This window comes from Hafnia sp. CBA7124 (assembly GCF_002355555.1).
Lineage (GTDB): Bacteria > Pseudomonadota > Gammaproteobacteria > Enterobacterales > Enterobacteriaceae > Hafnia > Hafnia alvei.
The window spans coordinates 2,646,109-2,703,779 of sequence record NZ_AP017469.1; the positions used below are offsets into that span (position 1 = coordinate 2,646,109).

55 protein-coding genes and 2 pseudogenes (1 of these 57 running past the window's edge) are annotated in these 57,671 nt (G+C 49.1%); 27 read left to right on the top strand and 30 right to left on the bottom strand.

Annotation, left to right across the window (positions count from 1 at the left end; all coding sequences use genetic code 11):
• Positions 1–2,980 carry the 3' portion of a ribonuclease E gene (rne, locus tag CPY98_RS12375; protein ID WP_096387914.1) on the top strand. 449 nt of this gene lie to the left of the window's left edge, so 2,980 of the gene's 3,429 nt are visible here — the last part of the coding sequence; its start codon lies beyond the left edge, outside the window; its stop codon occupies positions 2,978–2,980.
• A 393-nt stretch (positions 2,981–3,373) separates the two neighbouring features.
• On the opposite strand, the gene CPY98_RS12380 is transcribed toward rne, so the two are convergent.
• Positions 3,374–3,664, bottom strand: a complete 291-nt coding sequence (locus CPY98_RS12380; RefSeq protein ID WP_043493705.1) for a putative quinol monooxygenase — start codon at positions 3,662–3,664, stop codon at positions 3,374–3,376.
• A gap of 258 nt (positions 3,665–3,922) precedes the next feature.
• Between CPY98_RS12380 and pyrC the strand changes: the two genes are divergently transcribed.
• The 3 genes from pyrC to fetB all read left to right on the top strand — a co-directional run bounded on the left by pyrC (position 3,923) and on the right by fetB (position 6,466).
• Positions 3,923–4,969 (top strand): dihydroorotase, encoded by a 1,047-nt coding sequence (gene pyrC, locus CPY98_RS12385; protein ID WP_096387916.1) that lies wholly within the window; start codon positions 3,923–3,925, stop codon positions 4,967–4,969.
• 79 nt (positions 4,970–5,048) lie between these two features.
• Positions 5,049–5,711: an iron ABC transporter ATP-binding protein FetA gene (gene fetA, locus CPY98_RS12390; protein ID WP_043493708.1), complete on the top strand. Its 663-nt coding sequence runs from the start codon at positions 5,049–5,051 to the stop codon at positions 5,709–5,711.
• A complete protein-coding gene (gene fetB / locus CPY98_RS12395) occupies positions 5,708–6,466 on the top strand; it encodes an iron export ABC transporter permease subunit FetB (RefSeq protein WP_046457439.1) in 759 nt (252 codons plus the stop codon). The genes fetA and fetB overlap by 4 nt, the downstream gene beginning before the upstream one ends.
• Before the next feature lie 72 nt (positions 6,467–6,538).
• Here the strand turns inward: fetB and fumA are convergent, their stop codons facing one another.
• The gene (gene fumA, locus CPY98_RS12400) at positions 6,539–8,185 is read right to left on the bottom strand and encodes a class I fumarate hydratase FumA (protein ID WP_096387918.1); all 1,647 of its coding nucleotides are present in this window, start codon (positions 8,183–8,185) and stop codon (positions 6,539–6,541) included.
• Between the two features lie 353 nt (positions 8,186–8,538).
• On the bottom strand, positions 8,539–9,645 hold the full coding sequence (locus CPY98_RS12405; RefSeq protein ID WP_025797210.1) for a glycerol dehydrogenase: 1,107 nt from the start codon (positions 9,643–9,645) through the stop codon (positions 8,539–8,541).
• A gap of 381 nt (positions 9,646–10,026) precedes the next feature.
• On the opposite strand from CPY98_RS12405, the gene CPY98_RS12410 reads away from it, so the two are divergent.
• Positions 10,027–10,230, top strand: a complete 204-nt coding sequence (locus tag CPY98_RS12410; protein WP_043493710.1) for a putative selenium delivery protein YdfZ — start codon at positions 10,027–10,029, stop codon at positions 10,228–10,230.
• 89 nt (positions 10,231–10,319) lie between these two features.
• On the opposite strand, the gene aqpZ is transcribed toward CPY98_RS12410, so the two are convergent.
• The 5 genes and pseudogenes from aqpZ to csgD form a co-directional block, all read right to left on the bottom strand.
• A complete protein-coding gene (aqpZ, locus tag CPY98_RS12415) occupies positions 10,320–11,015 on the bottom strand; it encodes an aquaporin Z (RefSeq protein ID WP_043493713.1) in 696 nt (231 codons plus the stop codon).
• Between the two features lie 984 nt (positions 11,016–11,999).
• Positions 12,000–12,832: pseudogene (csgG, locus tag CPY98_RS12420) on the bottom strand (curli production assembly/transport protein CsgG).
• 16 nt (positions 12,833–12,848) lie between these two features.
• Entirely contained in the window at positions 12,849–13,259 is a 411-nt protein-coding gene (gene csgF / locus CPY98_RS12425) for a curli production assembly/transport protein CsgF (protein ID WP_043493715.1), read from the bottom strand.
• 9 nt (positions 13,260–13,268) lie between these two features.
• On the bottom strand, positions 13,269–13,658 hold the full coding sequence (gene csgE, locus CPY98_RS12430; RefSeq protein ID WP_040046499.1) for a curli production assembly/transport protein CsgE: 390 nt from the start codon (positions 13,656–13,658) through the stop codon (positions 13,269–13,271).
• Between the two features lie 3 nt (positions 13,659–13,661).
• Positions 13,662–14,309 carry a biofilm master transcriptional regulator CsgD gene (gene csgD / locus CPY98_RS12435; RefSeq protein WP_096387920.1) on the bottom strand — a complete coding sequence of 216 codons (648 nt, stop codon included), beginning with the start codon at positions 14,307–14,309 and terminating at the stop codon, positions 13,662–13,664.
• A gap of 850 nt (positions 14,310–15,159) precedes the next feature.
• On the opposite strand from csgD, the gene CPY98_RS12440 reads away from it, so the two are divergent.
• From CPY98_RS12440 to csgC, 3 genes are all read left to right on the top strand, one after another.
• Complete coding sequence (locus tag CPY98_RS12440; RefSeq protein WP_043493723.1) at positions 15,160–15,669, top strand: curlin; 510 nt, start codon at positions 15,160–15,162, stop codon at positions 15,667–15,669.
• A gap of 52 nt (positions 15,670–15,721) precedes the next feature.
• Positions 15,722–16,318: a major curlin subunit CsgA domain protein gene (locus CPY98_RS12445; protein ID WP_025797226.1), complete on the top strand. Its 597-nt coding sequence runs from the start codon at positions 15,722–15,724 to the stop codon at positions 16,316–16,318.
• A 62-nt stretch (positions 16,319–16,380) separates the two neighbouring features.
• Positions 16,381–16,710, top strand: coding sequence for a curli assembly chaperone CsgC (csgC, locus tag CPY98_RS12450; RefSeq protein WP_043493726.1), 330 nt, complete (start codon positions 16,381–16,383; stop codon positions 16,708–16,710).
• A 76-nt stretch (positions 16,711–16,786) separates the two neighbouring features.
• Here the strand turns inward: csgC and putP are convergent, their stop codons facing one another.
• Positions 16,787–18,268 (bottom strand): sodium/proline symporter PutP, encoded by a 1,482-nt coding sequence (gene putP / locus CPY98_RS12455; RefSeq protein WP_025797231.1) that lies wholly within the window; start codon positions 18,266–18,268, stop codon positions 16,787–16,789.
• A gap of 496 nt (positions 18,269–18,764) precedes the next feature.
• On the opposite strand from putP, the gene putA reads away from it, so the two are divergent.
• Positions 18,765–22,724: a trifunctional transcriptional regulator/proline dehydrogenase/L-glutamate gamma-semialdehyde dehydrogenase gene (gene putA / locus CPY98_RS12460; protein ID WP_369828224.1), complete on the top strand. Its 3,960-nt coding sequence runs from the start codon at positions 18,765–18,767 to the stop codon at positions 22,722–22,724.
• Positions 22,725–23,427: 703 nt separating this feature from the next.
• Here the strand turns inward: putA and tcyN are convergent.
• The 4 genes from tcyN to CPY98_RS12480 form a co-directional block, all read right to left on the bottom strand.
• Positions 23,428–24,210: an L-cystine ABC transporter ATP-binding protein TcyN gene (gene tcyN / locus CPY98_RS12465; protein ID WP_025796585.1), complete on the bottom strand. Its 783-nt coding sequence runs from the start codon at positions 24,208–24,210 to the stop codon at positions 23,428–23,430.
• Positions 24,211–24,413: 203 nt separating this feature from the next.
• On the bottom strand, positions 24,414–24,929 hold the full coding sequence (gene fliZ / locus CPY98_RS12470) for a flagella biosynthesis regulatory protein FliZ (RefSeq protein ID WP_025796587.1): 516 nt from the start codon (positions 24,927–24,929) through the stop codon (positions 24,414–24,416).
• Positions 24,930–24,973: 44 nt separating this feature from the next.
• Positions 24,974–25,696, bottom strand: a complete 723-nt coding sequence (locus CPY98_RS12475; protein WP_004092872.1) for an RNA polymerase sigma factor FliA — start codon at positions 25,694–25,696, stop codon at positions 24,974–24,976.
• 201 nt (positions 25,697–25,897) lie between these two features.
• The gene (locus tag CPY98_RS12480; protein ID WP_096387922.1) at positions 25,898–27,166 is read right to left on the bottom strand and encodes a FliC/FljB family flagellin; all 1,269 of its coding nucleotides are present in this window, start codon (positions 27,164–27,166) and stop codon (positions 25,898–25,900) included.
• Between the two features lie 291 nt (positions 27,167–27,457).
• Between CPY98_RS12480 and fliD the strand changes: the two genes are divergently transcribed.
• The 3 genes from fliD to fliT are packed head-to-tail and all read left to right on the top strand — an operon-like array spanning position 27,458 to position 29,667.
• Complete coding sequence (gene fliD / locus CPY98_RS12485; protein WP_046449131.1) at positions 27,458–28,876, top strand: flagellar filament capping protein FliD; 1,419 nt, start codon at positions 27,458–27,460, stop codon at positions 28,874–28,876.
• A gap of 15 nt (positions 28,877–28,891) precedes the next feature.
• The gene (gene fliS, locus CPY98_RS12490; protein ID WP_025796593.1) at positions 28,892–29,305 is read left to right on the top strand and encodes a flagellar export chaperone FliS; all 414 of its coding nucleotides are present in this window, start codon (positions 28,892–28,894) and stop codon (positions 29,303–29,305) included.
• Positions 29,305–29,667 carry a flagella biosynthesis regulatory protein FliT gene (gene fliT, locus CPY98_RS12495; RefSeq protein WP_025796594.1) on the top strand — a complete coding sequence of 121 codons (363 nt, stop codon included), beginning with the start codon at positions 29,305–29,307 and terminating at the stop codon, positions 29,665–29,667. Before fliS ends, fliT begins: the two co-directional genes overlap by 1 nt.
• A gap of 205 nt (positions 29,668–29,872) precedes the next feature.
• Here fliT and CPY98_RS12500 read toward each other — a convergent pair whose 3' ends face one another.
• Positions 29,873–30,133 carry a DUF333 domain-containing protein gene (locus CPY98_RS12500; protein ID WP_038502863.1) on the bottom strand — a complete coding sequence of 87 codons (261 nt, stop codon included), beginning with the start codon at positions 30,131–30,133 and terminating at the stop codon, positions 29,873–29,875.
• Positions 30,134–30,405: 272 nt separating this feature from the next.
• Here CPY98_RS12500 and CPY98_RS12505 point away from each other — a divergent pair, with 272 nt between their 5' ends.
• The gene (locus tag CPY98_RS12505) at positions 30,406–31,068 is read left to right on the top strand and encodes a DUF3313 domain-containing protein (protein ID WP_025796596.1); all 663 of its coding nucleotides are present in this window, start codon (positions 30,406–30,408) and stop codon (positions 31,066–31,068) included.
• Between the two features lie 264 nt (positions 31,069–31,332).
• Here CPY98_RS12505 and CPY98_RS12510 read toward each other — a convergent pair whose 3' ends face one another.
• The 5 genes from CPY98_RS12510 to fliE all read right to left on the bottom strand — a co-directional run bounded on the left by CPY98_RS12510 (position 31,333) and on the right by fliE (position 34,208).
• Entirely contained in the window at positions 31,333–31,650 is a 318-nt protein-coding gene (locus tag CPY98_RS12510) for a hypothetical protein (RefSeq protein ID WP_046449130.1), read from the bottom strand.
• Positions 31,651–31,776: 126 nt separating this feature from the next.
• A complete protein-coding gene (locus CPY98_RS12515; protein WP_025796600.1) occupies positions 31,777–31,989 on the bottom strand; it encodes a hypothetical protein in 213 nt (70 codons plus the stop codon).
• Positions 31,990–32,196: 207 nt separating this feature from the next.
• A complete protein-coding gene (locus CPY98_RS12520; protein ID WP_043493747.1) occupies positions 32,197–32,547 on the bottom strand; it encodes a DUF1869 domain-containing protein in 351 nt (116 codons plus the stop codon).
• Between the two features lie 12 nt (positions 32,548–32,559).
• Positions 32,560–32,892 (bottom strand): DUF1971 domain-containing protein, encoded by a 333-nt coding sequence (locus CPY98_RS12525; RefSeq protein WP_025796604.1) that lies wholly within the window; start codon positions 32,890–32,892, stop codon positions 32,560–32,562.
• A 1,001-nt stretch (positions 32,893–33,893) separates the two neighbouring features.
• Complete coding sequence (gene fliE, locus CPY98_RS12530; RefSeq protein WP_025796725.1) at positions 33,894–34,208, bottom strand: flagellar hook-basal body complex protein FliE; 315 nt, start codon at positions 34,206–34,208, stop codon at positions 33,894–33,896.
• Positions 34,209–34,504: 296 nt separating this feature from the next.
• Between fliE and fliF the strand changes: the two genes are divergently transcribed.
• From fliF to fliR, 13 genes are all read left to right on the top strand, one after another.
• A complete protein-coding gene (fliF, locus tag CPY98_RS12535) occupies positions 34,505–36,220 on the top strand; it encodes a flagellar basal-body MS-ring/collar protein FliF (RefSeq protein WP_043493754.1) in 1,716 nt (571 codons plus the stop codon).
• Positions 36,217–37,209 carry a flagellar motor switch protein FliG gene (fliG, locus tag CPY98_RS12540; RefSeq protein WP_025796729.1) on the top strand — a complete coding sequence of 331 codons (993 nt, stop codon included), beginning with the start codon at positions 36,217–36,219 and terminating at the stop codon, positions 37,207–37,209. Before fliF ends, fliG begins: the two co-directional genes overlap by 4 nt.
• Positions 37,202–37,963, top strand: coding sequence for a flagellar assembly protein FliH (gene fliH, locus CPY98_RS12545; protein ID WP_046450598.1), 762 nt, complete (start codon positions 37,202–37,204; stop codon positions 37,961–37,963). Before fliG ends, fliH begins: the two co-directional genes overlap by 8 nt.
• Positions 37,960–39,321, top strand: coding sequence for a flagellar protein export ATPase FliI (fliI, locus tag CPY98_RS12550; protein WP_025796732.1), 1,362 nt, complete (start codon positions 37,960–37,962; stop codon positions 39,319–39,321). Before fliH ends, fliI begins: the two co-directional genes overlap by 4 nt.
• A 66-nt stretch (positions 39,322–39,387) precedes the next feature.
• Complete coding sequence (gene fliJ / locus CPY98_RS12555) at positions 39,388–39,828, top strand: flagellar export protein FliJ (RefSeq protein WP_025796734.1); 441 nt, start codon at positions 39,388–39,390, stop codon at positions 39,826–39,828.
• Positions 39,825–41,216, top strand: a complete 1,392-nt coding sequence (locus CPY98_RS12560) for a flagellar hook-length control protein FliK (RefSeq protein WP_096387924.1) — start codon at positions 39,825–39,827, stop codon at positions 41,214–41,216. Before fliJ ends, CPY98_RS12560 begins: the two co-directional genes overlap by 4 nt.
• 834 nt (positions 41,217–42,050) lie before the next feature.
• Positions 42,051–42,530, top strand: coding sequence for a flagellar basal body-associated protein FliL (gene fliL, locus CPY98_RS12575; protein WP_025802264.1), 480 nt, complete (start codon positions 42,051–42,053; stop codon positions 42,528–42,530).
• Positions 42,531–42,535: 5 nt separating this feature from the next.
• Positions 42,536–43,549, top strand: a complete 1,014-nt coding sequence (fliM, locus tag CPY98_RS12580) for a flagellar motor switch protein FliM (protein WP_025802266.1) — start codon at positions 42,536–42,538, stop codon at positions 43,547–43,549.
• Entirely contained in the window at positions 43,542–43,967 is a 426-nt protein-coding gene (gene fliN, locus CPY98_RS12585; protein ID WP_025802268.1) for a flagellar motor switch protein FliN, read from the top strand. The genes fliM and fliN overlap by 8 nt, the downstream gene beginning before the upstream one ends.
• Complete coding sequence (gene fliO, locus CPY98_RS12590; protein WP_096387928.1) at positions 43,967–44,368, top strand: flagellar biosynthetic protein FliO; 402 nt, start codon at positions 43,967–43,969, stop codon at positions 44,366–44,368. Before fliN ends, fliO begins: the two co-directional genes overlap by 1 nt.
• Entirely contained in the window at positions 44,368–45,114 is a 747-nt protein-coding gene (fliP, locus tag CPY98_RS12595) for a flagellar type III secretion system pore protein FliP (RefSeq protein ID WP_046450532.1), read from the top strand. Before fliO ends, fliP begins: the two co-directional genes overlap by 1 nt.
• Positions 45,115–45,140: 26 nt before the next feature.
• Complete coding sequence (gene fliQ / locus CPY98_RS12600; protein ID WP_025802274.1) at positions 45,141–45,410, top strand: flagellar biosynthesis protein FliQ; 270 nt, start codon at positions 45,141–45,143, stop codon at positions 45,408–45,410.
• 8 nt (positions 45,411–45,418) lie between these two features.
• Positions 45,419–46,204 carry a flagellar biosynthetic protein FliR gene (fliR, locus tag CPY98_RS12605; RefSeq protein ID WP_043493767.1) on the top strand — a complete coding sequence of 262 codons (786 nt, stop codon included), beginning with the start codon at positions 45,419–45,421 and terminating at the stop codon, positions 46,202–46,204.
• 85 nt (positions 46,205–46,289) lie between these two features.
• Here fliR and flgL read toward each other — a convergent pair whose 3' ends face one another.
• From flgL to flgB, 11 genes and pseudogenes are all read right to left on the bottom strand, one after another.
• Positions 46,290–47,270, bottom strand: a complete 981-nt coding sequence (flgL, locus tag CPY98_RS12610; protein ID WP_025802278.1) for a flagellar hook-associated protein FlgL — start codon at positions 47,268–47,270, stop codon at positions 46,290–46,292.
• A gap of 15 nt (positions 47,271–47,285) precedes the next feature.
• Entirely contained in the window at positions 47,286–48,971 is a 1,686-nt protein-coding gene (flgK, locus tag CPY98_RS12615; RefSeq protein ID WP_096387930.1) for a flagellar hook-associated protein FlgK, read from the bottom strand.
• Between the two features lie 319 nt (positions 48,972–49,290).
• Positions 49,291–50,228, bottom strand: a pseudogene (flgJ, locus tag CPY98_RS12620) (flagellar assembly peptidoglycan hydrolase FlgJ).
• Entirely contained in the window at positions 50,228–51,349 is a 1,122-nt protein-coding gene (locus tag CPY98_RS12625) for a flagellar basal body P-ring protein FlgI (protein ID WP_038502888.1), read from the bottom strand. The pseudogene flgJ and the gene CPY98_RS12625 overlap by 1 nt, the downstream one beginning before the upstream one ends.
• 65 nt (positions 51,350–51,414) lie before the next feature.
• On the bottom strand, positions 51,415–52,218 hold the full coding sequence (gene flgH / locus CPY98_RS12630) for a flagellar basal body L-ring protein FlgH (protein ID WP_025802286.1): 804 nt from the start codon (positions 52,216–52,218) through the stop codon (positions 51,415–51,417).
• 14 nt (positions 52,219–52,232) lie between these two features.
• Entirely contained in the window at positions 52,233–53,015 is a 783-nt protein-coding gene (gene flgG, locus CPY98_RS12635; protein WP_004092136.1) for a flagellar basal-body rod protein FlgG, read from the bottom strand.
• 39 nt (positions 53,016–53,054) lie between these two features.
• Complete coding sequence (locus CPY98_RS12640) at positions 53,055–53,810, bottom strand: flagellar basal body rod protein FlgF (protein WP_025802288.1); 756 nt, start codon at positions 53,808–53,810, stop codon at positions 53,055–53,057.
• 68 nt (positions 53,811–53,878) lie between these two features.
• The gene (flgE, locus tag CPY98_RS12645) at positions 53,879–55,135 is read right to left on the bottom strand and encodes a flagellar hook protein FlgE (protein ID WP_025802290.1); all 1,257 of its coding nucleotides are present in this window, start codon (positions 55,133–55,135) and stop codon (positions 53,879–53,881) included.
• A 53-nt stretch (positions 55,136–55,188) separates the two neighbouring features.
• Positions 55,189–55,890 (bottom strand): flagellar hook assembly protein FlgD, encoded by a 702-nt coding sequence (flgD, locus tag CPY98_RS12650; protein WP_025802292.1) that lies wholly within the window; start codon positions 55,888–55,890, stop codon positions 55,189–55,191.
• A gap of 11 nt (positions 55,891–55,901) precedes the next feature.
• The gene (flgC, locus tag CPY98_RS12655; protein WP_025802294.1) at positions 55,902–56,306 is read right to left on the bottom strand and encodes a flagellar basal body rod protein FlgC; all 405 of its coding nucleotides are present in this window, start codon (positions 56,304–56,306) and stop codon (positions 55,902–55,904) included.
• Between the two features lie 5 nt (positions 56,307–56,311).
• Positions 56,312–56,725 (bottom strand): flagellar basal body rod protein FlgB, encoded by a 414-nt coding sequence (flgB, locus tag CPY98_RS12660; protein WP_025802296.1) that lies wholly within the window; start codon positions 56,723–56,725, stop codon positions 56,312–56,314.
• 289 nt (positions 56,726–57,014) lie between these two features.
• Between flgB and flgA the strand changes: the two genes are divergently transcribed.
• Entirely contained in the window at positions 57,015–57,632 is a 618-nt protein-coding gene (flgA, locus tag CPY98_RS12665; protein ID WP_231899410.1) for a flagellar basal body P-ring formation chaperone FlgA, read from the top strand.
• Positions 57,633–57,671 lie beyond the last annotated feature (39 nt).

Consider the following 57,671-nt stretch of genomic DNA (forward strand, 5'->3'; position numbering starts at 1 on the left):
ATTGAAAGAAGCCCTTTCTTCTCTGCAGTTACCTGACGGCATGGGCCTTATCGTTCGTACCGCAGGCGTTGGCAAATCAGCCGAAGCGCTGCAATGGGATCTGTCATTCCGTTTGAAACATTGGGATGCCATTAAAAAAGCCGCTGAAGGCCGCCCTGCTCCGTTCCTTATCCATCAGGAAAGCAACGTTATTGTTCGCGCATTCCGCGACTACCTGCGCCCAGACATTGGCGAAATCCTGATTGATAATCCAAAAATTCTCGATCTGGCCAAACAGCATATCGCCGCGCTGGGACGTCCTGATTTCAGCAGCAAGATTAAACTCTATACCGGTGAAATCCCGCTGTTTAGCCACTACCAAATCGAATCTCAGATTGAGTCAGCGTTCCAACGTGAAGTTCGCCTGCCTTCCGGCGGCTCCATTGTTATTGACTCCACTGAAGCCCTGACAGCTATCGACATCAACTCCGCACGCGCTACACGCGGTGGTGACATCGAAGAAACCGCATTCAACACCAATCTTGAAGCCGCTGATGAAATTGCTCGCCAGTTGCGTCTGCGTGACCTTGGTGGCCTGATTGTTATCGACTTCATCGATATGACGCCAGTTCGTCATCAGCGCGAAGTTGAAAACCGTCTGCGTGACGCTGTTCGCCAAGATCGCGCGCGTATTCAGATTGGTCGCATCTCTCGCTTTGGCCTGCTTGAAATGTCTCGTCAACGCCTCAGCCCATCATTGGGTGAGTCAAGCCATCACGTTTGTCCGCGCTGTAACGGCACCGGCACCGTGCGTGATAACGAGTCACTTTCACTCTCCATCCTGCGTTTGATTGAAGAAGAAGCGCTGAAAGAGAACACCAACGAAGTTCACGCGATCGTCCCTGTGCCGGTTGCCTCTTACCTGCTGAACGAAAAACGTGAGTCTGTTAGCGCCATCGAAAAACGTCAGGACGGCGTTAAAGTTATCGTTGTGCCTAACGACCAGATGCAAACTCCGCACTACAACGTAGTTCGTGTGCGCAAAGGTGAAGAGACCAGCACCCTAAGCTATTTGCTGCCTCAGCTGCATGAAGCGGAAACGCTGACCGCCGAGGAAGAGCCGGTTCTGGAGCGTAAACGTCCAGAACAGCCAGCGTTAGCCGCTTTCTCACTGGATGTTGAAGCACCTCCTGCTGAAACAGCGGCTCCAGTCGTTGCAGCGCCTGCGGCGAAAACCGCAGCACAGCCAGCAGCGCCCGCGCAGCCAGGCTTGATTAGCCGTTTCTTCTCTGCACTGAAAAATATGTTTGCAGGTTCTGAACCTGAGCAAAAAACCGCTGTAGAAGTTACAGCGCCAGTTGAAGAGCCTCGTCGCCAAAATCAAGATCGTCGTAACAATAATCGTCGCCAGAATGGTCGTCGTGATCGTAACGATCGCTCTGACCGTAGTAATGACCGTAACGAACGTAACAACGATCGTAACGACCGTGGTGAACGTACTGAACGCAGCAACGAGCGTAATAACGACCGCAACAGCAACCGTGAAGACCAGCGTCGTAACCGTCGTCAGTCAACACAACCAGCTAATGCTGAAGTGAACGCTGAAACTGCCAACGTTGAACAACGTGATGAGCAGCAACCTCGCCGTGAGCCGCGTAATAACGATCGCCAACGTCGCCGTACTGAAGATAAGCGTCAGGCCCAGCAGGAAGTTAAAGCGCTGGAAAACAACGATGCCGCAGTAGCGAATGAAGCTGAAGAGAACAGCCGCGAAGAGAATCAGCACATGCCGCGCCGTCAGCGTCGCCAACTGACTCAGAAAGTTCGCTTTACGACTCAGGCTGAAGACGATGCCGCCGCTGCTCTGGCCAAAGCATCTGTCCCTGCCGTTGTTACTGCGCCAGTGGTTGCTGAAACCGCACCACAAGCTGAACCAGCACTGCAGCAAAACAGTGATGATGAAGGGTTCCGTGATAACCGCCAAGGTGAAAACGGTATGCCACGTCGTTCACGTCGCTCTCCTCGCCATCTGCGTGTGAGTGGCCAACGTCGTCGCCGTTATCGTGATGAGCGTTATCCAACTCAGTCGCCAATGCCGCTGGCATTTGCAGCAGCATCACCTGAGATGGCTTCTGGCAAGGTGTGGATTAGCTATCCAGTCGCACAGCCGGCAATCGCGGAGACAGAGGTTGAAACACAGGCTGTCGCTATTGAACAACCGATTGAACAGGCACCTGTTTCGCCGGTTAACGAATCTGTAGCTGAGCATGTTGCTGAGCAGCCTGTCATCGTTGAAGAGTCTGCTTCTGAATCTGTAGTCGATGTTGAGCCTGTTGTTGAATCAGACGTTGTTGAATCAGACGTTGTTGAGCCAGCCGCTTCTGCGCCAGTTGTCGAGAAACCGGTCGCATCCGATCCGGTCGTTGCGACCTCAGCGGCAGCAGTTCCAGCGGCGTTTGACGCCATCGTACCAGCACAAGTCATCCATGACGAACCCGCTACTGTTGAAGAAACAACATCAGTAGTTGAAGAATCAGTTGCCGATGACAAACCAGTTGTCGTTGAAGCCGCAGTGGTTGAAGAAACTATTTCTGAAGCGCCTGTCGTAACAGAAACCACAGTGGCAGAATCTGTCGTTGAAGAAAACGCGGCTGAAGAGACTCACGCTGAACCAACGACCATTGACGCAACTGCGGCTGAAACGCCAGTGGTTGAGGAAACGACAGTTGAAGAAACCGTTGCTCAGGTAGTTGTTGAAGAGCCTGTTGTTCAGCCAGTCGTAGCGGCGAAACCTGTCATTGTCGTTGCAGCTAAGGCTCAGCGCGTAGCATCAGCGCCGATGACCAAGGCTCCAGCGCCAGAGTATGTACCTTCTGCGCCAGTCGTCAGCAACTGGCAGCGCCCTACTCTGGATTTGCAGAGCAAAGGCGGTGCCGGTGGACATGCGGCGGTAAGCCAAGCAACGGCGCCAGCGACTAAGCCACCAGCGGTTACTGACTAATCAGCTAGTGCATTAAATAAAAAACCCGCCGATGGCGGGTTTTTTTATATCGATACATTGAGTAGGAATATATTTACCAAATAACAAAAATCATTCTCAATTATTTAATAATACATATTATAATTAATTAGCGTAATAATTAATCATCGTTTGAGCTATGATAAGTTTCTTACAGATGAAATTTAATTTGGCTAGAATTTCTAGTACCGCACTGTATTATGCCCGCACAGTCTCCGGCTGCATGATGCAATGGGCATTAAGGAAAACCTTAGCCCCCGGAGACTGGCTATGCCCATGAAGTCTGTATCAAGAATGGGCACCTAATACACTATATTTTGACATCTAATATAAATACGCCCAAATATATAGTTATTAACACACCAGCTTTATATATCAGGCTATCTGATGTAGTACTTTAATATCGAGTGTTTCCAGTTTTCCCTCAACTTCTTTTACGAAGTTCTGGAAATGAACGGTGTTATTATGACGATCAACCGCTTCCTGAGACGCCCATACTTCGAAGAAAACATAGGTTCCTTTATGTCCAATCTCCTCATGGAGGTCATATTGGATATTGCCCATTTCTTGTCTGCTTGGCTCAACGACACGCTCAACCGCGCTGTGAATAGCCGCTTTGTGTTCAGGTTTAGCTATTAAAGTTGCAACTATACGAACTTCACTCATCGTGGTGCTCCTTTTTTCATGTCCACTGAATTCATTCATGTAAAACCTATTGCCAGACTACGCTTTTTATCACACAAAATCCTGCTGGAATTATATGAATTATCAATAGATCACAACAAACGAGTGCATCTTAGTCCATTTGCCCTTATCCTTATCCCCCGCCACAAAAACACATTTCCATCCCCCTGTTGGAGTGTGTCTCGCAAGATCTGTATCGTCAACATCACTCATGACAGCATTGTCAGACGGAGCCTTGTAATGACCGTAATGCAGCACGCCCTTAAGATCCGCCGCCCAGATGACTGGCATCTCCATCTTCGCGATGACGAAATGCTGAAAACCGTTTTACCACATACTAGCCAGCACTTTGCCCGTGCTATTGTGATGCCTAATCTGGTTCCGCCGATCACCAGCATTGCTCAGGCACAGGCCTATCGCCAACGTATTCTTGATGCTGTTCCAGCAGAGCATAACTTTACGCCACTGATGACCTGTTATTTAACCGATGGCTTAGATGCCAATGAGTTAATCTCTGGCCATGCCGATGGCGTATTTACCGCTGCCAAGCTTTATCCCGCAAATGCAACCACCAATTCCAAGCATGGCGTAACCTCCGTGCCAGGGCTTTACCCTCTATTTGAGCAAATGCAGAAAAGCGGCATGCCGCTGCTTATTCATGGCGAAGTCACACTGCACGATATTGATATTTTCGACCGCGAGGCGCGTTTCATTGACGAGGTGATGCTGCCATTACGTCAGAATTTCCCTGAGCTAAAAATTGTCTTCGAACATATTACCACCCGAGAAGCCGCCGAGTTTGTGACTGAAGGTGATGAGTATCTCGCGGCCACCATTACGCCACAGCACCTGATGTTTAACCGTAACCATATGCTGGTTGGCGGTGTCCGCCCGCATTTATTCTGCCTACCAATATTGAAGCGCAGCACCCATCAAGAAGCCCTGCGTAAGGCCGCTACCAGCGGTAACACACGCTTCTTCCTTGGCACAGACTCAGCGCCTCATTCACGGCAGCGTAAAGAGTCTAGCTGTGGCTGTGCGGGGGTATTTAACGCACCGACAGCGCTCCAAGCCTACGCAGCGGTATTTGAACAAGAGAATGCACTACAGCACCTCGAAGCATTCTGCTCTCTCAATGGCCCCGAGTTCTATAACTTGCCAGTTAACGACAGTTATATTGAGTTGGTACGTGAACCCGTTACTATCGAAGAATCTATTCCCTGCGGCGATGATACGTTAATCCCATTCTTGGCTGGTGAAACCGTTCAATGGACGGTAAAGGCCTAGACTCGCGCACAGAGTGATACCTAAAAGTTAAATTAACCCACTCCTCAGAGTGGGTTAATCAATTAAAATGGAAGATAAAATGAATAATACGGAGAACCTACTTGAGCTCCGAAACATTTGCTTTAGCGCAGACCAGCAGATCATTATCGATAATCTCTCACTTACGCTTCAGCCCAAAGAGCTTAAAGTTATCACTGGCCCTTCTGGCTGTGGTAAAAGCACCCTGCTAAAAATTATCGCCTCGCTGTTTCCTCCAACCTCGGGCGATATTTTTCTCAAAGGTAAAAATATCCTCACTCTGAAACCAGAGGCGTATCGCCAGCAAGTTTCATACTGCTTCCAAACCCCCATTTTGTTCGGCGATACGGTCAAAGATAATCTTCAGTTTCCCTATAAAATCCGCGGCGATAAAGTTGATCTAGAAAAAATAAAGCGTGGGTTGTTACAATTCGATCTTCCTCTGCACTCGCTAGATAAGAAAATCGACGATCTCTCTGGCGGAGAAAAACAGCGCGTTGCTTTGCTACGCAACATTCAATACCTGCCAAAGATCTTACTGCTGGACGAAATAACCAGCGCGCTAGACGATAAAAATAAGCAAATCGTGCATCAGGTGATTGATGATTTAATTACCCACGCCGGCATTGCTGTTTTGTGGGTCACCCACAACAGCGACGAAATCAGCCAGTCTCATAACCTTCTGCGCATGACAAAATACGAAGCACCAGAGGCCAAACAATGAGCGAACATAACATCACCGACCAATCGTTAATCATGGCATTAGCCCTTGTAGCTATTGCCCTGCTTATCAGCGGTAAAGAAAAACTCGGGTTAGAGAAGGATATTATCTGGAGCGTTACCCGTGCGATTATTCAGCTCATTATCGTTGGCTACGTACTTAAATATATTTTCAATATCGACCACGCGCTGCTCACACTGTTGATGGTGCTTTTTATCTGCGTCAACGCGGCCTATAACGCTAAAAAACGTAGCAAAGGTTTAAGCCATGCTTTCGTTATTTCTCTTATTGCTATTGTGACCGGCACCGCGCTCACGTTAGCCGTTCTGATCGGCAGCGGCTCCATTACGTTCACCCCCATGCAGGTCATTCCTATCTCCGGCATGATTGCAGGTAATGCGATGGTTGCCGTTGGATTATGCTACAACAACCTGCGCCAGCGATTTGCCGATGAGAAACAGAAAGTCCAAGAAATGTTGAGCCTTGGCGCGACGCCTAAGCAATCATCTGCTGCAATTATTCGGGCCAGTATTAAAGCCGCATTGATTCCCACCGTTGATTCAGCCAAAACGGTTGGCTTAGTCAGTCTACCAGGGATGATGTCTGGTTTGATTTTTGCTGGGGTCGACCCGGTAAAAGCGATCCGCTATCAAATTATGGTGACATTCATGCTGCTTTCAACGGCCAGTCTTTCAACCATTATTGCAGGCTATCTTGCATATAAGAAATTTTACTCCGATCGTTCACAGTTATTGTAAATCCGCATTTCAATAGCAAAAAGCCCTGCATCATCAGCAGGGCTTTTTATTAGACGCTATACCGGCAATCAGTTATTTCACGCAGCGCGTACACTGCTCTGATTGGATCACTTGGAAGAAGTCGTTACCTTTGTCATCAACTAAAATAAACGCAGGGAAATCTTCAACTTCAATTTTCCAAATAGCTTCCATACCCAGCTCTGGGTATTCCAGACACTCAAGGCTCTTAATACTCTGCTGAGCCAGCACCGCCGCTGGGCCACCAATACTGCCGAGGTAGAAACCACCGTGTTTTTTACACGCATCCGTGACTTGCTGGCTGCGATTACCTTTTGCCAACATCACCATGCTGCCGCCGTTGGCCTGAAGCAGATCAACGTACGAGTCCATACGGCCAGCCGTTGTTGGGCCTAAAGAACCAGACGCATAACCTTCTGGAGTTTTAGCCGGGCCCGCATAATAAATAGGATGATCTTTAACGTATTGAGGCAGGTCTTCACCGTTATCTAAGCGCTCTTTCAGCTTCGCATGGGCAATATCACGACCAACAACAATAGTTCCGCTCAGCGACAGACGGGTGGAAACCGGATACTGAGAAAGCTGCAGCAATATTTCAGACATCGGACGGTTCAAATCAACCTTAACCGCTTCGCCCTCACCGGCTTTACGCAGGTGTTCAGGAATGTATTTACCCGGATTGCTTTCCAGTTTTTCAATCCAAATACCATCGCGGTTAATTTTCGCCTTAATATTTCGATCCGCAGAACAGGAAACCCCCATACCAACAGGACACGATGCGCCGTGGCGAGGCAAACGAATAACGCGCACGTCATGAGCGAAATATTTCCCACCAAACTGAGCACCCAGCCCCAGATTCTGCGCTTCTTTCAGCAGTTCTTGTTCCAACTCGATATCACGGAAGGCCTGACCATGCTCATTACCTTCGGTTGGCAAGCCGTCATAATATTTCGTCGAGGCCAGCTTCACGGTTTTTAGCGTAGATTCAGCCGAGGTGCCGCCAATAACAAACGCAACGTGATAAGGAGGACAGGCTGCTGTACCTAAGGTACGCATTTTATCCACCAGATAGTTTTTGAGCTTGCCTGGCGTTAATAGCGCTTTGGTTTCCTGGTAGAGATAGGTTTTGTTCGCAGAACCGCCACCTTTAGCAATGCATAGGAATTTATACTCATCGCCATCGACGCTGTATAAATCAATTTGTGCAGGCAGGTTGCTGCCGGTATTCACTTCTTTATACATATCCAGCGCCGCATTTTGCGAATAGCGCAGGTTATCTTCAATATAAGTGTTGTAGACACCACGAGACAGTGCCGCTTCGTCACCGCCGCCGGTCCATACTCGCTGGCCTTTTTTGCCTACGATAATAGCCGTGCCCGTATCCTGACAGGTAGGCAGAATGCCTTTTGCCGCGATCTCTGAGTTGCGCAGAAATTGCAGGGCAACATACTTATCGTTCTCGCTGGCTTCTGGATCGTCCAGAATTTGGGCGACTTGCTGCTGATGTGCAGGACGCAGCATGAAAGAAGCATCGTGGAAAGCATGCTGTGCAAGGAGAGTCAGCGCCTGCGGCTCAACCTTCAGGATTTCTTGCCCTTCAAACTCGGCAACGGACACATGATCTCGACTTAACAGATAGTATTCAGTCTCGTCTTTTTTCAGCGGGAACGGATCTTGGTAATGAAATGGCTTATTTGACATTTTTTTCTCACTTGCAACATCAGCTTCAGTAGATTCACACTCACGCGGCCTGTTCTTCGCCGGCTCACTGTGTAAAGAAAACACCACCACCTTACGTGTTTTTAGCCTGTTGATTCTTGAGCTAAATCCAAAATATACCCTCTAATTATAAAGGGGTACTTTTTGCATAGGTGCTTTCCGGCTTCACAGGGTGAGAACTGCGGGTACAGACTATTTGTATCTATATTTATTATCCCGCAGTTAACACAATGATTACAATCACCACAACCCGATCGGCATCTCAATGTGGCACATTACTGATGTAATGCGCACAAAAAAGCGGCCCTGAGGCCGCTTCACACAAATAATCTTGGTTATGCGTTTTTGTAGCGCTCAGCCAGCGCGTTCGCGGCAACCATCGCTTCATAAACGTCATCCACCGTCAATTCCATCGGCATATTGCCCATGGTATCACCGTCTGCGCAGGCAATTTCTGCTACCTTGCGCCATTCGGCCTCAACAAATGTTTTCAGACCCATGTCCTGCAGCGTCAGTGGCAAACCAGCAACTTTGATAATGCGCACGACTTCGTCGATTTCTGCACGCGGTGCATTCTCCAGCACCAACTGAGTGAGCAGGCCAAACACCACTTTTTCACCGTGCTGCGCGCGATGTAAATCAGGTACCGCTGACATACCATTGTTTACCGCGTGAGCCGCGGCTAAGCCACCGGCTTCTGCACCAACGCCGCTGAGGTAAATCGTCGCTTCAATGGTTTGTTCCAAAGCGGGTGTGGAGACTTTATTTTTCACCGCATCCATGGCTGCATCGACGTTTTCACTTAGCAGTTGATAGCAAAGTTGCGCTAAACCCAGACCCGTGCGGGAAGGCTTTTTCAAGACTAAATTGACACCGTCAGCGGCATAGCAGGCGCGAGCTTCAAAGTAAGTGGCTAATGCATCGCCCACGCCGGCGGCAAAGAAACGCACCGGAGCGGCGGCAATAATGGATGTATCCGCAATAACGGCATCTGGATTTTGTGGCAGGAATAGATAGCGCTCAAACTCGCCTTGCTCGGTATAAATAACGGCCAATGCAGTGCACGGTGCGTCGGTAGAGGCAATCGTTGGGAACAAAATGACGGGAAGTTTATGGTAATAAGCAACGGCTTTTGCAGAGTCCAACGTTTTACCACCGCCAATACCGACGATAACATTAGCCTGCTGAGCCTCGGCTAAAGCACCTAAACGTTTGATCTCAACTTCGGTACACTCATAATTGAATTTCTCACTTACGCCCTTCAATCCGGCTTGTTTAAGCCCAGCGATAGCTTCGTCATTCACGCGCTGTAAAATAAATTCATCGCTGATAATAAACGCATTATCGCCAAAATCTTTCACGTAATCATGCATCTGCTGAAGAAGACCACGTCCAATGACAAATTTTTTCGGTGAAGTAACCGTGCGAGGTGTTTTATTCATGGTGACACTCCTAAAAATGGCAGCGTGATTTGCTGAAGGTGATTTTTGTTAGGAAAATATTTACCTTTTTTAAAGGATACGCTTTCCTAGGCCCCTAAACTACCTTCAGGAGAAATAAGCTAACCATTTAGGGTTATCATTTTATCAAGAGTGTATTTTCAGATAAAAAGAGAGGTTTCGATGAAAAAACAAACGCTGAAATAGTTAAATAGCCTCATAAAATACTGCTGTTTGTTTATAAGATTTTTCTTTTTCTGGTTTTATTCTAAACAAAAATTAAAGAATTTATTCATATTACAAATAGAGCTAAGCAACAACTTTATTTGCATAATCCCAAGAGTTACCATCTCAAACATGGCTTACTTTTGATGGAGTATCTGTATGAATATTGCCTATGATAGAAACAGAAATCCTTTACGTGTTGGTGCTCATGTTATTGAAAATGGCACACGTAGAGTCATGGTGATCACAGCAATTAACGATGAAAAATTGGCAAGAGAAAAAGTTCGCGCGGCAAAATGTGTACTTTGTCATGGTGATTCTAACGCTTATGCCCCTCAAGATCTCATCTTACTTGGACATTAACAAGCATTGAGACCAGTCGTCACTCTTTTATATATGCAAAAAAGCCTGAACATTAATGCTCAGGCTTTTCTTTTGAGAAATAACTAAGATTAATCTTTTTTCTCAAGTAGGTGACGATAAATCAAGCCACCAATAATCCCGCCAATAATTGGCATTACCCAGAATACCCACAGCTGTTGCAGCGCCCAAGTGCCTTGGAAGATAGCAACGGCAGTACTACGTGCGGGGTTTACCGAGGTATTCGTCACCGGAATGCTGATCAGGTGAATCAAGGTTAACGCTAACCCAATCGCTAAAGGTGCAAAGCCAGCTGGAGCACGTTTATCAGTCACACCATGAATAACGATTAAGAAGAAAGCTGTCAGAACAATTTCAGCCACAATAGCTGCCTGCAGGGAGAACCCGCCAGGTGAATGTTCGCCAAAACCATTAGATGCAAAGCCGCTCGCCGTTGCATCAAAGCCCGCCTTGCCACTTGCAATGACATACAGAATAGCGGCACCAACGATACCACCAATAACCTGAGCGACAATATACGGCACAACTTCTTTCGCACTAAAACGACCGCCGGCCCACAAACCTAAAGTCACCGCTGGATTGAAATGCCCACCAGAAATATGGCCTACAGCATACGCCATAGTCAAAACGGTCAGGCCAAATGCCAATGCAACACCGGCAAAACCAATACCTAACTCAGGAAAGCCTGCGGCTAATACGGCGCTACCACAGCCACCAAATACTAGCCAGAGCGTACCAAAAAACTCTGCCGATAATTTTTTAAACATTACTACCTCAGCAATCAAAATAAGGGTTTATTAGCAGCGATATGTTTATTCCGCTGCCAATACCGTATCTTTTATAGGCACTTTGATCAGGCTATGTTCTATATGAAAATAAAAAGCAAAAGATCGCTTGCTTAACTCTCTCCGCGTACAAACGATTCTTACATCCATGTCAAAATAAACCTAATCCCCACACATCCCGTGTTAAGAAATAAGCTTAATTAAATAGGTATCCAATTTTTTTATGTATTCTCCACAAGTTTCATTTTTTCTCAAGAAAAACTTATTGAGATTATTCTGGGATAATCTTGAAAATCAGTCTATTAGTCTAATGTCCATTACATAAGCACCATTTATGCAACAACTCTCATAAACCGCTTAGTTAAATTCTATACGATCTTTGACTAATTGCCTTTTTTAGCAGAAAAATTTCACATTATTTTTTATGGATTGATATGCGGCTTAGAAATATCTGCTTTTTGGCAGACTTCAGTAAAAATCTGCATTCTTTCGCACGTTTTATCCACGGCAAAAACCATCATATAGCAGAAGATAAGGAATCCAACGAGGCAGGATAGGATAAGCAGTAGTTTTGTTTTCATCGGCAGTTAGATAGAGGAATGTGTCGCTGTTAACGTGGGCTAGGCCAACAATATCAGAAGAAACTTAAACTAAGGCTCTACAGACTTATGTCAGATCTATCAAACAGCACATAATGCTAACAGATGAAACGCACTCGGCACGAAAAGACACGCGCTACATGGAGGTGCCGAACACGTTTCTCTGTTACCACTTGCTCGTAGCCTCCAAGGATAGGATCGCTTGACGAAAGTTTCAAGCCTCTACCGCCTCAACATATTGTAATCTAAGGATTAGGCAATAAAACCCTGCCGTTTAATCAGAGCTGTACGAAGCGTATCTCCCCTAACGTACTGACATATCTATAAAATAAAAAAGCCAGCCGTTTAGCTGGCTCAAAAAAGCATGCTATGACGCGATAGGAACAATCGTACTCTTATAGCGTTCAAGCACGGATGATTTAGCATCCTGCGGGTTTTTCAGCGTCCAAAGATTACGATTGATACCATCATTCACTAAGTAGATAACACCTGTTTCTATCGCTGACATCACACAAAGCATAACGGGTTCATTAGTGGTGTAACCAATTTCGCCTTCAAGCAGACGCTGGTAATCTATATATCGAAACACGCCAGCCTGCACTTCATAAGACAAAATAGTTTTGCTGGTATTTACCGACGATAAAACCTGTCCTGTATTCACATCAACTACGCGCAGGTTAACCGCAATCTGATCAAGCTGATATTGCGTGCTGGCGCCAATACCAAAGAATCTTGCCCCTGCTCCCCCAGATTTCACATTGCTTTCATAGCCAATAATCGATCCTTCAACCAACACATTCGCCGCAACTAAGGAAGAAAGCTGATGCTGGTTATTTACGGCGGCGGTGCCATTCTCTTGTGCTGCACGAATAATTTTTCGCTCATTTAGCAGGTTCTGCAATCCTTGGCGTTCTAAAGGAATAAACCACCCGGAATCCTTTAATGCGGAAACTAGCATAGCGGTTGCACTTTGTGGTACCGCGGTAGAAAAGTTACTGGCTGGATAAGGTTTAAACTGCCCCGTCTCATCTTGAATATTGTAAACCGAAACAAATAGCTTACCTGCTGGCTCCGGCAAATGCGTTAAATCTTGATAGCTTTGTGCTCGGGCATTAACGTTGGTTTCGCGGCTTGTTTAGGTGGTGCCGTTAAACATCCGCTTAAAAAAAGCACCGAAATGATCAATAAATAGCTGCGCATGGCTCATCATCCCGTTCTAATTGGTTTTAATGCTGGAGAGCCCATCAACTTCGATGGTTGAGGATTTTCCCGTTGTGCGATCAAGAATATTCATCGTTAATCGCCCATCGGTATTTTTCACATCGACAATAAAATCCTTAGTCACTAACCGTCCCGGTTTCCCTTGGCTGATATTTCCCATCAGATTTCCTAGCAATTGAGATTGAATCACGGAAGTAAAATTATCCAACGGTGAAGGCGTTGAAGTATCAAAGTCATAGCCATTGGGATCTTTATATGAATTTTGCGCATTGGCTTCGTTTAATAGGAACGAGCCATTGTTTGGGTTTCCACCAAAGTTAGGGTTAACAAATTGAAAAACCATATTGCCCCCCCAGGACTGCGGAGATATAAGCAAAGCAATCAGAGCTATATAGAAAATTCGCATGGGCACTCCTTAAAACTCATCAGCGGTTAAGTCACCCGTATTGAGCAGCGCTTTATCAATAGTTCGGCGCGATAAAGATTCACTTACGCTCTCAATGGCCACGGCGACGTCTTTGTCAAAGCTACGTTTGTTTGGGAATAAAAAGGTTTGATAAACTGTATCCTGTTCAATTTTAATCGTGATCCAACTTCCCCAGCGCGCACTGGGTCTTTCACTGATAGTGAGTGTTCCGGGATATTCCTTTTCCCAGTTGTCACTAAAATCTCGATAAAATGCATGGCCAACTGACGTTACCGTGTGATCAGTAATTAAACCTGGAACTTCAATTTCAGCCGCAGTGACCTGCTTTGCCCCGCAGCTCAAAGAGGCAAAGAGAATAAAAATAAGTATTTTTTTCATCGTTCAACGCCTGAGATTATCGTTAGCCCATGAAACGGCCTGTGTTCGGTTTTTCACCGATATTTTTTTAAACAGATTGTAGAGATGTGTTTTGACCGTATTTTCACTGATAAACAATAGCCGCGCTATTTCCGTATTTGAGGCACCTACGCGCAATTTGTTGAGAATTTCTTTCTCTCTATTAGTTAACCCTGTTGATTCTTGGCTGTGATAACGATAATGCGAAGATTGACTAATAAGATAGCTCGCAACGCTCTGACTAAAATAACATTCTCCATTTATGACGCTTTTGATCCCCTCAACCAAAGATCGCTCATCCATAGACAAATAAAATACAGCGCTAATATTTGGCCATGAGCCGATATCTTGGCATTGATAGTCATCCGGTGTATTTAACAGAAGCAATCTATTTTTTTCTCGGCAGCGGCTAAGTTCTGATTGCCACAGGACAGTCGTTCGTCTGTCTGCTTCCATCAAATCAAACAGAAATAATGTATTTTCAGTTGAATCATTTAAATATTTGTTGATGTTATGTATTTTTGCATTTACATCTAATATGGACTTAATTTGGTGCAGTAGCGCAGTCGCCTGTAAAGACGGCCTAGTAATTAAAACTAATGAGTAGTTTTGATTCGCTGCTTCATTAAGCATAATAACAACCTACCTAGATGCGACGCGCAGCGCTCTCTGCTTTATAAATAACAGATTGATGACGCGCTACATTTCCGCTGCTGTGTAAAAGACAGTGCACAAAATAATGACTAATGCACAGAGTTAAATTGTATATACCATCGTTTTCTTCGGGCATATTACATGATTCAATCTAGACATTGGCGCATCCAGCGCAAGTGCTATTTGTGTTTCAAAATGTTTCATGATATTTATAAATAATTCTTATGGTTAATTTAAATACTAGGAACGCTTAATAATCCTTTCATATTTCAGCACTAAGAATAAACTCATCATTAGTCGATAAGCTACAGTAAAAAATAAAAACCGTTATTAAATAGATAATTAAGCAAAACATGTAACATGCATACTCACTTTTAGTTAGCTTGCTTGGTATATATTCATTTATTTTTCTTAGGTAAGTGGTATCACGATTGTATCTTTACAAAGTCATTATTCATCAAGCTAGACGTCATGCTTCCGCATGAATTTGATATGGGTGCTTGCTGTGTTGACAACCCTTGCGATATCTCATGGACTATATGTGTGGGATCGACCATCCAATACAAGCAACGCTTGTTTCTTTACGTAAATCTATAGGTAGAAAAAGTAAAACTTTTATTTTCTTTTGCTAACAAGAAGTAAACGACAAAAATAATACTTTTTCATGACGCCTTCTTTTCAAAATACAACTTATAGGTGAGATATTTAATTTTTCTTCCGTACATACTCAAATCGTAAATCGGAATATTCCTGAAAAATACATCAGGAAATCAGGTGAGCGCTTTACAGGCTTGTTTTCTTACTGACCGAATTACGTTAGGACGGCAACATGAAAAAGTTAGTTTTAGCAACCGCTCTGCTACTTACGCCTTATTTGGCTATAGCGAATAGTGATTTGGCACGTTCTGAAATAATCACAGGCTTTAGTGATATTAACAGTAATTACAGCCAAAGCACGGCAATTAATCAAATAGGAAGTGGTAATAGAGCATATTCAAATCAACAAGGGATCAATAACCACGCGGTTATTGTTCAGCAAGGAAACGGAAACCAAGGCAGAATCAATCAGTCAAGCAGCAATAACAATGCGTTAATTGCCCAGCGTGGCACGGGGAATTCTGCGGATATAACACAGCTTAGCAGTAATAACACCGCCGTTATTGCTCAGCTAGGCAGTGGGAATAATGACACCATCATTCAAGACAGCTTTGGTAACTCTGCTTATATTTTTTCTATCGGGAAAAATAATATAACGCAAATTAACCAAACGGGTACGAACCGGTCCGCCGGTGTAGTACAAAATGCATCAGGCATGGCCATTAGAGTTACACAACATTAGTTATCGTTTATCTGATACACACATCTGATTCTATAACCAACGGGGTAACATCATGAATAAGTGGAAAATCATCGCCGCATCAAGCTTTGTCTTCGCTATGAGTAATGCTATGGCATTAACCAACCCGGCTTACGTATTTCAATTCACACCTCAAACAGGCGCATTAGGCGGAGAAGTTCAAGTTTACCAGCAAGGTAGTAATAACTACTCTAACGTCAACCAAGACTCCGCTATTTTATCCAAAACCTCAGTATCACAATCAGGTGGATTCCTTGGCGGTAGTAATAATAGCGCCACGGTCAATCAAAACGGGAATATCAGCTTGGTTGACATTAACCAGAGCGGCAATGGCCACTCTGCGACCTCGAGTCAAAATGGTGATTGGTCAGTCACCGAAATTTCACAAAGCGGCCTCGTCGGTAATTCAGCAACAACCAGTCAAAACGGTGACTTCTCTAAAACAGCCGTATCGCAGTCTGGCCTTGGTTTAAACAACGCCGTCACTACGCAAAATGGTGATGCAGCCGTGATTGTCGTTCGCCAAAATGGTGCATCTAACTACGCCAACAGCAGCCAGAATGCTAACTTCTCCTACTCTAACGTCAACCAGATTGGTCTTGGCAACGTTTCCTTTGTAAGCCAGAACTAGTTACGTCTCCATCCTATAAAACAGGGCTAAGCCCTGTTTTATTTTTTTATTCGGAGCCTAAAATGCATACGCTACTTATCGCTTCCCTGCTATCTAACCAGCTTTGGTTTGATACGACACAAGATGGTCAATATTATATTCTTACGCCCATGGCTTCTGTCACTACATCGTGCCTGTGTAATATTGACGTTGATGTGATTCGCCGTGGTATCCATGGTGAAAGCACTTCTCGGCAAAAAGGGGCTATTCAGCTCATGGCAAATCAAAAGCAAGCTTTGGGTCAGATGAGTTTCCCCGTTCAACAAGGAGACTGGCTACAGGTCACTATCGTATTAAGCGACGGGGACAAAATGCGGATTGAAAAACAGGTTATTCTGCCGGATAAAGTTTAAGACAATATGCTTTGCTCAAAATAAAAAAGGAAATGCCTTTTCAAGCATTCCCTTTCGCTACCGCAGTTCTCAATAATTAAACGGTCTTAAATTCTGCTTCCGCATCAGCAAAGCGCGTTTGAATCGTTTGAGAAGGTGTTTTACCCATCAGGCTCACTACCACAATTGCAACGCTGGCAAAAATAAAGCCAGGAATAATTTCGTACAAATTAAACCAGCCATACTGTTTCCATATAATGACCGTCGCCGCACCGATAATCATTCCCACCAGCGCACCGTTGCGCGTCATCCTTGACCACATGACCGAAATCAGAACGACCGGACCAAACGCTGCACCAAAGCCTGCCCACGCATAGCTCACCAAGCCTAATACACGGTTTTCAGGATTTGCAGCCAGCGCAATAGCAATCAACGCCACCAACAGCACCATTAAACGTCCCACCCAAACCAGCTCGCGCTGAGAGGCTTTTTTGCGGAAGAAAGCCTTATATAAGTCTTCGGTTATCGCACTAGAACACACTAGCAGCTGACAGCTTAGCGTACTCATTACCGCAGCAAGAATTGCCGACAGCAATATTCCCGCAATCCACGGGTTAAATAAGATCTTCGCTAGCTCGATAAAGACACGCTCGCCGTTTTCAGAAACGGTTCCCGCTTGGCTTGGGTTATTCTCAAAGTAGGCAATACCGAAGAAGCCCACCGCCACCGCGCCACCTAGGCACAAAATCATCCATGTCATGCTGATCCGGCGTGCTTTACGAATAGTATGGTGTGAATCAGCCGCCATGAAGCGCGCCAAGATATGTGGCTGACCAAAGTAGCCTAGACCCCATCCCATCAATGAGATAATCGCGATCAGATTCAGCCCCTTGAACATATCGAGGTTTGCTGGGTTTTTAGCTTCAATCACCAGCATCGATGTATCAATGCCGCCCACGGCTAAAATGACAATAACCGGCGTTAAGATAAGCGCAAAAATCATCAGACTGGCTTGAACGGTGTCCGTCCAGCTTACCGCCAAGAAACCACCAATAAAGGTATAGATAATCGTTGCCGCCGCACCTGCCCACAACGCGGTCTCGTAACTCATTCCGAAAGTACTTTCAAACAGGCGAGCACCTGCCACAATGCCAGAAGCACAATAGATGGTGAAGAACACCAAAATGACTATCGCCGAGATCACTCGCAGCAGTTTGCTGCTGTCTTCAAAACGACTCGTGAAATAATCCGGCAGCGTCAGCGCGTTATTATTGGCCTCGGTGTGAACACGCAAACGCCCCGCCACCAGCTTCCAGTTCAGATACGCCCCCACGGTTAAGCCAATCGCGATCCAGCTTTCAGAGATCCCTGAAAGATAAATAGCGCCGGGCAGTCCCATCAACAGCCAGCCGCTCATATCGGAAGCCCCAGCCGACAGCGCAGTGACGACGCTACCTAAACTACGTCCGCCCAAAATATAGTCATCAAAATTATTCGTGGCGCGATAAGCCACTAAACCAATGACGATCATTCCCAAGATGTAGACCAAAAAGGTCACCAACATCGGTGTACTTATCATGCAGGTGTCTCCGTATTTTATTTATGCCCAAGATTCAGGCTTTTTTATGCAAATTGTTTCGTTTTAAAAATCGGCCACATCGGAACGATGACATGGCCGAACCCCATCTCAAATAAAACCAATAAGGAAAATCTAAACGCGGCATCTTATGAACAGGCGAGTTTCATTAACAAGTTTTTTAACTTAAAAGTTACACAAAGTTTACCACCCATCACATTTTATGCGGCGACCGGTTGCAACTCAAATCCATTTGCATGCGCCAGCGCAGATCGAACAGAAAAATATCCCTTTAAATTATAATGAATTATTTAACTCTACGTGCAACCTTCAAACTGATGTTCACATTGTTCGCATTCTATTCGCTAGCACAAAACCTGCGCTATTTCACACATTGAACACTTAAGTCATTTAACAAGGTTGCACAAAGTTGCAACATTCATAATGAACGGGATATGCTCAGGCTCTACCTTAAAAAAATAAAACGGAGTAGGACGGCATGGGCACCACCACTATGGGTGTAAAACTTGATGAAGCGACTCGAGATCGTATTAAAGCCGCCGCACAGCAAATCGATCGCACGCCGCATTGGGTCATCAAACAAGCCATTTTCAATTATCTTGAGCGAGTAGAGAGCGGTAGCGCCCTACCTGAGCTCCCCCTCCCTGCTGCAGACACTATTTCTAACGACACCGAAGAAACCATCACGTCTCAGGAACAGCCTCTTCAGCCGTTCCTCGATTTTGCCGAGCAAATTCTGCCGCAGTCGGTTTCACGTTCAGCGATCACGGCGGCCTATCGTCGACCTGAAAATGAAGCCGTTTCCATGCTGCTAGAACAGGCTCGTATGGCACCGGAACTCGCGCAGTCAACGCACCAGATGGCGTATAAAATCGCGGAAAAACTGCGTAACCAGAAAAGCGCTAACGGTCGCGCCGGAATAGTACAAAACCTTTTGCAGGAATTTTCGCTCTCGTCACAGGAAGGTGTGGCGCTGATGTGTTTAGCCGAAGCTTTGCTGCGCATTCCCGATAAAGCCACGCGCGACGCGCTTATTCGCGACAAAATCAGCAACGGCAACTGGCATTCTCATCTTGGCCGCAGCCCATCGCTGTTTGTTAATGCCGCGACGTGGGGATTACTGCTAACCGGACGCTTAGTGGCAACCCACAACGAATCTAACCTATCGAACTCGCTCAACCGCATTATTAGCAAGAGCGGCGAACCGCTGATCCGCAAAGGCGTGGATATGGCGATGCGCTTGATGGGCGAACAATTTGTGACGGGCGAGACCATTGCTGAAGCGCTGGCAAACGCGCGCAAGCACGAAGATAAAGGCTTCCGTTACTCTTACGACATGCTGGGTGAGGCCGCGCTGACCGAAGCCGATGCCCAACGCTATATGATTTCATACCAACAAGCGATCCACGCCATCGGCAAAGCATCGAACGGGCGCGGAATCTATGAAGGTCCTGGGATTTCAATCAAGCTTTCAGCCTTACATCCACGCTACAGCCGTGCGCAATACGAACGCATGATGGACGAGCTTTACCCTCGCCTTCTCTCTCTGACCTTGCTGGCACGCAGCTACGATATTGGTATTAATATCGATGCTGAAGAAGCGGACCGCCTTGAAATTTCACTCGATTTGCTCGAGCGCTTATGCTTTGAACCCGACCTCGCCGGTTGGAACGGCATTGGCTTCGTTATTCAGGCCTACCAAAAGCGCTGCCCTGCGGTGATTGACTATGTGATCGATTTAGCACAGCGCAGCCATCGCCGTTTGATGATCCGTCTGGTGAAGGGTGCATACTGGGATAGCGAAATTAAACGCGCTCAGGTTGATGGGCTGGAAGGCTATCCGGTTTATAGCCGCAAGGTGTATACCGACGTCTCTTATTTGGCCTGCGCCCGTAAACTGCTCGGCGTACCTAACGCCATATATCCCCAGTTTGCTACGCATAATGCCCATACGTTGTCGGCTATTTATCATCTGGCAGGACAAAACTACTATCCGGGCCAGTATGAATTCCAATGCCTGCATGGCATGGGTGAGCCGCTGTACGATCAGGTCGTAGGGAAAATTGCCGACGGTAAATTCAACCGCCCTTGCCGTATTTATGCGCCGGTCGGCACGCATGAAACTCTGCTGGCCTATTTGGTTCGTCGTCTATTAGAAAACGGGGCGAATACCTCATTTGTTAATCGTATTGCCGATACCACGCTGCCGTTAGACGAGCTGGTTGCCGACCCGGTCTCTGCCGTTGAAGCCATGGCAACCAAAGAAGGCGCGGTGGGTCTGCCACACCCCCGCATTCCATCGCCTCAAGGACTTTACGGTGAAGATCGTCGCAATTCACGCGGTTTAGACCTCTCCAACGAACAGCGCTTAGCGTCGCTTTCCAGCGCACTGCTCAGCAGCGCCAGCACACCATGGAGCTGCACGCCAATCATTGAAGGAGATGTCTCGAGCCAAGAACAGCCTCAGGCCGTGGTTAACCCAGCAGAACCGCGTGACATCGTGGGGTATGTGACGCCGTCCAGCGAAGCTGATGTAGAAGCCGCGTTGACTAGCGCCGTCAGCGCCGGTCCAATCTGGTTTTCAACGCCCCCAGCACAGCGTGCCGCTGTTTTAGAGCGCGCCGCAGACTTAATGGAAGATCAGCTACAAAGCCTGTTAGGCCTATTGGCTCGTGAGGCCGGAAAGACATTCAACAACGCCATTGCCGAAGTGCGTGAGGCCGTTGATTTCCTGCGCTATTACGCTCAGCAGGTACGCAACGATTTCGCCAACGACACGCACCGCCCGCTGGGCCCGGTGGTCTGTATCAGCCCATGGAACTTCCCTCTGGCCATTTTCACCGGACAAGTGGCCGCCGCATTAGCTGCGGGTAACAGCGTATTGGCCAAACCCGCCGAGCAAACGCCGCTGGTTGCCGCACAGGCCGTTCGTATCCTGTTAGAAGCCGGTGTTCCCGCTGGCGTGCTACAGCTGCTGCCGGGTGAAGGTGAAACCGTGGGTGCCAAGCTGGTTGGTGATAGTCGCGTACGTGGCGTGATGTTTACCGGTTCTACCGCGGTTGCAGGCCTATTGCAGCGTAATATTTCAGGCCGTTTGGATCCTCAAGGACGCACCACGCCGCTGATTGCCGAAACCGGTGGTTTGAATGCGATGATCGTCGACTCATCGGCGCTTACCGAGCAAGTTGTTACCGACGTGGTGGCCTCGGCCTTTGATAGCGCCGGTCAGCGTTGTTCTGCGCTGCGCATTCTGTGCGTCCAAGAAGACATTGCCGATCACACCCTGCAAATGCTGCGCGGTGCGATGGCGGAATGCCGAATGGGCAATCCTGAACGCCTCTCAACCGATATCGGCCCAGTGATTGACGCTGAAGCTAAAGAGAATATTGACCGCCATATTCAGGCGATGCGTGCCAAAGGACGCGAGGTTTATCAGGCCGCCTTTGACCATTCACAGGATAGCCAAGAGTGGCAACGTGGCACCTTCGTTAAACCTACGCTGATTGAGCTTGAAAGCTTTGATGAACTCGAGCAGGAAGTGTTTGGGCCGGTACTCCACGTGGTTCGCTACAACCGCCAGAATCTCGACGCGCTGATTGAGCAAATCAATGCGGCAGGTTATGGCTTAACGTTGGGCATTCATACTCGTATTGATGAAACCATTATTAAAGTCACCGAGCAGGCTAAAGTCGGTAACCAGTACGTCAACCGTAATATGGTCGGCGCCGTAGTCGGTGTGCAACCTTTCGGCGGAGAAGGTCTCTCGGGCACAGGACCAAAAGCCGGTGGGCCGCTGTATGTTTACCGACTGCTGTCTAGCCGCCCTAACGACGCCGTATGCCGCACTCTAGCGCGTCACGACGGTGACCAAAACATCGACACAACGCAACGCCAACCGCTATTGGCCGCTCATCAGGCACTCTTAACCTGGGCGCAGCAAGAGAAAATGACCGACCTTGCCCAGCATTGCCAAGAGTTTGGTGATTGGTCGCAGGGTGGCACCGTTCGTCTGCTACAAGGCCCGACCGGCGAACGCAACACCTACGCCCTGCTCCCACGCGAACGCGTGCTGTGCCTATTCAGTAATGAACAAGATGCCTTGATTCAGTTAGCCGCCGTGCTTGCGGTAGGCAGCCGAGTTCAGTGGATAGACAGCGAGGTTCAACGCACCCTTTATCGTCGCTTGCCAGCAGCCATACAGCAGCAGATCAACGTGGCTAAATCATGGGATGCCGATGGTGTCGGGTTTGACGCGGTGATCTATCACGGTGACTCCGATCAGCTACGCAGCCTGTGTGAACAAATCGCTGAACGCCCGGGTGCGATTGTGTCCGTACAAGGCTTCTCACACGGTGAAACAGGCATTCTGCTTGAGCGTTTGTTGTTAGAACGTTCGCTGAGCGTGAATACCGCCGCTGCGGGGGAAATGCGAGTTTAATGACTATAGGGTGAGATACTCAGGATTAATTCGATATTAGTTCGGTGTAAGGTTTTATCCGGTGTTAAGTTACGTCCGCCTAATGCACTATTTCTCACATAGGCATTGTGCGGGCGTCCGTGTTAGGGGGCCAATCGCCGCCCCCTAACAACCCGGCTTTGCTCCTCCTCCCAGCCCGCTACGCGGGTGCCCTCATTTCATCATTTCGGTCTTAACGGAACGAATGGCAATCGCGGATATTCGGCGCATCCTTGCGCCTCACCCCTACGGGGCCAACGCAAGCGTTGTTCAAATTTGCTCCCAGCAAATTTGTCCATGGCTCCTCCGTTCTTTCGCCTACGTCCCTGTAGGCGAATCCTAACCTGCATGATTCATTCGGCTGTCCGGCAACGAGCCAGAAAAAATCAAAATCAAAAGATAAATAACTTTGTCAGCATTTAATTTAAGTCTTGGGAGAAAGAGCAACGCTAACAGGATGTTAGCGTTAGAGGAGGAGGCGCCATGGATGGCGCATGCCGACTCGGCGCGGAGATGGCGTCTCGGATAAAAGCGCGAGAGTGCAGAGACCACGCGCTGGTGGTCTCTGCCCGTACGCCTTCACCAATGCAGCAATGAAACTCGATTTAGACAGGCGGGCGGAATCTTTAACCGTTGTGACATAAGCGTCTGGCGACCGAAACCTTCACCAAATCTAGCCCCCCACTCAAATATAACTCAACGGCTCATCCACTAATTTTTCCCCTAAAAACTTCTCCAAAAACAGCTTAGTTCTTGGGTGTTGGGGATTGGCAAACAGCTCTTTTGCCACGCCTTGCTCTACGATCCGGCCTTCATCCATAAAAATAGCTCGGTTAGCCACATCTCGGGCAAAACTCATTTCGTGGGTCACGATCACCATAGTGCGATTTTCTTCTGCCAGCGCGCGGATAGTGCTTAACACTTCGCCCACCAGCTCAGGATCCAGCGCCGATGTTGGCTCGTCAAACAGGATAACTTCCGGCTGCATCGCTAACGCACGAGCTATCGCAACACGCTGCTGCTGCCCGCCCGACAAGCGCTTAGGAAACGCATCTTCTTTGCCCTTCAAACCAACTTTCGCCAGCAATTCACGCGCTCGCGCAATCACTACATCGCGCTTTTCCCCCTTCACTACCACCGGCCCCTCAATGATATTTTCCAATACCGTGCGGTGCGGGAACAGGTTGAAGTTTTGGAATACAAAGCCCACTTCTTGACGCAGTTTGCGAATCGCCGCTTTCTGCCGCCCCAGCGGCTGATCGCCATGAATAGTGACATCGCCCACTTGAATCGTGCCACCGTCAGGCTCTTCTAATAAATTAATGCTACGCAGCAGGGTCGTTTTGCCTGAGCCACTTGGCCCAATAATCGCAACCACCTCACCCTTTTCAACCGTCAGATCAACGCCGTGCAGCACGGTGTTTCCGTTAAAGGATTTTGTCAGATTTTTTACTTCAATAGTGCTCACTGTAGCTCCTAAACGGATAGGCCTAAAATTAATACTTTACGGGAGGGATAAGACCAGACTTGCCGCATTCACCCGATATAACCGCAACTGTAGCAACTCATCGCGATGAATAAAAAATTTTGCCGGAATAAGGTTAGATTGATATGGAATAAAAAACAAAAAAGCCACCGCATAACGATGGCTTTTTTATTCTGACAGCAAGGCTAGCAGACCGCTTCTTTTTGCCAGTTTAGATACTGATCGTACTTACGTAGCGCAATGCGATAGTTATTTTGATTCGCATCGGCAATATGTTCAATCATATCCCATTGTTTTTCACTGCCGCAGAACTTCTCTGCGGGAAAATCACTGGCACGAAGCATATCGTCCAAGCGCCGCAAACGCACAATATACTCGCGAATTGAGCTGTGGCTCATTTCCGTTTGCTCAAACAAATATTGTTTAAAATCGAGAATATCAAAATAGTCTGCGTGGCAATGGCAATAGACATCGCTGCAGAAACGGCACAATGCGGTAAGTTCCTGCTCGAGTTCTTGCCAAACTCGGTCATCAATCAGTTGATCCATACCTGCAAGCACTTCACGATCGAGAATTTTTCCGCGAAATACTAAAGACATACGATCGAGCGATTTACCACAATGAGAGCAATCGCACTGACTATGTTTAAAATCTTTCAAATAGCGACTCAAAGGTCGTCTTTTTTGTAGGGATGCCGTCATGACAACATTTTCCATTTCTTTGAATAACTGTTGGCGTTGGCGTATTAGCTTTGGCTAGCCAGCTTAGTGCGCAAGCGTTTGATCGCCTGGCTGTGTAGCTGACTGACGCGAGACTCTCCGACCTCAAGCACCGCACCGATTTCCTTTAGGTTCAGCTCTTCTTGGTAGTAAAGCGTAAGAACCAGTTTTTCACGTTCCGGCAAGGCTTCAATCGCAGTAATCACGCGCTGGCGCAGATCCCCTTCTAACAGCTGTTTGAGGGGATTAGCATCCTCATGCTGTTGGAAAACAGGTTCGGCGCTGTCGCCATGCTCTTCTCGCCACTCATCATAAGAAAAAAGATGGCTGGTGTTGGTATCCAACAAAATCTGCTGGTACTCCACCAAAGGCATATCCAATTCTTGCGCTATTTCGGTTTCTGTTGGTGCGCGATGCAGACGCTGCTCGGCACGCTGCATAGCCGCTGAAACTTCACGGGCATTTCGACGCACGCTGCGCGGAACCCAATCACGACTGCGAAGCTCATCGAGCATCGCACCGCGAATACGCTGAACCGCATAGGTGGTAAAGGCCGTCCCCTGCATGGCATCGTAGCGTTCGACCGCGTGCAACAGCCCAATACCTCCGGCTTGAAGCAGGTCGTCCAGTTCAACGCTTGCGGGCAGGCGAACCTGCAAACGCAGCGCTTCATGGCGCACTAGCGGAGCGTAGCGCTGCCACAGGGAATTTTTGTCGATCACGCCGTCGGCGGTATACAATTCACTCACGTTGACAGAACCCGGGTTGATGGATGCCCGGCTATTATCTAACCCTCACGCGCAAGCCAATGGCGCGATTAGTCAGCAAAAATGCCCCCTTTTCTCACGTTGCCTTTCCGAGAAGACGAAATTGCTCAGTTATTCATCACGTCGTTGATGTGAAAAACCCCGCATACCGCGGGGTTGGATTTATTCAATGCTGGCGAATTATTAACGCAGCAGAGTCAGAACGTTCTGAGTAGACTGGTTAGCCTGAGCCAACACAGAAGTACCTGCCTGCTGCAGAATGTTTGCACGGCTCATGTTGGACACTTCGGTCGCGTAGTCAGCATCCTGAATACGAGACTGGGAAGCAGTCAGGTTGTTAACGGTGCTGTTCAGGTTGTTGATAACAGAATCGAAACGGTTCTGTACCGCACCCAGAGATGAACGCAGGGAGTCAACCTGAGACAGCGCCTGATCCAGAACAGCCAGAGGGTCAGCAGTAGTTGGCGTTGTAGACAGTTGGGCACCTTTGGTGACTTTGCCATCATCGCTCAGAGTTGCTTTAGAGTAGGTATCGTTGCCATCAGCATCTTTACCCATAATCACATAACCCGCTTTACCTTTAGCATCGGTATATGCGTGCAGAGTATCACCCGCAGCTACACCAGTAACAGTCGTTGAACCAGTTTTAACAGAAGTTGTTTCGGTTAAACCGGTTGGTGCTGTGGTAACGACATTTGCACCTACTGATGAATCAAACGTAAATTTACCAGTGCCATCAACGGTGCCTTTAACCCATTCAGCCGCACCAGTCTGGATATAGGAATCTGTACCATCGCTGTATAATTTACCATCTGTAGATGTTTTCTTAGCACCAGCGCTAGTATCAGCACCAATGGTTGGGGCGCCCATTTTGTCGATGCTGGTAGTTGCAGCAGTAGTTACACCAGTAACGTTGACGCTGCTTGCCACGCTGAACTTATCCAGACCCAACGTTTTAGAGTTGATATCTTTCAGATCGATTTGGATAGTTTCATTGTCGTTAGCGCCAACCTGAATGGTCAGTTTCTGGTCGCCACTCAGTACTTTCACGCCGTTAAAGTCGGTCTGCTGTGAAATACGGTCGATTTCAGACAGACGCTGAGTGATTTCGTCCTGGATGGATTTCAGGTCGCTATCAGAGTTAGAGCCGTTCTGAGACTGTACGGTCAGACGACGGATGTTTTGCAGGTTGTCGTTCACTTCGTTCAGAGCACCTTCGGTGGTCTGCGCCAGAGAGATACCGTCGTTGGCGTTACGAGAAGCCTGAGTCAGACCCTTGATGTTTGCAGTGAAGCGGTTAGAAATCGCCTGACCCGCGGCATCGTCTTTCGCGCTGTTGATACGCAGACCAGAAGACAGACGCTCAATAGCGGTACCCAGTGAAGACTGAGATTTGTTCAGGTTGTTCTGAGCCATCAAAGACAGGCTGTTGGTGTTAATTACTTGTGCCATAGTGAGCTTTCCTTACGAATCATCTGCGATAATCGCATCTTAGTTAATGGGTCGGGCCTGATTGCCCTACGGCGTCAGCCACCGTCCACTCAGGTATCGGCGCTCCCCCATTAACCTTTAGGAAATTTTTAAATTATTTTTCTGCGTAATTCCGCTGCTTCGACAATCGCTTAAATAAGGCCCACTTTTCGTCTTCTATCGTCCCATCACTTTTTCATATTATTTTGTAAACTTTTTTCCTACTGAGCCGATAACGCGTATAGCGCATGAAAATATATAAGGAAAATACTGATGGCTTCTATTTCTTCTTTAGGGATCGGCTCAGGTCTCGACTTAAACGGGCTGCTCGACAAACTGTCTACGGCAGAACAGCAACGCTTAACGCCCTATACCACGCAGCAAACCAGCTATAAAGCACAGTTGACGGCGTATGGCACGTTAAAAAGCTCGTTGGAAAAATTCGATAACCTAAGTAAGGATTTGGCTAAGGCCGACTTCTTTAATACGACTAAAGCATCGACTCACGATCAGTTTACCGTGACGACGAATCCTAAAGCGGTTGCCGGTAACTACAGTGTTGAAGTTAAACAGTTGGCTCAAGCACAAAGTTTAACGACACAAAAAGCGATCTCAGATCAGTCTGCAGAGTTAGGCACTACAGGTGCTAGTGGGCGATCAATAACCCTGACTCAAGGTACTCCACCGAAAAGCACCACGATACCTTTAGCCGATGATCAAACATCATTATTAGAAATGCGTGATGCAATTAACGGTGCAAAAGCAGGCGTAACGGCGAGTATCGTGCGCGTAGGTGATAGTAGCTATCAATTAGCACTAACCTCTTCATCTACTGGCTCAGCCAATCAGATGACGGTAAAAGTGAATGGTGACGATAAACTAGGTGAATATCTTAATTTCGATCCTAACGCACCATCAACCTCACCAACGGCAATAAAACAAACGGTAGAAGCTAAAGACGCCATCATCACCATGAACGGCACCAAAATTGTGCGCAGCAGCAATACCATTACCGATGCCCCACAGGGCACAACGATCGAGCTGAAAGCCAAGACCAAAGACGGTGAGCCACAGAACCTGATTTTGAGCGCTGATAACTCAGGTGCGATGGACAAAATTAAAAGCTGGGTAGATAGCTATAACTCCCTGCTGGATACCTTTACCTCGCTGACCAAATACACCCCGGTAAAAACGGGTGAAGCGCAGTCAAAAACCAACGGTGCGCTGTTGGGTGACAATACCCTGCGTGGCGTACAGGCAGCGATTAAAGGCGCGTTGAGTTCGGCTCAAGATAACCCTGAGCTCAAAGGTCTCGGCAATTTGGGGATTACCACCGATGGTAAAACCGGCAAACTAACCGTAGACAGCGACAAACTCACCAAAGCCTTTACCGATCATCCAGACCAAGTGGCTAACTTCTTTGTTGGCAATGGTAAAGATAGCGGTATGGCAACCAATATTCATAATGAAATTCAAAGTTATATCAAGGCCGGCGGCGTGATCGAATCAACGACAAAAAGTATCAATACCAACTTAGATCGCCTGAGCGTTCGTATCGACAGCGTTAGCGACAGCATTCAGGAAACCATCGACCGCTACAAAGCCCAATTTGTACAGCTGGATACCATGATGTCGAAACTCAACAGCACCAGCTCATATTTAACACAACAGTTCACCGCCATGAACTCATAGCACAGGTAACAACACATGTATAAAGCGACGGGCTCGCAAGCCTACGCTGAGATTGGTTTGGAGAGTGGCGTGATGAGCGCCAGTCCTCACCAGCTCATCGTAATGTTATTTGACGGGGCGCATAGCGCCCTAGTTCGCGCCCGCCTGCATATGCAGGCAGGACAAACGCAGCTCAAAGGTCAGTCAATCACCAAAGCCATTAACATCATTGATAATGGATTAAAAGCGGGACTTAATCTGGAAAAAGGCGGGGAGCTTGCAGAAAATTTATCAGCGCTGTATGACTATATGGTTAAACGCCTGTTACATGCTAATCTTCATAATGATGAAGTTACAATCCAACATGTCACGGACCTGTTAGATAACATTGCCGATGCGTGGCGTCAGATCGGCCCACAATCTCAACCTACTCAGCAGGACCACTTATAATGTACGGAATACAGCCTTTGTCACACGCGTACCGTCACATCCTTTCGCTCAGCGAAAGCATGCTGGAACTTGCTAAGCGTTCTGAGTGGGACTCGCTCGTTAAACTGGAGATGGAGTATCTGCAAGCGGTGGCAAAAACCACCGAGCTGATGCCAATTTCCGAAGTAGACTCCGCGATGCAGGCGGAGCTGCGCCGCATTTTAGCTAAAATTCTCGATAACGAAGCAGAAATTAAGCGCCTACTTCAGGCGCGCATGGATGAGTTGAGCCAGATAATAGGAAAAACTTCACGCCAACAAGCCGTCACCCACACCTATGGGCAATTTTCCGACAACGAAGGGTATCCTGGCGATTTGCTTTAATTTTTTTATTCAACACCAGTCATTTCCATACTCAGGCATAAATTTTAGTAAAACGCTTTAAACAATAATATTTCAATAAGAAAGACAGCGAATGATTATATCAGCCATATTGCTATGGCATTAATAATCAACATTAATTTTTAGTAAAAAGCGAATACGCTTAACTACATTACTTTTAATAAAAATTATATTCCAGGTGAATTAATTAGGAATGGTCACGTCGGTATAGTGCCCATTCATCTATTCTCTCTCCCGTTGGTAATAAACAGTCCGTACTCACGCCAAGCTCGGTTGTTTTATTAATTTCTTTGCCTCCCAGTTTTAAACAATACACTGAGGCTGGATTTGGCATCCCTATCGCTCCCTTTGCAGGCGTTGCATCTGCAGGAGGAACCGTGTTACTTGACACACAACCCGCTAGCATAAGGCTGCTCATCCCAACAATCGCCAACATACGTACTTTCATCATTTTGTTAATCATCCTAAGAAAACAAAAAAAACATTCTCGTTTTTCTCACCCGCACAAACAGGTAATTACTCCTGTTCATTATAGGGTTTATCAGCAAAAACGTTAACTTTTTATATAAAAAATAAATGAATTATATAATTACATTATTTGAAATAATTTATTGGTTAAAAATAGTGAAACTGACACCACAAAACTAATCAATTTATAGGTAAACCTATGAGATTCTGCTATATCTTAGCTTGCCGCTTCTCTCATTTGGAAAAGGATCTATGGCTACGCTTCGTAATCTTAAAACTGCGCTATTAATCGGCGCATTGGCTCTAACCGGCTGTGCAACCAAAACTGCAACCCCTGAACAGTATTCAGGTTTTTTAAAAGACTATTCAAACCTAACAGAAACTAAGTCATCTTCAGGTTTGCCCGTTATGCGCTGGGTTGATCCAAGCTTTAAATCCAGCCACTACGACAAACTGATTTACAACCCAGTGACCTATTATCCTGAGCCTAAACCTACCACGCAGATTGGTAAAAACGTGTTAGATGGCGTGCTTAACTATACTAATACCAAGCTAAAAGCGGCGGCAGCCCAGCGTTCTACGCTAGTGACACAGCCCGGTCCAAACACGTTGATTTTCCGCGGCGCTATCACCGCGGTTGATACCAGCAAAGAAGGATTGCAGTTCTATGAAGTGATCCCAATTGCAATGGTTGTAGCGGGTACACAAGCCGCAACCGGCCACCGCACCATGGATACGAACTTGTTCTTCGAAGGTGAGTTAATTGACTCTCAAACCAACAAAACAGTAATGAAAGTGGTACGTAAAGGTTCAGGCAAACAATTGTCTAATTCAAATCAGTTGCTGACCGTAGATGATCTGAAAACTGTCATTGATAACATGGCAACCGACGCCACCATGTTCGATGTGAAATAATTCATCACAGCGAGTAAGACAGAACTTTTATAGCCAGCCGCTAAACTCGGCTGGCTTTTTTTATGCCCTTTGCCGTTGGTAGAACATCGAGGCAAAAAAAATCCCGCACCAAACGGCACGGGAAACCATACTAGAAATTTGAAAACAAACGTTCTGAAGCAATGAGCGATGGGTTTGAGCAATCTGAACGATTCCCCATCGCTGTATACAAGATTATATAGCGAGTGAGTTTAAAGTGCAAACACCCAATGCAAGCTCAATACGTTAGCGTTTTTTTACTGCGTAGGAGCAGGTGTAGGCCATGCGTTTCAGCGTTGGGACAGTGCTTGCTAGCGGAGGAATTTGTGTCGCATTATCAAAGCCATTTTCTTTGCAGTAGCTTAACGCATCGGCGTCCATCGCTGCTTTATTCACTTTTTCAGGATCGTAACGATAGATAACGGCCTGATTGGCTTCATGCTCATCTAATCTCACAAAACCATTTGGTGTACTTACACACCCAACCAAAACGGCAGGTAACAACATGGAGAACAATGCAGGTAAAGACACGGGTAACAACGGAGAAAGGGTATATTTCTTCATAAGAATCTCACACAAGGTTTGTTCTTATGATAGCCGTAAGCGATTCAGCCATAAACCAGATAAATACGAATAACGCTCTTTCTGTAGGAAAAAAGACCACTTTCGCAGTCTTTTCATCTAACGTGGTTACAGTTTAAACAAGCCTTTAATGACAATTTTGGCAATAGCCGGATTGTTTTCTTTGGCTCCTTTAATCAGGTATTGATTAATCGCCGCCAAAATTTCATGCGGTGATGGCTCTTCTTTTTCCGCGCTGACAAGATGCGAGCCATTTCCTTGAAAAATGACTTTGCCATCGACATCTAAACCTTCATAGTAACTAATGTAGCTAACCTTCATATCAAATCCCGTATATTTTATCTGATTTATAAACCACTGTTATATCTAACAGCACGTTAGGTCATTATTTTATCATCTAAAATCGGGTTAGATATGTAGACTCTCTTACAACTGAATTCAATTTTACAGCACAACAAATATCATATTTTGGTCAGCATAGGTACCGATACGCCAACCACAATATGATATTCTTCCAAACAGATATTGTTACCAACCACACACGTTAGTTTCTTCGTCGGAGTCATAGCCGCGAACGATATTGATGAGATCTTTAAGCGCATCAGATGACGTAGCAGGATCTTTTAAATCTTCAAGCGTTGAAAAATGTTTATCCACTGATACGCCATTATTTTTATTAGTGACTGTCAGTGTAAAACCTGCACCATTATTATTTTTATCATCGAGATTATTAATAAGTTCAATAACCAATCCGGTCGCAACATCTGGAATGTATAATGCCATCGGTTTTAGATACGTTTTCTCTGCGCTATGCTGGCTACTCTCATTAGAGAGAGCAATGGCATAACCTTTATTCTCAACTGTATTTTCAACTGTCATTATACTGCCCTCTTACTCTTCTAATAAAATATTGGGATCAACGTAAAAATCTACGTTAAACACCGTATCTTCAGATAAGGCTTCAATCCGGTGCCATTTTTCAGGAGGAAACACGCCAAACTGCCCAGCCTCAATGGTAAGCGTTTCGATAGCTTCAGGGCTGGTTTCGTCTGCGTAGCCGTAATAACGAATAGTCCCCTGCATCACACACAGGCGAGGATAGACACCTTGACGTGTGCCCGCGTCTAGATGGCGTTTCCAAATTGAAGCGGGAGCCGTCTCTTTCGTCCACAAGGGCGTCGTGCGTGTATGAACATAGTTGGTTGGTATAATGATGCGTTGCATATTTAAACCTCATATTAACTACCGCTCAGCAAGAATATGGGCAGTACATGTGAATATGATGCATATCATATACCTTTTATTGGGCGACGTTAAACGATTAACTTGAAGACATATATTTTTTCAAAAAAATAAAGCTCATCCTAATACCTCTTTCTATTTACACCAAGAGATAGGCATCACCCTCTTAAGGGTTATACGCAAGCGCATCACTATTTTTTAAATCAATGAATAAAATTAAAGTGAGGATGAGAATTATATATTTACAATACTCTGCGTGGACTTACATGAATTAAGAATATTCTGATGAGAATGAGATTAAAACAGAATAGATCTATCGTTCTTTTTTCATACAAACAATCTGAGGCAAATTTCCCCACAGCATTAGCATGGTTTTAGAGCAGTCCGTTGCGGATGAAGAATATCGACAGAAAGTGACACCTACGAACCGCAGTGTACTGGGTGCGTATCGTCGTCTAAACAATTATAAGGAAGATAAACAGACACTAATCAATGCGATAGCGGATACACCGAAAAGTGAGCCTAGCGCTAATAGCAAATACATCTGTTTGATTTTATAACCCATATTGCCGCCTATGCTTATCTGAAATGAGGCCTACCTAATAGGTTCCGACCATTATCTTCAAATACTAGCCACGCAACGTACACCTTACAATCATACTAATCCGATAATGGCTCCGCTCCCTATGTTCGGTATAACATTGCAACGTCGTTCATCATTCACATAATACTGACTCAAAGATAAACGCTGTTAACATCAAGTGTAGCTATCAACGGCACAACGCCACCTAAACAACTCGGTGAGTCGATATAAATAATAATCCCTAAAATTCAAATTGCCGTATTAAATAATCTATACACCCAAAATAATTTAAGTTGCTTAAAGTATAAGGCGTATAAATCACCCAACTTCGCCGCCAGCGTCACGCCACAACAAAGTTGAGTGGTTAATATTAAGCATTACAAACAGATAACTAAGACGATTAAACCTGCATATTCATAATATCTTGATAGGCCGCAACTAAACGGTTACGCACCTGAATCCCCATCTGCAGCGAGATCCCTGACTTTTGCAAATCAACCATCACGTCGTTTAACGCTACGCCCGGCACGCCCATTTCAAAGTTTTGCGCCTGAATCTTGGCATTATTCTGCGTATCACTGATACGGTTCACTGCGGCTTTAAGTTCAGCGGCAAATGCCCCCTGTGGGGCCTCACTGTTTTGGCTACGGTTTGCAGCTGATACAGCCGTTGCCTGAAGCTGCTGAAGTACACCTTCAATACCCACTATCGCCACTGCCGATACCCTCTTTGTCTGTGTTTACCAAATGGCTTTTACCCATAAGGCATCACCCTAACATAGAGATCAAAGAGTAAAGCCGCTAAATAGACGCAAAAATAGGGCCTTATTCTCCCATCAAATTCCCTCTCTACGCAGAATAATACCCTGCCTACTTTTGTAAGCCGCAGACCTTCCAAGAAAAGGCTCTGATTGAATACATTTCGCTGATAGCGCGTCAGGGAGTTCGTTTTGCAAGACATCAATTTATTCCGAGATTCTTTCTCGGCCCAACTGAAAGACAAGGTAAGCACATGAACGCTTCAGCCAACGGTAGCGCTGGCACCACAGCAAAAAGCGGGGATGGCGGTTTCGCTAGCATAGTGAATCGTCTGCGTGCTAACCCCAAAATTCCACTGCTCATTGCCGGTGCGATTGCTATCGCCGTTATTGCAGTACTGGCTCTGTGGGCTAAATCGCCTGATTATCGGGTTCTTTATAGCAACATCAGCGATCGGGACGGCGGTGCTATTGTCACCCAACTCACCCAGATGAACATTCCCTATCGCTTCACGGATAATGGCACTGCGCTGTTAATTCCGGCGGAAAAAGTTCATGAGACTCGCCTACGCCTCGCGCAGCAAGGCCTGCCGAAAGGAGGAGCCGTTGGATTTGAGCTTCTGGATCAAGAAAAATTCGGCATCAGCCAGTTCAGTGAGCAAATCAACTATCAACGCGCGCTGGAAGGCGAACTTTCTCGCACCATCGAAACATTAGGCCCCGTTCAGACAGCGCGCGTTCATTTAGCATTACCAAAACCTTCACTCTTTGTTCGAGAACAAAAGCAGCCTTCAGCATCCGTTACCTTAAATCTGCAACCAGGCCGCGCTTTAGATGAAGGACAAATCAACGCCATTGTCTATATGGTCTCCAGCAGCGTTGCAGGCTTACCCGCGGGGAATGTCACCGTGGTCGATCAAGGCGGACACTTGCTGACTCAGTCAGACGGTACTGGCCGCGATCTCAACGCCACGCAGTTGAAATACGCGAACGAGGTCGAAAGCCGAATTCAGCGCCGCATCGAGGCTATCTTGCAGCCGATGGTCGGCAACGGCAACGTGCATGCGCAGGTTACCGCGCAAATTGATAACGCGGTTCGTGAACAGACCGACGAAGAGTACAAACCGAATCAGGGCACTAATCAGGCTGCGGTTCGCAGCCAACAGCTGAGCGACAGCTCTCAGTCCGGCGGTCAACTCTCTGGCGGCGTTCCTGGTGCATTAACCAATCAGCCTGCCCCACCTCCGACGGGGAATATCACGAATCCTCCGCAGGCTGGCGCAAATGCCAATGCGGCGAACGCCCAGCGCCCTGCCTCCACCATTGACACCAACGGTCGCCGGAGTAGCTCCGCATCCAATGCACGCCGTGATGAAACCATCAACTATGAAGTGGATCGGACGATTCGTCACACCCAGCAAAAAGCGGGCAACATCGATCGCCTGTCCGTGGCCGTCGTCGTTAACTATGGCACCAACGCTAGCGGTAAAAGCATTCCGTTAACGCCACAGCAAATTGAGCAGGTCACTTCGCTGGTTCGCGAAGCCATGGGCTTCTCCGCAACGCGCGGCGACACGTTAAACGTGGTCAATACGCCGTTTACCGCCGATGTTGAAGACAACAATGCGGTTCCATTCTGGCAACAAGCAAGCTTCTTTGATCTGCTAATGACGATCGGGCGCTACCTGTTGGTACTGATTGTGGCCTTCATTCTGTGGCGCAAACTGGTGAAACCGCTGTTGAACAAACAGCTGGCTAACGCGCAGCCTGCTCGCCGAGTTGAGCCTACGCCAATTGTCACCACGCCGGTTCAACCGGCTAAACCAAGCAATGAAGAAGTGCAGAATCGTCGTAAAACACAGCAACGTGCCACGGCTGAACAGCAGGCACAGCGTGTCCGTGATATGGCTGAGCAAGACCCTCGCGTGGTTGCGCTGGTCATTCGCCAATGGATGAGTAACGAGCAATGACCATGACCCCAACTGAAAAAAGCGCCATTTTATTGATGACCATCGGTGAAGACCGCGCGGCAGAGGTGTTCAAGCACCTCTCTACCCGCGAGGTGCAGCATCTCAGCACCACGATGGCGACCATGAGTCAGGTTTCTCACCAGCAGTTAGGCGAAGTGCTCAACGAGTTTCAAGACGAAGCTGAGCAGTACGAAGCGCTCAGCGTCAACGCCAGCGACTATCTGCGTTCAGTATTGGTTAAAGCGTTAGGTGAAGAGCGTGCTTCTAGCCTGTTGGAAGACATTCTGGAGTCGCGCGAGACCGCCAGCGGCATCGAAACGCTCAACTTTATGGAACCTCAGGCCGCAGCCGATATTATTCGCGATGAACATCCGCAGATTATCGCCACTATTTTAGTGCATCTGAAACGCGCTCAGGCCGCTGATATTCTGGCTCAGTTTGACGAACGCCAGCGCAACGACGTGGTACTGCGTATCGCAACCTTCGGTGGCGTTCAGCCGACGGCGCTACAAGAACTGACCGAAGTACTAAACGGTTTGTTAGATGGTCAAAACCTCAAGCGCAGCAAAATGGGTGGTATCCGCACGGCGGCAGAGATCATCAACCTAATGAAAACCCAGCAGGAAGAGTCTGTTATTGAAGCCATGCGTATCTACGACGGTGAACTGGCGCAAAAAATTATCGACGAAATGTTCCTGTTCGAAAATCTGGTCGACGTCGACGATCGCAGCATTCAGCGCATCTTGCAGGAAGTGGAGTCCGAATCTCTGCTCATCGCCCTCAAAGGTGCCGACGAAGCGCTGCGCGAGAAATTTATGCGCAATATGTCGCAACGTGCGGCCGATATTCTACGCGACGATCTCTCCACGCGTGGGCCAGTTCGTCTATCGCTGGTGGAAAGCGAACAAAAAGCGATTCTGCTGATCGTTCGTCGATTGGCGGAAAGCGGCGAAGTGGTGATCGGCGGCGGCGAGGATGCTTATGTCTAATCCTCCTAACCCGAAAGATGGATTCCGCAAAGCGGTATTCCCCAAAGCCACCATTGAAGAAACCAATCAGCAATGGCAGCGCTGGGAGATGCGTGATTTTTCAGCGCCGCGTAAGCCTAAAATGCCCGCGTTTAAAATGGAGCCCCTGCCTCCTGCTGCGGAGTCTACCCCTGCAGCCATTGCGCAGGCTGAGTTAGAACAGCTACGTGAAAATGCCCAAATGCAGGGTTACCAGCACGGATTACAGCAAGGTGAAAAACAGGGCTACGATGCAGGCTTTCAGCAAGGCCTCAACGAAGGTCGTTCTCAGGGATTGCAGCAGGCGCAAACTGAGCAACAACCCGTACTCGACCATTGGCGACAGCTTGCTCAAGAGTTCCAGCATTCATTGCAGGCCATGGACAATGTGATTGCCGCACGTCTGATGCAAATGGCGCTGACCGCCGCCAAGCAAATCATCGGTCAGTCGCCGGTGTGCGATGCCAGCGCGGTGCTGCAACAAATTCAGCATCTGATCAATCAAGAACCGCTGTTTAGCGGCAATTTACAGCTGCGGGTTAATCCGCAAGATTTGCCGATTATTCAGCAACAGCTCGGCGTACAGTTAGAACAGCAGGGCTGGCGTTTACTTGCCGATACCCAGCTACACCGCGGCGGCTGCAAAATCAGCGCCGAGGGCGGCGAGCTTGACGCCAGCATCGCCACCCGTTGGCAAGAATTATGCAAACTGGCGGCTCCGGAGTTGCCACTATGACTCAACGCCTCAACACGTGGCTAGGCACCTTAGATGCCTTTGAAAAGCGCATCCCGCAGATCCCACCTGCGCGGCGCTACGGTCGTTTAACCCGAGCGACGGGGTTAGTTCTCGAGGCCAGTGGTTTACAGCTGCCTATCGGCGCAACGTGCCTGATTGAGCGCTATGACGGCGTGAAAATTCAGCAGGTTGAAGCTGAAGTCGTTGGCTTTAATGGGCAGCAGCTGTTTCTCATGCCGTTAGAAGAAGTTGATGGCATTGTGCCTGGAGCGCGAGTTTGCTCCCAAAGCGGTGGTTTACAGTCCGGTGGTAAACAGCTTCCGCTTGGCCCCATGTTACTAGGACGCGTGCTCGACGGCGGCGCAAAGCCCCTTGATGGACTTCCTCCACCGGAAGAGGCCGATCTCGGCGGGCTCACCACGCTGCCTTTTAACCCTTTGCAGCGCACGCCGATCGTTGACGTGCTCGACGTTGGCGTTCGTGCCATTAATGCCCTGCTGACCGTGGGACGTGGACAGCGTATGGGGCTTTTTGCCGGTTCCGGCGTGGGTAAAAGCGTGCTGCTCGGCATGATGGCGCGTTATACACAGGCCGATGTCATCGTCGTGGGGTTGATTGGTGAACGTGGCCGTGAAGTTAAAGACTTTATCGAGAATATTTTAGGCGACGAAGGACGTAAACGTTCGGTGGTTATCGCCGCACCGGCCGATGTCTCTCCCCTGTTGCGTATGCAAGGGGCCTCCTACGCCACGCGCATTGCGGAAGACTTTCGCGATCGCGGCCAGCATGTATTGCTGATCATGGATTCCCTCACCCGCTATGCCATGGCGCAGCGTGAAATTGCACTGGCTATCGGTGAACCGCCAGCGACCAAAGGTTATCCACCGTCGGTATTTGCCAAACTACCGGCGCTGGTTGAACGTGCGGGTAATGGTACTCACGGTGGCGGTTCGATCACCGCGTTTTATACGGTACTCACCGAGGGTGACGATCAGCAAGACCCTATCGCCGACTCGGCGCGCGCTATTTTGGATGGACACATCGTTCTGTCACGCCGCCTAGCCGAAGCGGGACACTATCCGGCAATTGATATTGAAGCGTCGATCAGCCGCGCGATGACGTCGCTTATCAGCGATGACCACTACGCCCGTGTCAGACGCTTTAAACAGCTACTTTCGAGCTATCAGCGCAACCGCGATCTCATCAGCGTGGGCGCTTATGCCAAGGGCTCCGATCCGCTATTGGATCAGGCCATTACACTTTATCCGCATTTGGAAGCGTTTTTGCAACAAGGGATCTTCGAGCGCAGCGGCTATGCCGATGCCTGCTCAAGTCTTCAGGCTTTGTTCCCCGCATAGGGGTACTCAATAGGCATCTCTGTACGCTGGATAAGTTCAGCGCACACGCAGAGATAGGAGGTAAAAATGTCTTCACCGATGGGCACGCTACGTGACCTTGCACAGCAAGATGTTGATGATGCCACCACCGCACTAGGCAAGTCGCAGCAAGCGTTTTTACATGCAGAACAGCAGCTAACTATGCTGCTCAATTATCAAGATGAATACCGTCAGCGTCTCAATCAGGGGATGAGCGGCGGAATGGATGCATCTAGCTGGCGAAACTATCAGCAGTTTATTCGCACGTTGGATCAGGCGATTGACCAACATCGCCTACAGTTAAACCAGTGCAATATCAGGCTCGCGACCGCCACGCGTTGCTGGCAGGAAAAACAGCAACGCCTGAATGCTTTTTGTACGCTCCACGAGCGCCAAGAGCATCAGCTAAAAATGCAGCTCAATAAACAAGATCAAAAACGGATGGATGAGTACGCCCAGCGTGCCGCCATGAGGAGAGAAAAATCATGACGTCCCCACTGCTCGCTGCGGCGATAACAAATCCTACAGCAACCAATGCGAGTGCCTCGTCGGCCAAATCATCGAAGAAAGCGGCTGCGCCTTTCTCTGACGTGCTGTCTCAGGCACACTCACCGAGCAAAGAGAATCGGGCACCACATGCTAAAGCCAATAAAACGACTTCAGGTTTGGCCGAAAAAACAGACCTTAAAACGTTGCAAGCAGCGCTGACCAAAGCATTACAAAATCAGTCCGCTAAGGGTAAAGATGCCCAAAAACTAGTCGATCAATTAGCATCGCTAGATCCTAAACAGCAGCAGAAATTGCTGGCATCGCTCGGCGCCTCTCTCACAGAGATAAAACCTGCTGGCAAAGGCGATCACCCGCCTGCGTTGACGGAGACAATAACAGACAAAGGCACCGGACAAGCGGGACAAGCTGCCATCAGCGCCCTGTTTGCTATGCTGCCCGATGCTTTGCCAAAAGTTGCCGCGTCTGACACCGCAAACAGCCCTGAAATCAACGTGACGTTGAATGCAGTCACATCCGATCGCGCAGCCCCCCTTATGAATTTGCTTACGGGTGACGACAAAAAAGATGCCAAGCTAGATCTTGGAACATTATTAAAATCCGATAAGCCAACCGCGGACGTGGACGTGGACGTGGACGCCCAACCATGGGATCTCTCGTTAGCCACGGTGCCGGGTAAAAAGAGTGATCCATCAGCACTTAAATCTAGCGTTGAAACCAGCGCCACACCGCTAAACACCGCTGAGATCCCGCTAAAACTGGCCCCTCAAATGGAGGATGCTCGCCTGCCGCGCAACGATCTCAATCTTTCGCAGCAGCCAGTGCATACGCTAAGCCAAGCGATGCACAATATTGCGGTGAGTAGCCCAGTAGTTACCCCACAAGCAACCGCGGTTCCTGCCGCGCCGATGCCAACGCCGGTGCTGAATGCTCAGTTAGGCAGCAGTGAATGGCAGCAGGCATTGAGTCAGCAGATCCTCATGTTTAATCGCAGCGGTCAACACAGCGCCGAACTGCGCCTGCATCCACAGGATTTAGGATCGCTGCAAATCAGCTTACGCATCGATGATAACCAAGCGCAGCTGCACATGGCATCGGGTCACAGCCAGGTGCGCGCAGCGCTGGAAGCTGCCCTTCCCCAACTGCGCACCGCATTGGCGGACAGCGGTATTCAGCTAGGGCAAAGCAGCGTGGGCAGCGAAGCCCAACCGCAGTGGAACGGCAGCCAGCAAAACGCCTCCGACCGACAAGCCACTTCCGGCGGATTTAGTGTGGATGGGAATAATGACGATAGGATCGTTACGGCCAGCGTTTCGGCTAAGTCGGTGAGAGTTGGGGAGTGGATATCAGTGTTTAAACAGAGAGATTAATGATTATAGGATTACGGTGTAAGGTTTCGACCGCCTATCAATACCGCTTTCACATATAGACAAATCGAAGGCGTCCGATGAGAGCCCCGTTGCGCGGGGGCTCTCAACTCGCGCGCTTTTATCCGAGACGCCATTTCCGCTCCGGTTTGGTATCGCCCATCCAGGGCGCCCCAAACTCCGCCGGTACATCCCTGTACCGGCGGCTCTCCCGACCAAGACTTAAACTAAAAAACAGATAGAGTTTTTGTCTGTTGTCTGTTGTCTTTTGGGTTTTGGGTTTTGGGTTTTGGGTTTGACCTTCTCCGGCACGTTGTTCTTCAGCCGAAGAGAGGAATGCAGGCTAGGATTCGCCGACAGGGACGTCGGCGAAAGAACGGAGGAGCCAGGATGGCGATTGCCGTTCGTTCCGTTAAAGCCGGAATGACGATATTCGGGCACCTGCGAAGCAGGCTGAAGAACGGTGCCAAGCCGGGATGCAAGGCGGCGGCGATTGAGCCGCCTTGCTTGGACGCCGGCACGATATGGAAGAGAAGCTCGGAGTTTAAAAGCGGTCGAAACCTTACACCATATCTCATAGAGAACAGGCAGCCGAAACCTTACACCACATCGTACAGAGAACAGCTGGCCGAAACCTTACACCGCACTCCCCTCTCCCCACCGCCGAGCAAATACCCAAGATTGCACAACAACTGCCCAAGGCATTAGCCATCCACCGCAATTAACCCCATTTTCACCCTCTATTCCCCCCATTGAACACCCGCGAGCCAAGGATAATAGACAGCACAAGTAAAATTCATGTGCGCTTCTTCGCACCGTAACAGGAATCATCCCCTTATGTCTGAAACCACACTCCCCAAGAACACTAAGCGGCGTGCCAAGTGGGTATGGATACTGTTAATTCTTATTGCTGCGGGTGCTGGTGGCGGTTTTTATGGCTGGAAATACTATCAGCATCAAGAATCCCTCGCCGAAAGCAAACCGGTTCCACCGCCGATGCCGGTATTTATGCCTCTCGATACCTTCACCGTTAACCTGATCAGCGACGGTGAAGATGCCGATCGTGTGCTTTATATCGGTTTAACCCTGCGTTTACCCGATGAAGCCACGCGTAAACGTATGAACGATTATCTGCCTGAAATGCGCAGCCGTTTATTGATGCTGCTTTCGCGCCAACACGCCGCCACGCTGGCCAGTGAACACGGTAAAACTCAGTTAATGACTGATATTAAAGCCGTGCTCATGCCGCCAATTGCTCCCGGTCAGCCAAAGCAGATCGTTAGCGACGTGTTGTTTACAGCCTTTATCCTGCGGTAATCACTATGTCTGATAGCATTCTGTCACAGGCCGAAATTGACGCGTTGCTGAACGGCGATAGCGACAATGGAAAGCCTGACAACGAAATTCCGCTCGCGGGAAGCGAAAGCGACGTTCGCCCCTACGATCCGACCACTCAGCGTCGGGTAGTTCGTGAACGTCTGCAAGCACTGGAAATCATCAACGAGCGTTTTGCCCGTCAGTTTCGTATGGGGCTATTTAACCTGCTGCGCCGTAGCCCTGATATCACGGTCGGTGCGGTTAAAATTCAGCCCTATCATGAGTTCGCCCGTAACCTTCCGGTGCCAACCAACCTCAACCTTATTCACCTCAATCCGTTACGCGGCACCGCGCTCATGGTATTTGCGCCAAGCTTAGTGTTTATGGCGGTGGATAACCTGTTTGGTGGCGACGGTCGCTTCCCAACTAAAGTCGATGGACGTGAGTTCACCCATACCGAACAACGCGTGATTAAACGCATGCTGCGCTTGGCGCTGGATGCCTATCGCGATGCGTGGAGCGCCATTTACAAACTGGAAGTGGAATACGTTCGATCTGAAATTCAGGTGAAATTCACCAACATCACCACTTCACCGAACGATATCGTGGTCACAACGCCTTTCACGATTGAAGTGGGTGCGCTGAGCGGCGAATTTAATATTTGTATTCCTTTCTCGATGATTGAGCCGCTGCGCGAGCTGCTGGTTAACCCACCGTTAGAGAACTCTAAGCAAGAAGATCAGCACTGGCGCGATACGCTCAGCAAACAGGTTCAGCACTCTGAACTAGAGCTCGTCGCCAACTTTGTTGATATTCCTTTACGCCTGTCCGAAGTGCTTAAGCTTCAGCCTGGCGATGTATTACCCATTGAAAAACCTGAAAAACTTATCGCCAATGTGGATGGCGTTCCCGTTTTAACCTGCCAATACGGCAGCCAAAATGGCCAATATGCACTGCGCGTAGAACGATTAATCAACCCTATTTTAAATGCTCTGAGCGAGGATCAGCCCAATGAGTGACGTCAACAAGCCGTCTGCCGAAGGTCATGACGACGCCGCCGACCTGTGGGCGGAAGCGATGAACGAACAGCAAACCACCGAAAATACCTCGGCGGGAAATGCTGCGGATGAGATTTTCCAAAATCTTGATAATCCATCACCGTTAGCCGGCAATCTGCACGATATTGATTTGATTTTAGATATTCCGGTCAAACTGACGGTGGAACTAGGCCGTACCAAGATGACGATCAAAGAACTACTGCGTTTGTCGCAGGGTTCTGTGGTTGCGCTTGACGGTCTGGCCGGCGAACCGTTGGATATTCTGATTAACGGTTATCTGATTGCCCAAGGTGAAGTGGTGGTGGTTGCCGATAAGTTTGGTGTCCGTATCACCGACATCATTACGCCATCTGAACGCATGCGTCGTCTGAGCCGCTAATGATCCCCGCCACTTCAACATCCACCAGCGCGCCTGCGGCACCCGCGGTGCCTACGGGCAGCGTACTGACACAGGTTGGCAGCACGCTGGGCGCCATACTGCTGCTGATTTTAATTATCGGCTGGCTGGTTAAACGCTTAGGTTTTGCGCCTAAAAACAGCCGCAATAACATGCTCAACGTGCGTGCCAGCTGTTCGCTCGGCGCACGTGAGCGCGTGGTGGTGGTTGAAGTGGACAATCAATGCTTGGTGCTCGGTGTAACCAGTCAGAACGTCACCCATCTGCATACTTTCACCGCTCCCCTTGCTGAAGATGAACCCGTTGAGAAAAAACAGGACTTCAGCCAGATTTTCAAGCAGGTGATACAGCAACAATTTGGTAAGCGCGGAGATAAGTCTTAATGCGCACTCAGCGTTTAATCCTTGGCCTTGGCGCCATAACATTACTTCTGGCTAGCCCATTGGCGCTGGCGCAACTGCCCGGCATTGTTTCACAGCCGCTGGCAAACGGCGGACAAAACTGGTCGTTGCCGGTTCAAACGCTGGTTTTTCTCACCTCGTTAACGTTTTTGCCCGCCGCATTGCTGATGATGACCAGCTTTACCCGCATCATCATCGTGTTGGGATTATTACGCAGCGCATTAGGCACACCGTCTGCGCCACCCAATCAGGTTATGCTAGGGCTGGCGCTGTTTCTCACCTTTTTCGTGATGTCACCTGTGTTTGATAAAATTTATCAAGACGCTTATCAGCCTTTTAGCCAAGACAAAATCACCATGGACGTCGCCATGGATCGCGGTGCCCAGCCGCTGCGCGAATTCATGCTGCGCCAAACTCGAGAAACCGATCTGGCGCTGTACGCCAAATTAGCTAATCTGCCGCAGATGTCAGGCCCAGAAGACGTACCGATGCGTATCCTGCTGCCCGCTTACGTCACCAGCGAGTTAAAAACGGCCTTCCAAATTGGCTTCACCATTTTCATTCCCTTTTTGATTATCGACCTAGTGGTTGCCAGCGTGTTGATGGCGCTCGGGATGATGATGGTTCCACCTGCCACCATTTCGCTGCCGTTCAAATTAATGCTGTTTGTCTTAGTCGATGGTTGGCAGTTGTTATTGGGCTCGCTGGCGCAGAGCTTTTACAGTTAACCGCCTCACTCACTGAGTAAAAAAATATGACTCCAGAATCCGTAATGGCGCTCGGTTATCAGGCGATGAAAGTGGGATTGGCCTTGGCGACACCGTTGCTGTTGGCTGCGTTAATCAGTGGTTTGGTGATCAGTTTGCTACAGGCCGCCACCCAGATTAACGAAATGACGCTGTCGTTTATCCCTAAAATTCTGGCCGTGTTCGCGACCATGGTCGTTGCGGGTCCGTGGATGCTCAGCCTTTTGCTGGATTACATGCGCACCCTTTTCACCAGCATTCCCTCCATCATCGGCTAACGCGGACGATGATCTCATTTGATACTTCCCAACTGGCCTTATGGCTGGGTCAGTATTTCTGGCCATTTGTACGTATGCTGGCTTTAATCAGCACCGCACCGCTGCTGAGTGAAAAAGCCATCAGTAAAAAGACCAAGGTTGGCTTGGCGATGGCGATTACTTTTCTGCTAGTGCCTAATTTAGGCAGTAATCCAACGCCGGTGGTGAGCATTAGCGGCCTATGGCTGGTTACCCAACAAATCTTGATTGGTGCCGCACTCGGCTTAACCATGCAGTTTGCTTTTGCCGCCGTTCGTCTCGCGGGCGAAGTGATTGGTCTGCAAATGGGGCTTTCATTTGCCACCTTTTTTGACCCTTCTGGTGGCCCCAACATGCCGATTTTGGCGCGCTTGCTTAACCTGTTGACCATGTTGTTATTTCTTAGTTTTAACGGTCATCTGTGGATGATTTCTATTCTTGCAGACAGTTTTCAAACCCTGCCCATCAGCGAGCAACCGCTTAACGGCAACGGTTTTTTGATGCTTGCTCAGGCCGGTAGCCTGATTTTCATTAATGGGCTGATGCTAGCTCTTCCCCTTATTACCTTGTTATTGTCGCTTAATACCGCGCTGGGACTCCTCAATCGCATGACGCCACAGCTCTCTATTTTCGTGGTGGGTTTTCCCCTCACGCTCACCATCGGTATGCTTTCGCTTAGCCTGATGATGCCGATGCTGGTGCCCTTCAGTGAACATCTCTTCAGCGAGATTTTCGAGCGCTTAACCCAAGTGATCGGTGGCATGCAGGGGTTGTGATTTCACCGCTCTGCGTAACTCGCTTGCATAAAAAAGCCCCGCTATTGCTAGCGGGGCTTTTTGTTTATATAGCGTATGACGGAGGTTAGCGAATCATCTGGAACAGAGACATCCCCTGCATATCCGTAAACGCTTTATAAGATGCTTGTAGAGACACCTGACGCAGGCTGTAGTCTGAAATGGCCTGATACCAATCAACGTCCTGTGTTTGGCTGATTCGGCTGGTGTAAGTCATGGCACGTTCGCTGCCTACCGCATCCAGAGAATCCAGTTCTTTCAGGTTAGTCCCGAGCTCAGCGCGTACCTGTGAGACGTTATTCAGACTGTTACGCAGACCGCGGTTGGCGGAGTCAAGCGCATCACTTACGCCCTTTTTCACCGTTTCATCCGCGCCTGCAATCGGGGTTTTCAGCGCATCAATCGCCTTTTGCAAAGTGCTAAAGATATCGCTATTCACGGAACCATCGGGCTCTTTTACCGGATTGCTGGATGCTTGTTGGAACACATCGGAACCGGTGTGGCTGATGGTCATATCGCGCGCAGCATCAACTTTTTGCGTCACCGCGGTATCACCGCCCTTATAGGTTACGGTCACGCTGCCGGTCGCCGGATCGGTCACTTTGGTGAAAGGCGCGGTATCATTTTTGAAACCGGCAAACACGTAGCGGCCATTGCCGTCGGTGCTGTTGGCCAGATTCAGTAGCTGATCGCGAATACCTTCCAACTGTTTGGCGATAGAAGCGCGGTCATCATCACTTTTGCTGCCTGAAGACGCGCCATCGACGAGTACCGGCGTGGCATCTTGCAGGGAGGAAGTCACCTGCTGCAACACGCTTTCTTCCAGCGATACGCCTTGACGCGCATAGCCGCGCGCCATCGTATACTGGTCGTTTTGAGCCTGAGACTGCTTCAAACCAACCAGTTGCGATGCCGCTAGCGGATCGTCTGAAGGGTTGATCACTCGCTTACCGCTTGAGAGCTGCTGGCCAACGCGCTGCCATTCAGACTGTGCATCGGTGATACCACCCATATTCTGTTGGTACATCATGCTGGTGCTAAGACGCATGGAATAACATCCTTCTTATCGAATATTAAGCAGAGCGCTAAATAGCGTCGTCGCCGTCTGAATAACCTGAGCATTTGCCTGATAATACTGCTGGAAACGCATCAGATTGCCGTACTCTTCATCAAGATTTACACCTGAAACCGACTGCTGTTGTAGAGCCAACTGTTTCACTACGTTGCCCTGTGCGGTGCTATCCACTTTCGCACTGTTAGTTTGGTTACCAACCGTGCCCACTAACCCTGCATAGGCTTCGTTGAAGGTGGATTTGCCCCCCACGGTCTGCGCTTTTTGCAGATCCAACATTTTCTGGGCGTTGGTGTTATCACCTTTACCGGTGGAATCAATCACCAAGTTGCCGCCTGCATCGTACTTCGGCGTACCCGCACCGATTTTGGCCGCGTCGGTAATCGCCACGCCAAAACCTTGTACCGCGCTTGAGGTGGTTTTCAGCGTGAAGCTATCGTTCTTCGCTGCTGCTGGCGCAACCGTGACTTCTAAACCATCAAACTTCAATTTGCCATTCGCATCAGGCGTAAGGTTGGTGATTTTGCTGTTGTCGGAAAGGCGCGTTATCTGCCACTTGCCATCTTTGTCATATTCCAAACGGTAATCTGTTGCTTTCGTTTGGCTAACGTCCGTGTAGGTGGCCGAAATAGATGCGCCCGCCGCTTGGCTATTATTGCTGTTAGCGTAAGAAGAAGGCTGACCAATGGTGAAGAACGGCTCGTTGGTCGTGAGATCGCCATTGAGATCGACACCGGCTTGCTGAACTTTATTAAAGCTGTCGGCCATAGAAAGCGCGATCTGCCCAAGCTGGTTGCGCGCGTTATCCAGCGCGCCGCTGCGGAACTGCAATATGCCGCTCAGGCTACCGCCGGTGATGCGGCCTTCAGGCACCTCGCTAGCTGCTCCTGACCCGCGATTATAGCCAACCGTCAGACGCTGAGGGTTGGCGCTCGAAGGGATAGCTTCTAGCTTGTAGCTAGTTCCACCCTGTACCAGCGATAAACCACCGGCAAACGAGACGCTCATTGAGCCCTCTTGCATGGTGATTTCTACATTCGCAATCTGATTCAGCTCGGTGGCCATCTGATCGCGCAGGTCGAGAAGATCGTTTGGTGCGTTGCCACCGCTTGCGCCGGTAAGGCGTGAGATTTGATCGTTAAGGCTGGCAATCTGTTTGGTGTAATTATTGATCTGTTCAACGCTGTTACTGACGGTCAGATTCGCGTTGCTCTCAAGATTCTTCAGATATTCATCTGTGGTTTTAAACTGATTCACCAAGCCGTTAGCCTTAGCTAATACGGTTTGGCGTGCTGCCGGATCGCTAGGGTTGCTGACTAAATTTTGCAGGTTGGAGAAGAAATCCTGCATATTCGCCGACAGACTGTTGTTGCTGTCTGCCAAGAGGTTATCGATTTGCGATACCTGCTGGTAATACGCGGTGGTCGAGGCGTAATCACTCTGTCCTTGGCGCAGTTGGTTAACGATAAAAGAGTTATATTCGCGGTTAATACCGCTTACGTTAACCCCGTTGCCGATAAAGCCCGTTGGCGTGCTGGTTCCGCCGCTTTGTGCAAAGCTGACGGTTTGGCGGTTATAGCCTTGGGTGTAAACATTGCTCAAGTTATTACTCGCGACGCTCAGCGCGGTCTGTGCGGCGCTTAGTCCACTCATTGCGCTGTTGATTAAGTTAGCCATTCGGGTTCCTTTAAACTTTAAAAAGCCTCACGTCATCACGCGGCAAGGCTCTTGTTGTTGAAGTTGTTATCGGCGGGGTGGAGGTAAACTTGAGGAGAAACTGTGGCTCAAAGCGAACTTATTTTGCCGTTTTTTCTCTCTCAGGCTTTCGATGTTGAAATGAAATACCCCCTCCCAACCACCCCCTTGTCAGGGGGAGGAGCATATCGAGATTTCATGCGACTCCAGCGGCTCTCCTTGAGGAAGAACGCATCGAGCTTTGATGCAACTCCGTTCGGTTCCCTCCCCTGTCAGGGGGAGGGTTAGGGTGGGGGCTGCCCTAAAACAACTTCTCCAAATCCGTGGTATAGGCCTTCACCGCCTGCGCACCCGCATTTTTAATCTGCCCTATCACCTGCACCAGCTTGCTGGCGTAGTTCGGGTCAGTGGCGTAGCCCGCTTTCTGTAAAGCGTGCGCAGCCTGCTCTGGCGTATTGGCATTGGCGACGTTGGCATAGCGTGGATTATTGGTAATCAGTTGAACGTAATCGCTGATCGCTTCCAGATAAGAACCATAAACACGGAACTTGGCCTTCACTTTGTGTGCCGCCCCGTTTTCATATTCCGTGGTAGCGATCTCGGTGGTTGGGCCGTCCCAGCTTTTCCCTGCTTTGATACCAAACAGGTTGTAGCTGCGCGAGCCATCCGGCGTAGGAATTTCACGCTGTCCCCAACCGGATTCCAGCGCGGCCTGTGCCACAATCAGCTGATGCGGAATCCCGCTTTGCTGGCTAGCGACCCGTGCCGCACCGCTTAACTGGGTGACAAATTCCCCGTTGTTGGTGGGCATCGGTGAGCCATGCTGCGGAATACGCGGCATCGCTCGACGCATCACCTGTTCAAGCGCCCGAACCGGCATACTTTGGATAGTCTCGCCATCCAGCGCCATTGGGGTACTTCCCACGCTGTCTGGAATAGACGTTTTACTACCGGAAAGCTGCTGAACCAGCATATCGGCAATGCCTAAACTGCCCGACATCTCCTGCGCAATCTGCTGGTCATACATCGACGTATACAGCTTAGTTTGTTCGGTGCTTAGCTCCCCATCCTGAGGCAAGGCCGCACGCATGCTTTTCAGCATCATTTGTACGAACATCCCTTCCATCTGCTTAGCGGTTTCGCGAATCGCTTGATCCGACCCGCGGCCGTATGGCGTTTGAGCTGGTTTAGCGCCTGCGCGTCATACGCCGCACTTCCTAGAGAGAAGCTATCATTCATCAGATAATTTCCAATTTGGCACGTAAACAACCGGCGCTTTGCATGGCTTGCAAAATGGACATCAGATCGTTAGGCGTTGCGCCCAGCGCGTTCAATGTGCGCACTACGCTGTTTAGGTTGGCGCTAGAGCGAACCTGCTGTAGCGAGCCCTGTCCCTGCTGAACCGAAATCTGCGTATTTGGCGTTACCACCGTTTGCCCACCGCCAAAAGGCGTATTGGGCTGGCTGACGGTGTTTTGACGATCCACCACTACCGATAAATTCCCCTGCGCAACGGCACAGGAATCCAGCTCAACGTTACGGTTCATCACCACTGAGCCGGTACGCGAGTTAACGATAACCTTGGCGTCAAAGCTGCCGACAGACACTTCAATGTTCTGAATATTCGCCAGCACCCGCACCTGATTACTGTTGCCCTGCGGCACCAAAACCTGCACGGTACGAGCATCAAGCGGCGTGGCCGAACCCATTCCACCAAAACGGTTAATCGAGTCGCTGATCCGTTGCGCCAAGCTGAAGTCTTCATCATTAAGCTGAAGGTTAATGATATTGCTGTTACCAAAGGTGCTGGCAATTTCGCGCTCAATGGTGGCACCGCCGGTGATACGCCCGCCCGCTAACTGATTCACCTGAACACTGCTGCCACCCGCAGAGGCTCCGGCTCCGCCCACTAACACGTTGCCTTGTGCAAGTGCATAAACCTGATTATCAACCCCTTTCATCGGCGTCATCAGCAACGTACCGCCACGCAGGCTTTTCGCGTTACCCATCGACGACACTACGACGTCAATGTTTTGCCCTGCCCGCGAAAACGCGGGCAGCTTGGCGGTTACCATCACCGCAGCCACGTTTTTAAGCTGCATGTTGGTTCCCGCCGGCACGGTAATCCCCAGCTGTGACAACATGTTGTTCAGGCTTTGGGTGGTAAACGGAGTTTGCATGGTTTGGTCGCCCGAACCATCTAACCCAACGACCAACCCATAGCCGATAAGGGCGTTATCACGTACGCCCTGAACGGTCGTGAGATCACGAATACGCTCGGCGCTCGCGCTTTGTGCTACCAAACCAAGACACACGACCAATCCAACTAATAGCGTTTTTGTCCGGTATGCTGCACGCATAGAGCCATATTTCAGTAAGCTCATCTTTATAAAACCATTCCTTATCAACATAGGGTCAGACCTTATTAATACGGTGAAAGGTTGAGGAAGAATCGCTGCAACCAACCCATGTTCTGCGCTTCGTTGATATATCCGCTGCCAACATATTCGATGCGCGCATCAGCCACCTGCGTGGAAACCACGGTGTTGCTGCCGCTGATGGTGCGAGGATTCACGACGCCGGAGAAACGAATAAATTCGGTTCCTTGGTTAATCGCAATTTGTTTTTCGCCCACCACTTTCAGGTTGCCATTGGCTAAAACTTCGGCCACGGTCACGGTAATAGTGCCGTTAAAGGTGTTGTTCGCGTTGGCTCCGCCCTTACCGCCAAACTGGTTGTCACCCGACATATTCATATCGGCACGCGCGTTGCCAAACAGCCCTTCCAGATAGCGCGGCGTGGTCGCCACTTCGAAGCTGGATTTGCCGTTACGGCTGGCGTTCGCCGAAGAGCTTTTGCTGGCGCTGACGTTTTCTTGCAGCGCGATGGTGAGCGTATCGCCAACGTTGCGTGGGCGGCGATCCTCAAACAGCGGCTGGTAGCCGTAGTTCATCGGCTGCACGCTTTGGAAGATAGAACCATTGGCAATGGGGGGGGCCGCCGGTGCCGGTGAGGCCGTGGTGGTTCCCTTCACGATTTGATCGTGAGGAATGTAGGCACAGCCGGAAAGCAGTAAAGCCGCACTCAGTGCGGCACTTATAATAAGTTTGCTTGAAACCCCCTCCCAGCCTCCCCCTTTGCAGGGGAAGGAGCCGATCGCGTTCCTACCGTCCCCAGACATTAGGGGTAAGGCGGGGTTATAGCGTACGTCTGACGTCTCAATAAACATGCGGCTATCAGTCCTTAGAGCTGCGTTAAGCGCTGCAGCATCTGGTCAGACGTTGTCACGGCTTTACTGTTGATCTCATAGGCGCGCTGAGTTTGGATCATGTTAACCAGCTCTTCAGCCACATTAACGTTAGAGGTTTCAACATAGCCTTGATACAACATGCCAGCGCCATTCAGGCCAGGCGTGCTTTCGGTCGGTGCGCCAGAGCTTTCTGTTTCTTGGTACAGATTCTCACCCACGCTTTCCAAACCCGCATCGTTAATAAAGGTGGTTAGCGTCAGCTGTCCAACCTGCGTGGTCGCGGTTTGACCTTGCTGATTCACGCTCACAATACCGTCACGGCCGATGGTCAGCTTGGTGGCGTTGGCAGGGATGGTGATCGCAGGAACCACTTGGAAACCACTTGAGGTTACCAACTGACCATTTTGGTCAACCTGAAATGAACCATCACGGGTATAGGCCAGCGTGCCGTCCGGTTGCTGTACTTGGAAGAAGCCTTGGCCTTTGATTGCAACGTCGCGGCTGTTGTCGGTTTGCGACAGGTTGCCTTGGCTATGCAGACGCTCGGTAGCAACAGGACGCACACCGGTACCAATCTGTAAGCCCGAAGGCAGCGTGGTTTGCTCGGAAGATTGTGCTCCCGGCTGGCGCAGCGTCTGGTACATCAGATCTTCAAATACCGCACGTTGGCGTTTAAAGCCGTTGGTGCTGACGTTTGCCAAGTTATTGGCGATAACGTCCATGTTAGTTTGCTGGGCTTCAAGCCCGGTTTTTGCGATGTACAGTGAACGGATCATTCAAACACTCCTACAGTTATTCCAATCGCGCAGCGGCTATTAACTCAATGACAACAGCTGGTTGGCTTTTTGTTCGTTGTCATCCACGCTGCGAATGACCTTCATCTGCATTTCAAAACGACGGGCGTTGGCGATCATATCGACCATCGTATCCACCGGTTTAACGTTGCTTCCTTCCAACACGCCGGGCATCAGACGAACCTCAGGATCGAGCGTCAGCGTGGCACCCCGTTGCTGCTGTGCCTCAGCCGTGAGATGAAACAGGCCATCGTCACCGTGCTGAACTTCCTGCGCCGTGGCTTTCACTAGCTTCAAGCGTCCAACCTGAGTCGTGGTGTTTGGCTGGTCGCCCGCGCCGAGCGCGGTGATGGTGCCGTCTGCCGCGATAGTGACTTCAGCGCGATCGGGAATCGCGATTGGGCCGTTATCGCCAATCACCAAATTGCCCTGCGAAGTCAACTGCCCCGCGGTGTTGATCTGTAAATTACCGTTACGGGTATAAGCTTCCGTACCGTCGGCATTACGCACCGCCAGCCAGCCATCCTGCTGCAAAGCCACGTCCAGAGGGCGTTCGGTATAGTCCAGCTTGCCCATACTCATGTCATGCATCGGCGTTGACGCCGCGACCAGTGTGCGGGTTTCAATGCTATCGCCTTCTACCGGCACGGCGCGTAGCGCTGCCAACTGTGCACGAAAGCCGGGGGTGCTGGCGTTCGCCATGTTATTGGCGGTTATTGACTGCTGTTCGAGGGTTTGGCTTGCGGCCCCCATCGCGGTATAAATCGCGTGATCCATAGCATCTGCCTGTTACCTCTGAGCGCAGCGAGTTTCCTCTGCGCCCAGAAGATGTGGGTAAGTGATAATTAACGCAGGTTAACCAGCGTTTGCAGGATCTGATCCTGCGTTTTGATGGTCTGCGCGTTGGACTGGTAGTTACGCTGGGCAACAATCATGTTGACCAGTTCTTTACTCAGATCGACGTTAGACGCTTCCACTGCGCCGCTGGTTAATGCACCCAAGCCGCTTGCGCCCGGCACCCCCACAATCGCCTGACCTGACGTCCCGCTCTCTTTCCACATGTTGTTGCCCTCAGACTGCAAGCCTTCTGGGTTGGCAAAGTTGGCCATCACAATCTGGGCAAGAAGCTGAGTTTGCTGGTTGGAGTAGGTGCCGGTGATAGTGCCATCATCGTTAATCTGATAGCCGGTCATCTCACCTGCGGCATAGCCGTCTTGGTTTTTAGCCGTCACGCCGTCTTTACCGGTGTTTTGCTGCATGGAACCGGTAAAGGTCAGGTTGAAGTCTTGCGCAGGCGCACCGTTGTTCGCCGCCATCTTCAGCGCTAAAGGCGTGCCAGAATTTTGCAGCGTACCGTTTTGGTCAAACACAAGTTGCCCAGCGTTCTGCGGTGCTGAGCCCGCGGCAGCAGCGCTGTCCACGCTATATACCGTCCACGGCGTCGTCGTTTTACCCGTTGTCGCTGGTGGTACTGGGGCTGCGGTAACCGGATCACCCTTCACAAAATAGAGATTCATATTGTGGGAGTTGCCCAGCGAATCGTAGGTGGTGATAGAAGTGGCGTAGGTATAGGACTCAACGTCGTCCACTTTGAACGGGGTATTCTTCGGTGCTTCATGCGCCGAGTTCAGGTTCATGCTCATGTTGCCTGAGGTACTGGCCTTGGCCGGCATCATGCCGGTTGGGATCTGAATCGCTGAAGGCTGCGCACCCTGCTGAATGGTTGGCGGTGAACCCGCGGCCGGATAGCCGGTCAGGAACACGCCCTGAGCGTTGGTCAGGAAGTTGTCCTGATTTTTGGTGAACTGTCCATTACGCGAGTAATACACGCCACCGTTGGCATCTTGCATACGGAAGAAACCGTTGCCGCTGATCGCCACATCCAAACCACGGTTGGTGGTGGTGGTGATACCGTCGGTAAAGTCCTGCTGTACGCTGGCGACTTTTACGCCTAGACCCACTTTTGAGCCTGCGAACATATCGGCAAAAGTTACCGAGCCAGATTTAAACCCTACGGTTTGCGAGTTAGCGATGTTGTTGCCGATAACGTCGAGGTTACTGGCGGCGGCGTTTAAGCCGCTGACTGCTTGGTTGAATCCCATGTGAGGTCCTGTATCTGAAGGTCAAAATAAGCGATTAGATAAATCCGTCAGTGCTACAAAATCTGGCGCACGTCATCAAGCGAAGCAGTGCCCGCCATACCGAGTTCCAGCAAAGCACCATTGCCGTTTTTGGTCACGCCGTTAACCATGCCAAAGTGCAGCGGCTGAACCACCATCGGCTGGCCTTGATTGGTTGCGCTAACGCTGAAGGTGTAAGCACCGTTTGGCACATTGGTGCCGTCGGTTTGCGTACCATCCCAGGTATAGCTGTGAACGCCCGCGGTTTGGGTGCCCAAATCAATTTGTTTAACCACCACGCCGTTGGCATCGCTGATGCTAACCACAACGCTTTGCGCACCACTTTCCAGCTCAAACCCAAACGGTGTGGTGCTGGTGGTGGTATCGCCTTCGTTTTTACCAGCCAAAATATTTTTGCCTGGGATCATCACGCCATGACCAATTAGGCTACTGGCCTGTAAAGACTGGTTGCTATTGATCTGGCCGGAGATAGAACCCAGCGTGGTATTGAGTTTTTCAATGCCGCTCACGGTGTTGATCTGCGCCAGCTGGCTGGTCAGCTCATTGTTTTGTAGCGGATTGGTTGGGTCCTGATTCTTTAGCTGCGCAACCAGAAGCGTCAGGAAGCTGTTGCTTAAGTCCTGACTGTTTTGGCTGGTTAGCCCGTTACTGCTGTTGGTTTTGTTGGTTGCGCTAGAAATATCAACCGGATCATTAAGCGAGACAGAAACTGCCATAGCGCCTCCTGTTATTGACCAAGCGTTAATGTTTTCATCATTAACGATTTGGTGGTGTTGAGGACTTCGACGTTTGCCTGATAGCTGCGTGAGGCGGCGATGGAGTTCACCATTTCCCCAACAACGTCAACGTTAGGCATCCGCACATACCCTTTGGCATCGGCTAACGGATTACCCGGTTGGTACACCAAACGCTCTGGCGACGGATCGTCCACCAGCTGCGAGACTTTCACTCCGCCGGTTTCCTGCCCTGGCGCAGCCTGAACTTCAAATACCACCTGCTTGGCACGATATGGCTCGCCGTCCGGTCCGGTTACGCTGTCGGCGTTGGCCATGTTGCTGGCCGCCACGTTCATACGCTGCGACTGAGCCGCTAGCGCCGAACCGGAAATATTAAAAATGTTGAGCATCGACATGGTCGTTATCCTTGTTGCAACACAGACATCATGCTTTTGATCTGCCCGCTGATAACGGTGAGATCGGTTTGATAACGCAGACTGTTATCAGCGAACTCTGTACGTTCACGATCCATATCTACGGTATTGCCATCCAGCGAAGGCTGATCGGGCACGCGGTAAAGCATGTCCAGTTCAGGCGGCTGGAAATTCTGAGCTGGGATATGACGGCTGGAAGTCGTGGTAAGAGAGACACCACTGCCGTTCACTCGGCCTTGTTCAATGGCTCGCGTGAGCTGTGATGAAAAATCAATATCTCTGGCTTGAAAGCCAGGGGTATCAGCATTGGCGATATTGGCAGCCAGGATTTCCTGACGCTGTGCGCGTAGGTTTAAAGCTTCTTGCTGAAAACGTAACGCAGCATCCAGTTTATCGAGCATACCTTCTCCGCTAAGTGGTTTAGGACGCGCTGCCGCCGCATACAACGGCCTAGCAGATCGTCAAGAATGACAATTTGGAGTGGATAGCATAGACGTGGGTGAATACAGACGATGGGAGGAATAAGCGCATAATGCGGCGCTATTTGTGGCCTTTATTTTGCGGTGAAGACGTTAGACTAAGGAACTTAAGTTATCCCAATGCCGTCATTATCGCCTGCGGAGGCCATATGCGTTTTGGCTCATTAAAACCGCTGTTCATCCTGAATGCTGCCCTATTAGGGGGGGATTCTTGCCAGCCGCTCAGGCGGCATCAGCGCTTGAAGAAGGGTTACACCAATTTTTTAGCCAGCAATACAGCGCTGTGAATCAGCAGGTAAACGTCAATATTCGATCTCCTGAGTCACAATGGCCGAAGTGTGAAATGCCACAGTTTTCCATGCCCTCTTCTGCACGTCGCTGGGGAACCGTGAGCGTGCTTGCCCAATGTCCGCAGGATAAACGCTATTTGCAGGTTGAAGTTCAAGTGACGGGGGAATACCCCGTTGCTCAATCTCCGTTGACGCGCGGGCAGCATATCAGCCCAGCGGATTTTAAAATGACGCAGGGACGTTTGGATAAGCTTCCGGCGGGCAGCATTATGGAAATAAGCCAGCTCGACAGCGCGGTATTAACGCGTGATTTAGCCGCAGGCCAAACGGTCACCGCATCAATGATCCGCCGTTCATGGATAATCAAAGCGGGACAGTCGGTGCAGATTTTGGCTCAGGGAGACGGCTTCAACGTCACCAGCGAAGGGAAAGCACTCAACAATGCGGCTATCGCCGACAGCGTTCGGGTTCGGCTAGCATCAGGGCAAATTATCACCGGTAAGGCCACCGAGCAGGGCTCAATAACGCTGTTAATGTAATCGTTTCAGGCTTTGACGGCGTTTTTTAGCGTTTTTTGA

Coding starts and splice junctions, on each gene's coding strand:
- fliL (WP_025802264.1), top strand. CDS start 42,051: ATGTCTGAAACCACACTCCCCAAGAACACTAAGCGGCGTGCCAAGTGG.
- CPY98_RS12500 (WP_038502863.1), bottom strand. CDS start 30,133: ATGAAAGTACGTATGTTGGCGATTGTTGGGATGAGCAGCCTTATGCTA.
- flgL (WP_025802278.1), bottom strand. CDS start 47,270: ATGCGTCTTAGCACCAGCATGATGTACCAACAGAATATGGGTGGTATC.
- fetA (WP_043493708.1), top strand. CDS start 5,049: ATGAATAATACGGAGAACCTACTTGAGCTCCGAAACATTTGCTTTAGC.
- flgB (WP_025802296.1), bottom strand. CDS start 56,725: ATGCTCGATAAACTGGATGCTGCGTTACGTTTTCAGCAAGAAGCTTTA.
- fetB (WP_046457439.1), top strand. CDS start 5,708: ATGAGCGAACATAACATCACCGACCAATCGTTAATCATGGCATTAGCC.
- flgD (WP_025802292.1), bottom strand. CDS start 55,890: ATGGCAGTTTCTGTCTCGCTTAATGATCCGGTTGATATTTCTAGCGCA.
- CPY98_RS12560 (WP_096387924.1), top strand. CDS start 39,825: ATGACGTCCCCACTGCTCGCTGCGGCGATAACAAATCCTACAGCAACC.
- CPY98_RS12515 (WP_025796600.1), bottom strand. CDS start 31,989: ATGAAGGTTAGCTACATTAGTTACTATGAAGGTTTAGATGTCGATGGC.
- fliF (WP_043493754.1), top strand. CDS start 34,505: ATGAACGCTTCAGCCAACGGTAGCGCTGGCACCACAGCAAAAAGCGGG.
- fliG (WP_025796729.1), top strand. CDS start 36,217: ATGACCATGACCCCAACTGAAAAAAGCGCCATTTTATTGATGACCATC.
- CPY98_RS12440 (WP_043493723.1), top strand. CDS start 15,160: ATGAAAAAGTTAGTTTTAGCAACCGCTCTGCTACTTACGCCTTATTTG.
- flgG (WP_004092136.1), bottom strand. CDS start 53,015: ATGATCCGTTCACTGTACATCGCAAAAACCGGGCTTGAAGCCCAGCAA.
- CPY98_RS12480 (WP_096387922.1), bottom strand. CDS start 27,166: ATGGCACAAGTAATTAACACCAACAGCCTGTCTTTGATGGCTCAGAAC.
- putA (WP_369828224.1), top strand. CDS start 18,765: ATGGGCACCACCACTATGGGTGTAAAACTTGATGAAGCGACTCGAGAT.
- fumA (WP_096387918.1), bottom strand. CDS start 8,185: ATGTCAAATAAGCCATTTCATTACCAAGATCCGTTCCCGCTGAAAAAA.
- flgE (WP_025802290.1), bottom strand. CDS start 55,135: ATGGGATTCAACCAAGCAGTCAGCGGCTTAAACGCCGCCGCCAGTAAC.
- fliJ (WP_025796734.1), top strand. CDS start 39,388: ATGTCTTCACCGATGGGCACGCTACGTGACCTTGCACAGCAAGATGTT.
- CPY98_RS12640 (WP_025802288.1), bottom strand. CDS start 53,810: ATGGATCACGCGATTTATACCGCGATGGGGGCCGCAAGCCAAACCCTC.
- csgE (WP_040046499.1), bottom strand. CDS start 13,658: ATGAAAAAAATACTTATTTTTATTCTCTTTGCCTCTTTGAGCTGCGGG.
- CPY98_RS12405 (WP_025797210.1), bottom strand. CDS start 9,645: ATGAATAAAACACCTCGCACGGTTACTTCACCGAAAAAATTTGTCATT.
- fliD (WP_046449131.1), top strand. CDS start 27,458: ATGGCTTCTATTTCTTCTTTAGGGATCGGCTCAGGTCTCGACTTAAAC.
- flgC (WP_025802294.1), bottom strand. CDS start 56,306: ATGTCGATGCTCAACATTTTTAATATTTCCGGTTCGGCGCTAGCGGCT.
- fliR (WP_043493767.1), top strand. CDS start 45,419: ATGATCTCATTTGATACTTCCCAACTGGCCTTATGGCTGGGTCAGTAT.
- csgF (WP_043493715.1), bottom strand. CDS start 13,259: ATGCGAATTTTCTATATAGCTCTGATTGCTTTGCTTATATCTCCGCAG.
- CPY98_RS12525 (WP_025796604.1), bottom strand. CDS start 32,892: ATGCAACGCATCATTATACCAACCAACTATGTTCATACACGCACGACG.
- fliI (WP_025796732.1), top strand. CDS start 37,960: ATGACTCAACGCCTCAACACGTGGCTAGGCACCTTAGATGCCTTTGAA.
- flgH (WP_025802286.1), bottom strand. CDS start 52,218: ATGTTTATTGAGACGTCAGACGTACGCTATAACCCCGCCTTACCCCTA.
- CPY98_RS12520 (WP_043493747.1), bottom strand. CDS start 32,547: ATGACAGTTGAAAATACAGTTGAGAATAAAGGTTATGCCATTGCTCTC.
- csgD (WP_096387920.1), bottom strand. CDS start 14,309: ATGCTTAATGAAGCAGCGAATCAAAACTACTCATTAGTTTTAATTACT.
- fliM (WP_025802266.1), top strand. CDS start 42,536: ATGTCTGATAGCATTCTGTCACAGGCCGAAATTGACGCGTTGCTGAAC.
- pyrC (WP_096387916.1), top strand. CDS start 3,923: ATGACCGTAATGCAGCACGCCCTTAAGATCCGCCGCCCAGATGACTGG.
- CPY98_RS12410 (WP_043493710.1), top strand. CDS start 10,027: ATGAATATTGCCTATGATAGAAACAGAAATCCTTTACGTGTTGGTGCT.
- CPY98_RS12380 (WP_043493705.1), bottom strand. CDS start 3,664: ATGAGTGAAGTTCGTATAGTTGCAACTTTAATAGCTAAACCTGAACAC.
- fliS (WP_025796593.1), top strand. CDS start 28,892: ATGTATAAAGCGACGGGCTCGCAAGCCTACGCTGAGATTGGTTTGGAG.
- aqpZ (WP_043493713.1), bottom strand. CDS start 11,015: ATGTTTAAAAAATTATCGGCAGAGTTTTTTGGTACGCTCTGGCTAGTA.
- csgC (WP_043493726.1), top strand. CDS start 16,381: ATGCATACGCTACTTATCGCTTCCCTGCTATCTAACCAGCTTTGGTTT.
- fliT (WP_025796594.1), top strand. CDS start 29,305: ATGTACGGAATACAGCCTTTGTCACACGCGTACCGTCACATCCTTTCG.
- fliQ (WP_025802274.1), top strand. CDS start 45,141: ATGACTCCAGAATCCGTAATGGCGCTCGGTTATCAGGCGATGAAAGTG.
- fliZ (WP_025796587.1), bottom strand. CDS start 24,929: ATGACGGCATCCCTACAAAAAAGACGACCTTTGAGTCGCTATTTGAAA.
- putP (WP_025797231.1), bottom strand. CDS start 18,268: ATGATAAGTACACCGATGTTGGTGACCTTTTTGGTCTACATCTTGGGA.
- CPY98_RS12625 (WP_038502888.1), bottom strand. CDS start 51,349: ATGCGTGCAGCATACCGGACAAAAACGCTATTAGTTGGATTGGTCGTG.
- fliO (WP_096387928.1), top strand. CDS start 43,967: ATGATCCCCGCCACTTCAACATCCACCAGCGCGCCTGCGGCACCCGCG.
- CPY98_RS12510 (WP_046449130.1), bottom strand. CDS start 31,650: ATGAAGAAATATACCCTTTCTCCGTTGTTACCCGTGTCTTTACCTGCA.
- fliH (WP_046450598.1), top strand. CDS start 37,202: ATGTCTAATCCTCCTAACCCGAAAGATGGATTCCGCAAAGCGGTATTC.
- CPY98_RS12445 (WP_025797226.1), top strand. CDS start 15,722: ATGAATAAGTGGAAAATCATCGCCGCATCAAGCTTTGTCTTCGCTATG.
- CPY98_RS12505 (WP_025796596.1), top strand. CDS start 30,406: ATGGCTACGCTTCGTAATCTTAAAACTGCGCTATTAATCGGCGCATTG.
- fliN (WP_025802268.1), top strand. CDS start 43,542: ATGAGTGACGTCAACAAGCCGTCTGCCGAAGGTCATGACGACGCCGCC.
- flgK (WP_096387930.1), bottom strand. CDS start 48,971: ATGGCTAACTTAATCAACAGCGCAATGAGTGGACTAAGCGCCGCACAG.
- fliP (WP_046450532.1), top strand. CDS start 44,368: ATGCGCACTCAGCGTTTAATCCTTGGCCTTGGCGCCATAACATTACTT.